Source organism: Paracoccus isoporae (assembly GCF_900101865.1).
Classification (GTDB): Bacteria; Pseudomonadota; Alphaproteobacteria; order Rhodobacterales; family Rhodobacteraceae; genus Paracoccus; species Paracoccus isoporae.
This window is the reverse complement of the sequence record NZ_FNAH01000001.1, coordinates 618,026-672,681: the sequence shown is the minus strand read 5'-3', so window position 1 is coordinate 672,681 and position 54,656 is coordinate 618,026. Positions and strand designations below refer to the sequence as shown.

General features: G+C 66.3%; 58 protein-coding genes and 1 pseudogene (2 of these 59 running past the window's edge). 33 read left to right on the top strand and 26 right to left on the bottom strand.

The genetic code is table 11. The features are described 5' to 3' along the window. Positions 1-99 carry the 5' portion of a CopD family protein gene (locus BLT73_RS03270; protein ID WP_090520766.1) on the bottom strand. Its footprint begins 357 nt before the window's first position, so only the first 99 of its 456 coding nucleotides appear in the window; the start codon lies at positions 97-99; its stop codon lies off the left edge, out of view. 372 nt (positions 100-471) lie between these two features. On the opposite strand from BLT73_RS03270, the gene BLT73_RS03265 reads away from it, so the two are divergent. From BLT73_RS03265 to BLT73_RS03250, 4 genes are read left to right on the top strand one after another with little or no spacing between them, the layout of a single operon-like run. Then, entirely contained in the window at positions 472-1,329 is an 858-nt protein-coding gene (locus tag BLT73_RS03265) for a shikimate dehydrogenase (RefSeq protein WP_090520764.1), read from the top strand. Continuing rightward, positions 1,326-1,925, top strand: coding sequence for a dephospho-CoA kinase (gene coaE, locus BLT73_RS03260; RefSeq protein ID WP_090520762.1), 600 nt, complete (start codon positions 1,326-1,328; stop codon positions 1,923-1,925). The genes BLT73_RS03265 and coaE overlap by 4 nt, the downstream gene beginning before the upstream one ends. After that, complete coding sequence (gene dnaQ, locus BLT73_RS03255; protein WP_090520759.1) at positions 1,918-2,640, top strand: DNA polymerase III subunit epsilon; 723 nt, start codon at positions 1,918-1,920, stop codon at positions 2,638-2,640. The genes coaE and dnaQ overlap by 8 nt, the downstream gene beginning before the upstream one ends. A gap of 50 nt (positions 2,641-2,690) precedes the next feature. Next, the gene (locus BLT73_RS03250) at positions 2,691-3,575 is read left to right on the top strand and encodes a YihY/virulence factor BrkB family protein (protein ID WP_090520989.1); all 885 of its coding nucleotides are present in this window, start codon (positions 2,691-2,693) and stop codon (positions 3,573-3,575) included. On the opposite strand, the gene BLT73_RS03245 is transcribed toward BLT73_RS03250, so the two are convergent. After that, a complete protein-coding gene (locus BLT73_RS03245; protein WP_090520757.1) occupies positions 3,572-4,675 on the bottom strand; it encodes a THUMP domain-containing class I SAM-dependent RNA methyltransferase in 1,104 nt (367 codons plus the stop codon). The two genes, BLT73_RS03250 and BLT73_RS03245, sit on opposite strands and share 4 nt — an antisense overlap. Continuing rightward, entirely contained in the window at positions 4,672-5,475 is an 804-nt protein-coding gene (locus tag BLT73_RS03240; RefSeq protein ID WP_090520755.1) for a response regulator, read from the bottom strand. Before BLT73_RS03240 ends, BLT73_RS03245 begins: the two co-directional genes overlap by 4 nt. 92 nt (positions 5,476-5,567) lie before the next feature. Between BLT73_RS03240 and BLT73_RS03235 the strand changes: the two genes are divergently transcribed. The 9 genes from BLT73_RS03235 to trxA all read left to right on the top strand — a co-directional run bounded on the left by BLT73_RS03235 (position 5,568) and on the right by trxA (position 18,080). Then, positions 5,568-5,714, top strand: coding sequence for a NepR family anti-sigma factor (locus tag BLT73_RS03235; protein WP_090520753.1), 147 nt, complete (start codon positions 5,568-5,570; stop codon positions 5,712-5,714). 4 nt (positions 5,715-5,718) lie between these two features. Continuing rightward, positions 5,719-6,309 carry an RNA polymerase sigma factor gene (locus BLT73_RS03230; RefSeq protein ID WP_090520752.1) on the top strand — a complete coding sequence of 197 codons (591 nt, stop codon included), beginning with the start codon at positions 5,719-5,721 and terminating at the stop codon, positions 6,307-6,309. 6 nt (positions 6,310-6,315) lie between these two features. Continuing rightward, on the top strand, positions 6,316-8,097 hold the full coding sequence (locus BLT73_RS03225; protein ID WP_090520750.1) for a sensor histidine kinase: 1,782 nt from the start codon (positions 6,316-6,318) through the stop codon (positions 8,095-8,097). A gap of 135 nt (positions 8,098-8,232) precedes the next feature. Continuing rightward, positions 8,233-9,291, top strand: coding sequence for an aldo/keto reductase (locus BLT73_RS03220; protein ID WP_090520748.1), 1,059 nt, complete (start codon positions 8,233-8,235; stop codon positions 9,289-9,291). Continuing rightward, positions 9,273-10,709: a tRNA (adenosine(37)-N6)-threonylcarbamoyltransferase complex ATPase subunit type 1 TsaE gene (tsaE, locus tag BLT73_RS03215; protein ID WP_090520746.1), complete on the top strand. Its 1,437-nt coding sequence runs from the start codon at positions 9,273-9,275 to the stop codon at positions 10,707-10,709. Before BLT73_RS03220 ends, tsaE begins: the two co-directional genes overlap by 19 nt. Further along, positions 10,697-11,377: a nucleotidyltransferase family protein gene (locus BLT73_RS03210; protein ID WP_245726978.1), complete on the top strand. Its 681-nt coding sequence runs from the start codon at positions 10,697-10,699 to the stop codon at positions 11,375-11,377. The genes tsaE and BLT73_RS03210 overlap by 13 nt, the downstream gene beginning before the upstream one ends. Next, positions 11,367-14,315, top strand: coding sequence for a double-strand break repair protein AddB (addB, locus tag BLT73_RS03205; protein WP_090520744.1), 2,949 nt, complete (start codon positions 11,367-11,369; stop codon positions 14,313-14,315). The genes BLT73_RS03210 and addB overlap by 11 nt, the downstream gene beginning before the upstream one ends. After that, positions 14,308-17,703 (top strand): double-strand break repair helicase AddA, encoded by a 3,396-nt coding sequence (addA, locus tag BLT73_RS03200; protein WP_245726976.1) that lies wholly within the window; start codon positions 14,308-14,310, stop codon positions 17,701-17,703. The genes addB and addA overlap by 8 nt, the downstream gene beginning before the upstream one ends. Positions 17,704-17,759: 56 nt before the next feature. Further along, entirely contained in the window at positions 17,760-18,080 is a 321-nt protein-coding gene (gene trxA / locus BLT73_RS03195) for a thioredoxin (protein ID WP_090520742.1), read from the top strand. Positions 18,081-18,110: 30 nt separating this feature from the next. Here the strand turns inward: trxA and BLT73_RS03190 are convergent, their stop codons facing one another. Next, positions 18,111-18,986: a hypothetical protein gene (locus tag BLT73_RS03190; protein ID WP_245726970.1), complete on the bottom strand. Its 876-nt coding sequence runs from the start codon at positions 18,984-18,986 to the stop codon at positions 18,111-18,113. 101 nt (positions 18,987-19,087) lie between these two features. On the opposite strand from BLT73_RS03190, the gene hslV reads away from it, so the two are divergent. The 3 genes from hslV (at position 19,088) to BLT73_RS03175 (ending at position 21,340) form a co-directional block, all read left to right on the top strand. Then, positions 19,088-19,645: an ATP-dependent protease subunit HslV gene (hslV, locus tag BLT73_RS03185; RefSeq protein ID WP_090520981.1), complete on the top strand. Its 558-nt coding sequence runs from the start codon at positions 19,088-19,090 to the stop codon at positions 19,643-19,645. Between the two features lie 45 nt (positions 19,646-19,690). Further along, positions 19,691-20,989 carry an ATP-dependent protease ATPase subunit HslU gene (gene hslU / locus BLT73_RS03180; protein ID WP_090520736.1) on the top strand — a complete coding sequence of 433 codons (1,299 nt, stop codon included), beginning with the start codon at positions 19,691-19,693 and terminating at the stop codon, positions 20,987-20,989. Between the two features lie 153 nt (positions 20,990-21,142). Then, the gene (locus BLT73_RS03175; RefSeq protein WP_090520734.1) at positions 21,143-21,340 is read left to right on the top strand and encodes a PLDc N-terminal domain-containing protein; all 198 of its coding nucleotides are present in this window, start codon (positions 21,143-21,145) and stop codon (positions 21,338-21,340) included. A 90-nt stretch (positions 21,341-21,430) separates the two neighbouring features. Here BLT73_RS03175 and BLT73_RS03170 read toward each other — a convergent pair whose 3' ends face one another. Then, entirely contained in the window at positions 21,431-23,035 is a 1,605-nt protein-coding gene (locus BLT73_RS03170; protein WP_143025613.1) for a PAS-domain containing protein, read from the bottom strand. A 66-nt stretch (positions 23,036-23,101) separates the two neighbouring features. Next, complete coding sequence (locus BLT73_RS03165; protein ID WP_245726964.1) at positions 23,102-24,439, bottom strand: ActS/PrrB/RegB family redox-sensitive histidine kinase; 1,338 nt, start codon at positions 24,437-24,439, stop codon at positions 23,102-23,104. A gap of 88 nt (positions 24,440-24,527) precedes the next feature. On the opposite strand from BLT73_RS03165, the gene BLT73_RS03160 reads away from it, so the two are divergent. The 3 genes from BLT73_RS03160 to BLT73_RS03150 all read left to right on the top strand — a co-directional run bounded on the left by BLT73_RS03160 (position 24,528) and on the right by BLT73_RS03150 (position 26,171). Then, positions 24,528-25,151 carry an SCO family protein gene (locus BLT73_RS03160; RefSeq protein ID WP_090520733.1) on the top strand — a complete coding sequence of 208 codons (624 nt, stop codon included), beginning with the start codon at positions 24,528-24,530 and terminating at the stop codon, positions 25,149-25,151. A gap of 78 nt (positions 25,152-25,229) precedes the next feature. Next, the gene (locus BLT73_RS03155) at positions 25,230-25,784 is read left to right on the top strand and encodes an ActR/PrrA/RegA family redox response regulator transcription factor (protein WP_090520731.1); all 555 of its coding nucleotides are present in this window, start codon (positions 25,230-25,232) and stop codon (positions 25,782-25,784) included. Positions 25,785-25,859: 75 nt separating this feature from the next. Continuing rightward, positions 25,860-26,171, top strand: a complete 312-nt coding sequence (locus BLT73_RS03150) for an H-NS histone family protein (RefSeq protein ID WP_090520977.1) — start codon at positions 25,860-25,862, stop codon at positions 26,169-26,171. Between the two features lie 45 nt (positions 26,172-26,216). Here the strand turns inward: BLT73_RS03150 and BLT73_RS03145 are convergent, their stop codons facing one another. From BLT73_RS03145 to BLT73_RS03135, 3 genes are all read right to left on the bottom strand, one after another. Then, complete coding sequence (locus tag BLT73_RS03145) at positions 26,217-26,825, bottom strand: HD domain-containing protein (RefSeq protein ID WP_090520729.1); 609 nt, start codon at positions 26,823-26,825, stop codon at positions 26,217-26,219. 6 nt (positions 26,826-26,831) lie between these two features. Continuing rightward, positions 26,832-27,356, bottom strand: coding sequence for a protein-export chaperone SecB (gene secB / locus BLT73_RS03140; protein ID WP_090520728.1), 525 nt, complete (start codon positions 27,354-27,356; stop codon positions 26,832-26,834). A gap of 66 nt (positions 27,357-27,422) precedes the next feature. Then, positions 27,423-27,968 (bottom strand): FxsA family protein, encoded by a 546-nt coding sequence (locus BLT73_RS03135; protein WP_090520727.1) that lies wholly within the window; start codon positions 27,966-27,968, stop codon positions 27,423-27,425. 103 nt (positions 27,969-28,071) lie between these two features. Here BLT73_RS03135 and BLT73_RS03130 point away from each other — a divergent pair, with 103 nt between their 5' ends. Continuing rightward, positions 28,072-28,743 carry a Tim44/TimA family putative adaptor protein gene (locus BLT73_RS03130; protein WP_342705146.1) on the top strand — a complete coding sequence of 224 codons (672 nt, stop codon included), beginning with the start codon at positions 28,072-28,074 and terminating at the stop codon, positions 28,741-28,743. Then, positions 28,743-29,342 (top strand): Smr/MutS family protein, encoded by a 600-nt coding sequence (locus tag BLT73_RS03125; protein ID WP_090520726.1) that lies wholly within the window; start codon positions 28,743-28,745, stop codon positions 29,340-29,342. Before BLT73_RS03130 ends, BLT73_RS03125 begins: the two co-directional genes overlap by 1 nt. Here the strand turns inward: BLT73_RS03125 and BLT73_RS17205 are convergent. Continuing rightward, positions 29,327-29,674 carry a TfoX/Sxy family protein gene (locus tag BLT73_RS17205; RefSeq protein WP_176804861.1) on the bottom strand — a complete coding sequence of 116 codons (348 nt, stop codon included), beginning with the start codon at positions 29,672-29,674 and terminating at the stop codon, positions 29,327-29,329. The two genes, BLT73_RS03125 and BLT73_RS17205, sit on opposite strands and share 16 nt — an antisense overlap. A gap of 100 nt (positions 29,675-29,774) precedes the next feature. Here BLT73_RS17205 and BLT73_RS03115 point away from each other — a divergent pair, with 100 nt between their 5' ends. Next, positions 29,775-31,421, top strand: a complete 1,647-nt coding sequence (locus BLT73_RS03115) for an FAD-binding dehydrogenase (RefSeq protein ID WP_090520724.1) — start codon at positions 29,775-29,777, stop codon at positions 31,419-31,421. On the opposite strand, the gene BLT73_RS03110 is transcribed toward BLT73_RS03115, so the two are convergent. From BLT73_RS03110 to BLT73_RS03090, 5 genes are read right to left on the bottom strand one after another with little or no spacing between them, the layout of a single operon-like run. Next, positions 31,418-32,563 carry a saccharopine dehydrogenase C-terminal domain-containing protein gene (locus tag BLT73_RS03110; protein WP_090520722.1) on the bottom strand — a complete coding sequence of 382 codons (1,146 nt, stop codon included), beginning with the start codon at positions 32,561-32,563 and terminating at the stop codon, positions 31,418-31,420. The genes BLT73_RS03115 and BLT73_RS03110 overlap by 4 nt on opposite strands. Further along, on the bottom strand, positions 32,560-33,615 hold the full coding sequence (locus BLT73_RS03105) for a saccharopine dehydrogenase (RefSeq protein WP_090520720.1): 1,056 nt from the start codon (positions 33,613-33,615) through the stop codon (positions 32,560-32,562). Before BLT73_RS03105 ends, BLT73_RS03110 begins: the two co-directional genes overlap by 4 nt. Then, the gene (locus tag BLT73_RS03100; RefSeq protein WP_090520718.1) at positions 33,612-34,004 is read right to left on the bottom strand and encodes a GFA family protein; all 393 of its coding nucleotides are present in this window, start codon (positions 34,002-34,004) and stop codon (positions 33,612-33,614) included. The genes BLT73_RS03105 and BLT73_RS03100 overlap by 4 nt, the downstream gene beginning before the upstream one ends. Next, positions 33,985-34,437 carry a GAF domain-containing protein gene (locus BLT73_RS03095; protein WP_090520716.1) on the bottom strand — a complete coding sequence of 151 codons (453 nt, stop codon included), beginning with the start codon at positions 34,435-34,437 and terminating at the stop codon, positions 33,985-33,987. The genes BLT73_RS03100 and BLT73_RS03095 overlap by 20 nt, the downstream gene beginning before the upstream one ends. 24 nt (positions 34,438-34,461) lie before the next feature. Further along, positions 34,462-34,941, bottom strand: coding sequence for an Lrp/AsnC family transcriptional regulator (locus BLT73_RS03090; protein ID WP_090520714.1), 480 nt, complete (start codon positions 34,939-34,941; stop codon positions 34,462-34,464). Positions 34,942-35,059: 118 nt separating this feature from the next. On the opposite strand from BLT73_RS03090, the gene BLT73_RS03085 reads away from it, so the two are divergent. The 5 genes and pseudogenes from BLT73_RS03085 (at position 35,060) to BLT73_RS03070 (ending at position 39,216) form a co-directional block, all read left to right on the top strand. Then, on the top strand, positions 35,060-35,359 hold the full coding sequence (locus tag BLT73_RS03085; RefSeq protein ID WP_090520713.1) for a DUF2849 domain-containing protein: 300 nt from the start codon (positions 35,060-35,062) through the stop codon (positions 35,357-35,359). Further along, entirely contained in the window at positions 35,359-37,023 is a 1,665-nt protein-coding gene (locus BLT73_RS03080) for a nitrite/sulfite reductase (RefSeq protein WP_090520712.1), read from the top strand. The genes BLT73_RS03085 and BLT73_RS03080 overlap by 1 nt, the downstream gene beginning before the upstream one ends. After that, a pseudogene (locus BLT73_RS17450) lies at positions 37,023-37,757 on the top strand (phosphoadenylyl-sulfate reductase); the annotation flags it as partial. The gene BLT73_RS03080 and the pseudogene BLT73_RS17450, both read left to right, overlap by 1 nt. Then, positions 37,743-38,171, top strand: coding sequence for a DUF934 domain-containing protein (locus BLT73_RS17760; protein WP_218132501.1), 429 nt, complete (start codon positions 37,743-37,745; stop codon positions 38,169-38,171). The pseudogene BLT73_RS17450 and the gene BLT73_RS17760, both read left to right, overlap by 15 nt. Before the next feature lie 79 nt (positions 38,172-38,250). Then, positions 38,251-39,216 carry an NAD(P)H-dependent flavin oxidoreductase gene (locus BLT73_RS03070; RefSeq protein WP_090520709.1) on the top strand — a complete coding sequence of 322 codons (966 nt, stop codon included), beginning with the start codon at positions 38,251-38,253 and terminating at the stop codon, positions 39,214-39,216. Here BLT73_RS03070 and cobA read toward each other — a convergent pair. Then, positions 39,213-39,974 carry a uroporphyrinogen-III C-methyltransferase gene (cobA, locus tag BLT73_RS03065; RefSeq protein WP_090520707.1) on the bottom strand — a complete coding sequence of 254 codons (762 nt, stop codon included), beginning with the start codon at positions 39,972-39,974 and terminating at the stop codon, positions 39,213-39,215. The two genes, BLT73_RS03070 and cobA, sit on opposite strands and share 4 nt — an antisense overlap. 48 nt (positions 39,975-40,022) lie before the next feature. Between cobA and BLT73_RS03060 the strand changes: the two genes are divergently transcribed. From BLT73_RS03060 to BLT73_RS03040, 5 genes are all read left to right on the top strand, one after another. Next, on the top strand, positions 40,023-40,502 hold the full coding sequence (locus tag BLT73_RS03060; protein WP_218132497.1) for a MarR family winged helix-turn-helix transcriptional regulator: 480 nt from the start codon (positions 40,023-40,025) through the stop codon (positions 40,500-40,502). Between the two features lie 62 nt (positions 40,503-40,564). Next, positions 40,565-41,767: a fumarylacetoacetase gene (gene fahA / locus BLT73_RS03055; RefSeq protein ID WP_090520703.1), complete on the top strand. Its 1,203-nt coding sequence runs from the start codon at positions 40,565-40,567 to the stop codon at positions 41,765-41,767. Between the two features lie 50 nt (positions 41,768-41,817). Further along, positions 41,818-42,768, top strand: coding sequence for an MBL fold metallo-hydrolase (locus BLT73_RS03050; RefSeq protein WP_090520701.1), 951 nt, complete (start codon positions 41,818-41,820; stop codon positions 42,766-42,768). Positions 42,769-42,794: 26 nt separating this feature from the next. Further along, positions 42,795-44,390, top strand: a complete 1,596-nt coding sequence (locus BLT73_RS03045; protein ID WP_090520699.1) for an FAD-dependent oxidoreductase — start codon at positions 42,795-42,797, stop codon at positions 44,388-44,390. After that, positions 44,387-44,581, top strand: a complete 195-nt coding sequence (locus tag BLT73_RS03040) for a DUF2783 domain-containing protein (protein WP_090520697.1) — start codon at positions 44,387-44,389, stop codon at positions 44,579-44,581. The genes BLT73_RS03045 and BLT73_RS03040 overlap by 4 nt, the downstream gene beginning before the upstream one ends. Positions 44,582-45,029: 448 nt before the next feature. Here the strand turns inward: BLT73_RS03040 and BLT73_RS03035 are convergent, their stop codons facing one another. From BLT73_RS03035 to pip, 8 genes are all read right to left on the bottom strand, one after another. Next, complete coding sequence (locus BLT73_RS03035) at positions 45,030-45,296, bottom strand: Txe/YoeB family addiction module toxin (protein WP_090520695.1); 267 nt, start codon at positions 45,294-45,296, stop codon at positions 45,030-45,032. Then, entirely contained in the window at positions 45,277-45,543 is a 267-nt protein-coding gene (locus BLT73_RS03030) for a type II toxin-antitoxin system Phd/YefM family antitoxin (RefSeq protein ID WP_090520694.1), read from the bottom strand. The genes BLT73_RS03035 and BLT73_RS03030 overlap by 20 nt, the downstream gene beginning before the upstream one ends. 615 nt (positions 45,544-46,158) lie before the next feature. Continuing rightward, on the bottom strand, positions 46,159-48,699 hold the full coding sequence (gene infB / locus BLT73_RS03025; RefSeq protein ID WP_090520692.1) for a translation initiation factor IF-2: 2,541 nt from the start codon (positions 48,697-48,699) through the stop codon (positions 46,159-46,161). 7 nt (positions 48,700-48,706) lie between these two features. Next, a complete protein-coding gene (locus tag BLT73_RS03020; RefSeq protein WP_090520690.1) occupies positions 48,707-49,321 on the bottom strand; it encodes an RNA-binding protein in 615 nt (204 codons plus the stop codon). A gap of 30 nt (positions 49,322-49,351) precedes the next feature. After that, positions 49,352-51,076 carry a transcription termination factor NusA gene (gene nusA, locus BLT73_RS03015; RefSeq protein WP_090520688.1) on the bottom strand — a complete coding sequence of 575 codons (1,725 nt, stop codon included), beginning with the start codon at positions 51,074-51,076 and terminating at the stop codon, positions 49,352-49,354. Positions 51,077-51,079: 3 nt separating this feature from the next. Continuing rightward, complete coding sequence (rimP, locus tag BLT73_RS03010; protein WP_090520686.1) at positions 51,080-51,694, bottom strand: ribosome maturation factor RimP; 615 nt, start codon at positions 51,692-51,694, stop codon at positions 51,080-51,082. Between the two features lie 136 nt (positions 51,695-51,830). Then, positions 51,831-52,289, bottom strand: coding sequence for a tryptophan-rich sensory protein TspO (gene tspO / locus BLT73_RS03005; protein WP_090520684.1), 459 nt, complete (start codon positions 52,287-52,289; stop codon positions 51,831-51,833). After that, positions 52,289-53,254 carry a prolyl aminopeptidase gene (pip, locus tag BLT73_RS03000; protein WP_090520682.1) on the bottom strand — a complete coding sequence of 322 codons (966 nt, stop codon included), beginning with the start codon at positions 53,252-53,254 and terminating at the stop codon, positions 52,289-52,291. Before pip ends, tspO begins: the two co-directional genes overlap by 1 nt. Before the next feature lie 47 nt (positions 53,255-53,301). Here pip and ubiG point away from each other — a divergent pair, with 47 nt between their 5' ends. Further along, positions 53,302-54,042, top strand: a complete 741-nt coding sequence (ubiG, locus tag BLT73_RS02995; protein ID WP_090520680.1) for a bifunctional 2-polyprenyl-6-hydroxyphenol methylase/3-demethylubiquinol 3-O-methyltransferase UbiG — start codon at positions 53,302-53,304, stop codon at positions 54,040-54,042. A 38-nt stretch (positions 54,043-54,080) separates the two neighbouring features. On the opposite strand, the gene BLT73_RS02990 is transcribed toward ubiG, so the two are convergent. Both BLT73_RS02990 and BLT73_RS02985 read right to left on the bottom strand, forming a co-directional pair. Further along, positions 54,081-54,464 (bottom strand): GFA family protein, encoded by a 384-nt coding sequence (locus tag BLT73_RS02990; protein ID WP_425438797.1) that lies wholly within the window; start codon positions 54,462-54,464, stop codon positions 54,081-54,083. Then, positions 54,461-54,656: the final stretch of a rhomboid family intramembrane serine protease gene (locus BLT73_RS02985; RefSeq protein WP_090520678.1), read on the bottom strand. Its footprint extends 527 nt past the window's final position; 196 of the gene's 723 nt are visible here — the last part of the coding sequence; its start codon lies off the right edge, out of view — the gene reads right to left on this strand; the stop codon is at positions 54,461-54,463. Before BLT73_RS02985 ends, BLT73_RS02990 begins: the two co-directional genes overlap by 4 nt.

The window sequence follows — 54,656 nt, the reverse complement described above, 5'->3', positions numbered from 1 at the left end:
AAGCCGGGGCAGATAGAACAACCCCGCCATCCAGGACAGCACTGCCATCACGTGAAGCGCCTTGATCGGCAGATAGAGCGAAGCGAGCAGGTCGGCCATTCTCTCTGTCTAAATAGAAAGAAGAGAAGAAGATAGATGATGAAGAAGTTAGGGCCTGTGCAATACGGGATAACCCGATCGCCGACCCTTCGTCCACCGCGTCGGCCGCATGACAAGACTCAATTTAATGTATAGAAAACAATAAATTGACATTTAGAAACCGACTTTCTCCACAGGCTGTGGACGCCCCGGTGGATTGTTTTCACATGTGGATCTCGCCCCGCCGTTCTCTTTCGGTTCGCCCCCCTCATCCCCAGCATGTTCTGTCCAGATCACGGCCCACCGCCTTATCCACAGACCTGCCCAGAACGGTGCGTCCCGGACACTGCTTTTCTTCTTTCCTGATACCGACGCCGCAGCTATCCAGAACATATGAGCGATGAACAGCAAAACAGCGGTCCGCCGCCCAGCCAGATCCCGCTTTCCGCCGTGATCGGATGGCCCATCGCGCATTCGCGCTCCCCGGCGCTGCACGGGCACTGGCTGGCGCGCTACGGCCTGCCCGGTGCCTATGTCCCGGTTCCGGTCCGGCCCGACGACCTGGCCCGCGTGCTGAAGGTCATGCCGAAGATGGGCTTCGTCGGGGCGAATGTCACCATCCCGCACAAAGAGGCCGTGCTCAAGATCGCCGATATCGTGACCGACCGCGCGTCGCTGATCGGTGCGGCGAACACGCTGATCTTCCGCGAGGATGGACAGATCCATGCCGACAACACCGATGGCTACGGCTTCATCACCAACCTGACCCAGAACGCACCGGACTGGCAGCCCGCAGCCGGTGCGGCGGCGGTGATCGGCGCGGGCGGTGCGGCGCGCTCGGTCGTGGCCTCGCTTCTCGAAAGCGGCGTGCCGGAGCTGCGCATTGCCAACCGCACTCGCATCCGGGCCGAGCAGATCAAGGCGGATTTCGGCGCCAAGGTGGTGATCTATGACTGGGCGCAGGCCGGCAACATGCTCGAGGGTGCGACCACCGTGGTCAATGCCACCTCGATGGGGATGCTCGGTCATCAGCCGCTGAAACTGCCACTCGATGCGCTGCGGCCGGGCGCGGTCGTGACCGACCTGGTCTATACGCCGCTGATGACCGAGTTCCTGACCGAGGCGCTGCGGCGCGGCTGCAAGGTCGTCGATGGTCTCGGCATGTTGCTGCATCAGGCCGCGCCGGGGTTTGAACGCTGGTTTGGCCACCGGCCCGAGGTTGATGCAGAGCTGCGTCAGGCGGTGCTGTGACCTTCCGCCTCGGGCTGACAGGGTCGATCGGCATGGGAAAATCGACCACCGCCGCAATGTTCGCGCGACGCGGCCATCCGGTCTGGGACGCGGACGCGGCGGTGCACCGGCTCTACGCGGCTGGCGGCGCGGCCACCGGGCCCGTCGCCGCGGCCTTTCCCGGCGCGCTGACCGCCGACGGGATCGACCGCGCGGCGCTGAAGCAGGCGCTCGCCCGCGAACCCGGCGGGCTGTCGCGGCTGGAATCCATCGTCCATCCGCTGGTGGCCGCGGATCGGGTGGATTTCGTCCGAAGAGCAGAGGCGGCGGGCGTCAGGATCGTCGTGCTCGACATTCCATTGCTGTTTGAAACCGGCGCCGAGGCGGCGATGGACGGGGTCGCAGTTGTCAGCACCAGCGAGGATCGGCAGGCGCAGCGCGTGATGGCCCGCCCCGGCATGACGCGCGAGAATTTCGACCTGATCCTGTCCCGGCAGATGCCCGATGCGGAGAAACGCGCCAGGGCCGACTGGGTAATCCCGACTGACAATATTGAACAGGCCGAAGCGGCGGTTGCCGCCATTTGCAGCGAGATAGGGAGCCGAGACAATGCGTGAAATCGTGCTGGATACGGAAACCACCGGCCTCGACCCGGCACAGGGGGACCGGCTGGTCGAGATCGGCGCGGTGGAGTTGCTGAACCACTTGCCGACCGGCCGGACCTATCACCAATATATCAACCCCGAACGCGACGTGCCGGAGGAGGCCGTCAGGATTCACGGCCTGACCGCGGATGTGCTGCGCGACGAGCCGGTGTTCAAGGACATCGCCGCGGCATTTCTGGATTTCATTGGGGACGATGCGAAACTCGTCATCCACAATGCCAGTTTCGACATGAAATTTCTCAACGCGGAACTCAAGCAGGCCGGCCACCCGACGCTGCCCTGGTCGCGCGCACTCGATACGCTTGCTCTGGCACGCGAGAAACTATCCGGCGGGCAGCACTCGCTCGATGCGTTGTGCCGCCGCTTCGGGATCGACAATTCCGCGCGGGTTCTGCACGGGGCGCTGTTGGACAGCGAGATCCTCGCGGAGGTCTATCTGGAACTGATCGGCGGGCGGCAGCCGGACCTGGTCCTCGACACTCCCGCGCGGCAACTCTCCCGCACCGCGCCGGATCAGGATGGTCGCGGCAAGGGCGGAACCAGTCGGCGTCCCGCGCCGCTTCCCCCGCGTCTCTCGGCCGAGGAACGCGCCGCCCATGCCGATTTTGTCGAGAAAATGGGCGAAAACGCCATCTGGCTGCGGTATATGCCCCGGTCGGACGGTTGAACTCTGCCAAGGCAGGGCCGAAGATCGCCGCACAGGCATGGGCAGGGCGCATGATCGAGCCGTTTCGCGATATCTGGCAATTCATTCAGGCGCTCGGCGAGCGCATGGACAAGATCCATATGGGCCTGATCGCCGCCGGTGTGGCCTTCTACGCGATGTTCGCGGTGTTTCCGGGCCTCGCGGCGATCATCGCGCTCTGGGGGTTGTGGTATGATCCGCATGTGATCCAGCAATATGTCCATGTCGGAGAGGAATTCATCCCGCCCGAGGCGATGGATATCCTGCAGGCACAGGTGGATTCGCTGACCGAGGGCGGGCGCACCAAGCTGGGTTGGACCACCTTCCTGTCCTTCATGATCGCCACCATCGCGGCCCGTGCCGGGGTGAATGCCCTGGTGCGCGGTCTGAACGCCGCATACGGGGTGCGCGCGCATTCGACCATCGTGGGGTTCGTGCTGGCCTATGGGCTGACGCTGGCCATCGTGGGCGTGGTGTTCATGGGGCTGGTGACCATCGTGGTCGTCCCGATCATCCTGAACCTGTTTGCGCTCGGCCCGCTGCGCGGCTGGCTGATCACCGCGCTGCCCTGGGGCGGGATGCTGCTGATCGTGATGATCGGGATCGGCATCCTGTATCGCTTCGGTCCCAATGTGCGGCGGCCGCGCACGCCGATCTTCACCTGGGGCTCGGTGGTGGCGACGATTGCCTGGGGGCTCGCCTCGCTGGCCTTCTCGGCCTATCTGGGCAGCTTCAACAGCTACAACCGGATCTACGGCTCCATCGGGGCGGTGGTGGCGCTGCTGATGTGGTTCTACCTGGCCGCCTTCTCGGTGATGCTGGGCGCGGTGTTCAATGTCGAACTGCGCCGCCGCCGCCGGATCGCTGCCGCGCGGGACGCCAGGCAAGCCCTGCGCGAGGAGGCCGTGGAGGGTTAGAGCGGACCGGTCTGGTACAGCCGGATCTTCAGCCCGCCATGGGCCACGATGGGGCCGGGATCCCGGAATGGCAGCCCCGTCGCCTTCGCCAGTCCGGGCTCCGATGTCACGATCCCGACCCGCCAGCCGACAAATCTCTTCCGCAGCACCTCGCCCATCGCGGCATGCAGTCCGAAAAGCGGACCCTTGTTGCCGACCCGAGCACCATAGGGCGGGTTGATGATGACAAGCCCCGGCGGTCCGTCCGGCGGCGCGGCGTCAGCAATCGGCCGTCGCGTGAAATCGCAGCAAGCCGCGACCCCCGCGCGCTCGGCATTGGCGATGCTCATCCGAATGGCCCCGGCATCGCGATCCGATCCGAAGAAGCTGTGTTCACAGGCGGCGCCGGGCGGGGCGGGTTTCATCTCGTCCCAGATCTCCGGGCGAAAGCTGGCGAACTGCATGAAGGCGAAGTCCCGGCTGCGGCCGGGCGCGAGGCCGAGCGCCATCTCCGCCGCCTCGATCACGAAAGTGCCCGAGCCGCACATCGGGTCATGGACCGGCTCATCGCCGCGATAGCCGCATTCGCGCAGGAAGGCCGCCGCCATGGTTTCGCGCATTGGCGCTTTCGCAACGGCCTCCTTGTGACCGCGCTTGTGCAGGCTCTCGCCCGAGCTGTCGAGGCTGAGTGTGGCCAGATCATCCTCGATCCGCAGCTTGACCACGACCGCCGCATCCTTGCTCAGCGTCGCGCCAAGCTCATCGGTGATGGCCCGCTCGATCCGTTGCGCCGCGGCACCTGCATGATAGATGCGCGATTTCCGGCAACTCGCCTCGACGCGGAATGGCTGATCCGGGCGCAGATACTCCGCCCAGGGAAATTTCCGCGCCCGCTTGTCAAGCTGCGCCAGATGCATGGCCCGGAACGCGCCGATCCGCACCAGCACCCGCGTGGCGCAGCGCAGCACCAGGTTGGCGCGCCAGACGTCGGACCACGCGCCGCGCGTCTCCACCCCGCCGGGCACGATCACCGGATCCGCAAACCCCGCTGCGCGCGCCTCATCGGCCAGTGGCTGCTCCAGCCCCGGCGTCGCGACAAGGAAAATCCCGAGAGAGTTCAGCTTGTCTCGAGCCCCTCGGTCGAGGAGAAGAACATCGCCTGGCTCAGCGCAGAGCTGACCTGATCCTCGGTATAGGGCTTGGAGATCAGGAAGGCCGGCTCCGGTCGTTCGCCGGTCAGCAGCCGCTCCGGGAAGGCGGTGATGAAGATCACCGGCACGTCACCGAGCGACGGCAGCAATTCGTTGACCGCATCAATGCCCGAGGAGCCGTCGGCAAGCTGGATATCGGCCAGGATCAGGTCGGGGCGGTTTTCGTTCGCAAGCTGGATCGCGGCGGAATGGGTGCGGGCAATGCCGGTCACCTCGTGGCCCATCGCCTGGACGATGCCCTTGAGGTCCATGGCGATAATGGTCTCATCCTCGATGATCATCACCTTGCCGCTGACCGACTGGCTCATCTCGTCCATGGCGATGCGGACCAGCTCCTCCGCCTCGGAGGTCTCGACCCCCATGATCAGGGCGATCTGGTCGAAGCGCAGCCCCTCGATGGAGTTCAGAAGCAGCGCCTCGCGCGAATTCGGCGTCAGGCGGGACATCAGCGACTGCGCCCGCGCGCCGCGTTTTCCTCCATCAGCCTCTGCTATGGGCTGCCCGCTGGACTGCCAGATGGCGTGGAAGGCACGGAACAGGCCGACGCGGGTGTCCTGTCCGTCCATGATGCTGCGGTCGGCCAGGATCGCCTCGAGCGCGGCGCCTGCATAATTGTCGCCAGCGGTCTGGCTGCCGGTCAACGCGCGGGCATAGCGGCGCAGAAAGGGCAGTTCGCGTCCGATGGACTTGGCAAGATCGGCAGAAGACATATAAACCTCGATCGTCGCGGCCCCCTATGGAACCTCTTATCCGTCTATCGGTTGAACGGCGTGCGCACAAGATTGTCGGGATAAACAAAAACATGACGAGCAAGCGGGACGAACGCAAGAAAACAGCGTTGGACAAGCAGATCGACGAGAATCTGAAGCGCGTCTATCAACAGGACAGCGACCAGGAGGTTCCCGACAAATTCCTGGAACTGCTCCAGAAACTGCGCGAGCAGGAGTGATTTCATGGCGAAAAACGTAAGTACCGCGCAGGGCAGCACGTCCGGCGCATCGCCGCGTGACGAGTTGGTGGACCATTTGCCGGCGCTGCGCGCCTTCGCGCTGTCGCTGACACGGGACGGGGCCTCGGCCGACGATCTGGTGCAGGACACGATCGTGAAGGCGTGGACGAATATGGACAAGTTCCAGCCCGGCACCAATCTGCGGGCCTGGCTGTTCACCATCCTGCGCAACACCTTCTACTCCGCCCGCCGCAAGACCAAGCGCGAGGTCTCTGACGCGGACGGCATTCACGCGGCGCGGCTGGCGGCGCGCCCCGAGCATGACGGACGGCTGGCGCTGAACGATTTCCGCGAGGCGTTCAAGCAGCTTCCCGACGAGCAGCGCGAGGCATTGATTCTGGTCGGCGCGTCCGGTTTCTCGTATGAAGAGGCGGCGAACATGACCGGCGTCGCGGTGGGCACGGTGAAATCCCGTGCCAATCGCGGACGGCGCCGGCTCGCGGAGCTGCTGCATCTCGAGGAGGGGGAAGAGCTGGAAATGACCGATCGCGCGACCCTTGCGGCCATGGCGTCCAACTCGCCCGTCATGCGCTGAGGCGCCATGCTGGGGGGGCTGGGCGAGTCGCTGCAATTCGCGAAAGGGCTCGGTTTCCGTCTGGCGGCGCTGCTTTCGGTGGCGATCCTGCCCATTGGTCTGATGTCTCTGATCCAGACCATGTATCTGTCGGGCGAGGCGGAGCGGTCCGCCGAAACCGCGATTGTCGGGCGCACCGGCGCTGCAGCAGCGGGCGAACGGGCGCTGCTTCAGGGGGCGCTCGGCACGGCGGATGCCCTGGGGCCGGCGGTGCTGCGCGAGCTCAACAATCCGCAGGCCTGTTCGCAGATGCTGAAAAGCTTCGTCGAGCGTGGCGCCACTTATGTCTATGCCGGTTTCGTCCAGCTCAACGGCGTTTCGACCTGCAATTCCGGCGAGGATGCGCGTGATCTGACCGGCTATGCCGCCTATGAGCATTTCATCGCCAACCCGACCACGATGGTCGTGCCGATGCGCCAGGGGGCGGTCAGCCGCCGCTCGGTCGTGGTGGTGGCGCAACCGCTCTACCGGGATCGCGAATTGCTGGGTTATGTCGCGGTGTCGCTGTCCCAGGAGCTGCTGAAATCCACCCACAGCCCGATCTATGGCGGCGACAGCGCCCGCACCGTCACTTTTAACGCTGATGGCGATATCCTGACCGCCGATGATGGCGTGGTCGAGGAGATCAGCGGCGCGCTGCCACGCAACGAGACCCTGCGCAGCCTGATCTCGCGCGGCGAGACGACCTTTGCCGACATCACCGCCTCTGGCGAACAGCGGGTCTTTGCCGTCGTCTCCGTGGTGCCGGGGCTGGTCTATGCGCTTGGCAGCTACAGCCCCAGCGAGGCCGGGGTGCAGGGCTACAGCGTGACGAAGCTGTCGGCGGTGCTGTTCGCGGTGGCGCTGTGGGCGGTGTCGCTCGGCGTGGCCTATTACGCGGTCTATCGCCTCGTGCTGCGCCATGTGCGCGAATTGCGCAGCCAGATGCGGCGCTTCGCCGTGGGCGACCGCGCCGCCCCGCCGCGCATCATCGAGGATGCACCGACCGAGATCGCAGACATGTCGCGCACATTCCACAACATGGTGCGCATCCTCAACCGCGACGAGGCCGCACTGGAGGCGGCCATCGACGAGAAAACGGTGCTGCTGAAGGAGGTGCATCACCGGGTCAAGAACAATCTCCAGCTCATCGCCTCGATCATCTCGATGCAGGGCCGGGTCATCGAGCATGAGGACGCCAAGCGGGTGCTGCGCTCGGTGCAGGACCGGGTCGCCTCGCTGGCCTCGATCTACAAGAATCTCTACCAGGCGGAACATCTGGAATCGGTCGATGCGGACCGGCTGATTTCGGAAATCATCAACCAGATGACACGGGCCTCCGGCGACGCCGAGACAAGCCTGCAGGTGGACACCGACATCGAGCCGCTGATCCTGCAGCCCGATCAGGCCGTGCCGCTGACCCTGCTGACGAACGAGGCCTTCACCAATGCGCTGAAATATGCGGGCATCCCGCCAGGGCATGACACGGCGTGGGTGCGGGTGCGGCTGAAGCGGGTAGATGCCGACCATGCGCGGCTGGAGGTGACGAACTCCATGGGCGATCAGCGCATGGTCAGCGAGGGCACCGGGTTGGGCAGCCAGTTGATCGAGGCTTTTGCGATGCAGTTGGAAGGCGAGGCGAAGATCGAGCAGGACGAGACGGAATACACGCTGTCGCTGCTGTTCCACACCGAGGAGATTCGGCGTCTGCCGCTGGAAGATCGCACCGTGGTGCTGACCTCGGCCGCGCGAAACGGGGCGCAGCACTGATCCGCGGGCGCGCTTTCTCTCCTTCGGCACAGTCGCATCACGGGAAGGGCGCCCGAGCCGCCGGATCCGCGCGCCCCGGTCTTTCCATTGCCGTCGCCGCGCGATAGCGTCCGGCGCAAACGCGAAGGAGACAGGATGCAGCGCGAGACACTTGGCCGGAGCGACCTGGAGGTCAGCTCCATGTGCCTCGGCACGATGACCTTCGGGCATCAGACCGACGAGACCGACGGCCATGCGCAGATGGATCTGGCCTATGACAGCGGGATCACCTTTCTGGATTGCGCGGAGATGTATCCGGTCAACCCGGTGCGCTCGGACACCGCCGGGCGCTCGGAGGAGATCATCGGAAGCTGGCTGAAGCGGTCCGGGCGACGCGCAGAGATGCAGATCGCCACCAAGATCACCGGCAATGGCAGCGTCGTGCGCAATGGCGAAGGCTATGACGGCGCAATCCTGAAACGCTGCGTCGAGGGGTCGCTCTCCCGGCTCGGAACCGATGTGATCGACCTCTACCAGATCCACTGGCCGATGCGGGGCAGCTACAGCTTCCGGCAGAACTGGCGCTACGATCCGTCCGGCCAGGACCGGGCCGAGACGCTGGATCATTTCGAGGATGTGCTGCGCGCATTGCAGGAGATGGTGCAGGCCGGCAAGATCCGCCAGTTCGGCCTATCCAACGAAACCGCCTGGGGCACGACCCGCTGGATCGACGTGGCCGAACGCATCGGCGGACCGCGGGTGGTGTCGATCCAGAACGAATATTCACTGCTTCAGCGGCTCTACGACACCGACCTGGCCGAAGTCGGGGTGAACGAGCAGGTCACGCTCCTGGCCTACTCGCCGCTCGCGGCGGGGCTGCTGACCGGGAAATACGCCAATGGTGCCGTGCCCGATGACAGCCGCATCGCGGTGGACCTGGCACATGGCGGCAAGGGCATTCTGGGCGGGCGCAAGACCGAACGGGCGATGCAGGCCGTCGATGCCTATCACGCCCTGGCGCGAGAACATGGCGTTGACCCGGTGCATATGGCGCTCGCCTGGCTGGGCACGCGGCCGTTCCCGGTGATCCCGATCCTGGGCGCGACGAGCCTGGACCAGTTGAAACATCAGCTTTCCGGTCTGGATGTCGGGCTGACCGATGATCTGGTTTCCGCCATCGACGATCTGCACCGCCAATGTCCGATGCCCTACTGAGCCTGACCGCGGACGCGACGCTGCTGGCGGCCATTGCCCGCGCCCTGGCGACGGAGCTGCGGGGCGGCGATACCGTGCTGCTGGAAGGTCCGGTGGGCGCGGGCAAGTCGCATTTCGCGCGGGCCTTCATCCGCGCCGTGCTGCGCAACCCCGCCGAGGAGGTGCCCAGCCCGACCTTCACGCTGGTGCAAAGCTATGACGGCGACCCGCCGGTCTGGCACGCCGATCTCTATCGCCTCAGCGACCCCGCAGAGGTCGAGGAGCTGGGGCTTCTCGACGCGATGGAGGAGGCGATCACGCTGATCGAATGGCCGGACCGGATGGGCGATGTGACCGGGGCGCTGCGTCTTCGACTGACCGCGCTCGACGACCCGGAATTGCGGCGGGTCCGCCTCGGCACGGATGGCGATCCGGTCCGGTGGCGGCGGATCCGGCGCGCGGTGGAGCGGGCGGTGTTCCTGCATGCCCATGGCTGGGCCGGGGCGCAGGTGGCGTTTCTGGCCGGCGATGCCTCGGCACGGCGCTATTTCCGCGTGGAGCAGGACGGGCATAGCGCGGTGCTGATGGACGCCGATCAGGCGACGCTCGTGCCCTATCTGCGGATGACCGCATGGCTGGCCGCGCGGGATTTCGCCGTGCCCGCAATCCTTGCCAGCGATCAGGCGCAGGGGCTGGCGCTGATCGAGGATTTCGGGGATGCGCAGCTTGCCCGCATCGTGGAAGCCGAACCGGACCGCGCGGCCGAGCTTTATCCGCAGGTCGCCGCTCTTTTGGCGCGGCTGGCCTCGCACCCGCCGGTACCGGGCATCATGGCGCTCGACGGGGCCGAGATGGCACGCCAGGTCGGCATGTTCGCCGAATGGTATCCCGGCGCGGTCGGGGCGGGCGCGGATGCGCAGGCGGCCGCCGCAGAAATCGCCCCCTGCATCGCCGCGCTGCATGACCGGCTGTGCGCGGATCTGCCCGCCGTGACCAGCCTGCGCGATTTCCACGCCGAGAATATCCTGCTGACACCGGATGGCCGGCTGGGGCTGCTGGATTTCCAGGACTCGGTGGCCGCGCATCCGGCCTATGATCTCGTCTCTGCCCTGCACGATGCCCGCCGCGCCATCCCGGCGGAGGTGGAGCGGGCCAGCATCGCGGTGTTCCTGGCCGAAACCGGGCTGGACCCCGACCGTTTCGATGCGGCCTTTGCGCTTCTCGGCGCGCAGCGTAATCTGCGGATCATGGGAATTTTCACGCGCCTTTGCATTCGTGACGGCAAGCCGCGCTACCTGGCGTTCATGCCCCATGTCTGGTCGCTGATCGGGCGCGAGACCGCCCATCCGGCGCTGAGCGAGCTTGCCGCGCGCGTCGCCCGCATTCCCGCCCCCACGCCTGACCTGATCGAAAGGATCCGATCCCGATGCCGCCCCTGATGATCTTCGCCGCAGGCAAGGGCACCCGCATGGCGCCGCTGACCGACACGACACCGAAACCGCTGATCGAGGTCGCGGGACGCAAGCTTCTGGACCGCGCGCTCGCCATCGGGCGGGACGCGGGTGCATCGCGGATCGTGGTCAATGCGCATTATCTGGGCGAGCAGATCCATGCGCATCTGGCGGGCTCGGAGGTTGCGATCTCGGATGAGCGCGACCGGCTGCTGGAAACCGGCGGCGGGCTGCGCAAGGCGCTGCCGCTTCTGGGTGACGGGCCGGTGATGACGCTCAACCCCGATGTGATCTGGACCGGACCGAACCCGCTCAAGGCGCTCGACATGGCCTGGGACGACAGCCGCATGGACGCGCTTCTGATGCTTGTGCCGCACGCGCGGGCGCGGGGCAGGGTCGGGCCGGGGGATTTCTCGCTCGACCATACCGGCCGCATCAGCCGCATGGGCGATCTGGTCTATGCCGGTTGCCAGATCATGCGGACCGAGCGGCTGGCGGGCATCGCGGAGGAGGTGTTCTCGCTCAACCTGCTCTGGGACCAGATGATCCGGGACGGGCGTGCCTATGGCATCGTCCATCCGGGCGGGTGGTGCGATCTGGGCCGGCCGGAGACGATCCCGCTGGCCGAACAGATGCTGGCCGAACATGTGGGCTGACTGGCAGGGCGGCACCTTTGCCCTGCCGCCTGGTGCGGATTTCTGCCGCGGCGTGGTGGAGGGGCTGCTGGCACGGATGGCGGGCAAACCGCCCGAGGCGCTTGCCAGCGTGACCATCTATGCCAATTCCGGCCGCACCATCCAGACCTTGCGAGAGGTCTTCGACGATCACGCCGCGCATCACGGCCCGATCCTGTTGCCACGGATGATGCGGTTCGGAGATCTGGGCAGCGCCCTGCCCGGAGAGCGTGCCGCTCCGCTGGCGCGGGTGCTGGAGCTGGGAAATCTGGTCGCGCGGCTGATGGCGCGCGATCCGGGGATCGGTGCGGGGCAATCCGCGCCTGAGCTTGCCGAGTCTCTGGCCGCGCTGATGAGCGAGATGCAGACAGAAGGCTGCGGGCCGGGATCGCTCGACCGGGTCGATGCCGGAAACCACGCAGCGCATTGGCAGCGCGCCCTCGCCTTCCTGAAGATCGCGGCGCAGTTCTATCTGACCGATCCGCCCGTCGATCAATCCGCGCGGCAGCGCGCGAAGGCAGAGGGGATGGCTCGGCTCTGGCAGGACGGGCAGGCCGTGCCCGATGCGCCGATCCTGGCCGTGGGCTCGACCGGATCGCACGGTGCGACGCGGCTGTTTCTGCAGGCGGTGGCCCGGCTGAAGCTCGGTGCGGTGATCCTGCCCGGCTATGATTTCCATCAGCCCGAGCGGGTCTGGGATGATCTGGCAGACGGGGCCGAGGATCATCCGCAGGCGCGGCTGGCGGTGCTGCGTCATGGATCCGTCCGGCCCTGGGTGGCGGTGCCGGACAGCGACCGCAACCGGTTCATCTCGCTGGCGCTGCGGCCCGCGCCGGTCACGGATCAGTGGATCGCCGAGGGGCCGGACCTGCCGGATCTGCGTGAGGCCACGGCCGCGATGACGCTGATCGAGGCCGATCAGCCGCAGGAAGAGGCCGACGCCATCGCCGTCATCATCCGCGATGCCGTGGCCAAAGGCCGCAAGACGCGGCTTTTCGCAGCGGATCGCGGTCTCGTGCGCCGGGTCGCCGCCGCGCTCGACCGATGGGGGCTGGTGATCGACGACAGCGCCGGAGAGCCGCTCCACCTCACCCAGCCGGGGCTGTTCCTGCGCCATGTCGCCGGTCTGTTCGGCCGCCCGCTGACCATTGATGCGCTGCTGACCCTGCTGAAACATCCCGTGACGGCAACCGGCGGCGCGCCCGGCGACAATCTGCGGATGACACGCGATATGGAGCTGCATCTGCGCCGCCATGGCCCGGCCTTTCCCGATGCGGCGTTCCTGCGTGACTGGGGCAGCCGCGCGGGCGAGGATCGCAAAGGCTGGACCGGCTGGCTGGCCGATACGCTGGATCTGCTGTCGGACTCGCAACAGGAAACCGGACCCCGCCCGGTGCAGGACCACATGGCGCTGCATCTGAAGCTGGCGCGGATGCTGGCGGCGGGTCCGGGCGGCGATGCCGACGCGTCGGCGCTGTGGAACGATGCTGCCGGGCGCGCGGCAGAGATGGCGATGACCCTGCTTGCGACCCATGCGCCGCGGGCTCAGCCGATGGGCGCGCGCGACTATGCCCGGCTGATCGACACGCATCTGGCAGGTCAGGGGGTTCGCGCGGCGGATCGGGGCCATCCGCTGATCCGGGCCTGTGGCACGCGCGACGCGCGGACCGAGGCCAATCTGGGCGACGGGGCGCTGATCGTCCTTGCCGGGCTGAACGAAGGCGGCTGGCCGCAACCGCTTTCCCCCGACCCCTGGCTGTCGCGCGCGATGCGCGCCGAGATCGGCCTGACCCTGCCCGAGCGGCTGATCGGTCTGTCGGCGCATGATTTCCAGCAGGCCGTGGCTGCGCCCGAGGTGGTGCTGACCCGCGCCCGGCGGGATGCGGAGGCCGAAACCATCCCGTCGCGCTGGCTGAACCGGATGACCAACCTGATGTCCGGCCTGCCGGAGCGGTCCGGGCCGGAGGCGCTTGGCGCAATGCGTGCGCGGGGCGCGGTGTGGCTGGATCTCGCGCGGCAACTGGCGCGGCCGCGCCACCGGCTCGATCCCGCGCCGCGTCCCGCGCCCATCCCGCCGGCACCGGCCTTCGATGCGATCTCGGTGACGCAGGTGAAAACCCTGATCCGCGATCCGTATGCGATCTATGCCAGCAAGGTGCTGGGGCTGGAGCCGCTCGACCCGCTGCGGCCGGAACCTGGCGCGCAGCTTCGCGGGCAGGTGCTCCACAAGGTCGCGGAACGGCTGCTTCAGCCGCGGCCCGGCCTGGAGATCACGGCGGAGGATTTGCGCGCACGGTTCCTTGAGATCACCGCAGAGGTGCTGTCAGAACATGTGCCCTGGCCCGCCGCCCGCGCCTTCTGGCAGGCGCGGATGACCCGGATCGCGGACCGGATCGCCGCGGATGAGCAGCGCCGCCTGCAGCGCGGTGCGCCGGTGGTGGTCGAGGCCGCGCATTCCCTGCCCGTGCCGGGGCTGGAACTGAAGCTGACCGCCAAGCCCGATCGCATCGACCTGCTGGACGACAGCGCCGTCGCGCATGTCTATGACTACAAATCCGGCAGGCCGCCCAGTGACGGTGAGATGGCGCATTTCGACAAGCAGTTGGTGCTGGAAGCGGCGATGGTCATGCGCGGCGCCTTCCCGGAGATCGGGGCGGCCGGGGTGGAGGGGGTCAGCTATATCCAGCTCGGCGGCGAGGGCGAGACCTTTGCGCGCAGCTTCTCGCCCGATATGGCCGAGGAGACCTGGGCGAAATTCGTGATCCTCGCCACGCGATACCTGCGGCGGGACACCGGCTTCACCGCCCGGCGGGCGTTGCAGAAGGTCACCGATGCCAGCGATTACGACCATCTGTCGCGCTATGGCGAATGGGGGGCGGGCGATGTGCCGGTGAAGATGCGGGTGGGCGGCGATGACTGACGATGCGATGATGCCGCCCGCGTCCCCCGATGATGCGACGCGCCGCCAGATGACCGCCGCCGATCCGGGGCGCTCCACCTGGCTGACCGCAAATGCCGGATCCGGCAAGACCCGCGTGCTGACCGATCGCGTGGCCCGTCTTTTGCTGGACGGCACGCGGCCGGAGCGGGTTCTGTGCCTGACCTATACCAAGGCCGCCGCGACCGAGATGCAGAACCGGCTGCTGAAACGGCTGGGCGAGTGGGCGATGCTGGGCGATGCCGATCTGCGCCGGGCGCTGACGGAACTGGGCGTGGCGGGGGCGCCGGACCTGAACGCGGCGCGGCGGCTCTTTGCCCAGGCGATCGAGGCGCCGGGCGGGCTGAAGGTCCAGACCATCCACAGCTTCTGCGCCGCCCTGTTGCGCCGCTTTCCGCTGGAGGCCGGCGTGCCGCACGGCTTCACCGAACTTGACGACCGCTCCGCCACACTGCTGCGCGACGAGGTGCTGGAGGAGATGGCCGCGGAAGATCCGCCGGAGATGGGCGATCTGACCGCCATCCATTCCGGCGATCTGCTGGATGGGCTGCTGGCGCAGGTGACGCGCGGCTTCGATGCGGAGGCCGCGGCGCGGTCGCTATCGGCGCAGGCGGGGCTCTCGCCGGATCTGACGGCGGGCGATCTTCTGTCGGAGGTCTTTCTGGGGGGCGAGGCGGCTTGGGTCCGCGATCTGACAGCCCTGCTGGCGGGCGGCGGCAGCAGCGATGCCGGGCTGGCCAAAAAGCTGCAATCGGTGCGGTGGGGCGCGCCGCGGCTTGACGATCTGGCCGTGCTGGAGGGGGCGCTGCTGTTCGGGGCGAAAGCGGCGGCGCCTTTCGCGCCCAAGATCGACAAGATCCCCACGAAGAAGCTGCGCGACGGCCCCTGCGCGGCGCTGATGCCCGATCTCAACGCGCTGATGGAGCGGGTGGCCGAAACCAGGCCCCGGCGGATCGCGCTGCAATTCGTCGAACGCTCAGAGGCGCTTCGGCGCTTCGGCCGGGAGTTTTCCCGCCGCTACGAGGCGCGGAAGGCCGCGATGGGCTGGCTGGATTTCGACGACCTGATCGCCCGCAGCGCCCGTCTGCTGTCCGATGCGACCATGGCGCAATGGGTGCTGTTCCGGCTGGATGGCGGGATCGACCACATCCTCGTGGACGAGGCGCAGGACACCTCGCCCGAGCAATGGCGGGTCGTCGAACGGCTGACGGCGGAGTTTACCGCGGGCGATTCTGACCGGCTGCGGACGCTGTTCGTGGTCGGTGATCCGAAGCAGTCGATCTATTCCTTCCAGGGCGCGGATATCGCCGTGTTCGAGGCGCGGCGGGACGGCTTTGCGGCCGATTTCGCGGCGGTGAAGCGGCCGATGCAGCAGCTCGACCTGGAATATTCCTTCCGCTCCTCGCCCGCGATCCTGACGGCGGTCGATGCGACGTTCCGCGGCGCGGCCGGTGAGGGGCTGGGTCAGGCGGCGCTGCACCGGGCGTTCCTGGCGGAGCGGCCCGGCCGGGTCGATCTGTGGCCGGTGATCGACGCACCGGACAAGCAGGACGAGCCGCCCTGGGAGGATCCGGTGGATCAGCTTGCGCCCGACTCCGCGCCGACCCGGCTGGCGGAGGAGATCGCGCGGCAGGTCAAGGCGATGCTGGATCCCGTCCACGGTGCCTCGATCGCCACCCGCGACGGGGTGCGGCGGGTCGGCGCGGGGGATATCCTGATCCTCGTGCAGGGGCGGCGATCCGCCCTGTTCGGCGAGATCATCCGGGCGTTGAAGGCGGCGGAACTGCCCGTCGCCGGGGCTGACCGGCTGAAGCTGGCGGCAGAGCTGGCGGTGAAGGATATCCGCGCCATGCTGAATTTCCTCGCCACACCGGAGGATGATCTGTCGCTGGCGGGGCTGTTGCGCTCGCCGCTGATCGGGCTGGACGAGGATGCGCTTTACCGCCTGGCACATGGGCGCAGGCGGGGCGAGTATCTGTGGGAGCGGCTGCGCCACTCCGACCAGATGGCGGCGCGCGACCTGCTGGGGGACATGCTCGATCACGCGGCGATGCGTCCGTTCGAGCTGATCTCGCGCCTGCTCAACCGTCATGGCGGGCGCGAGAAGCTGCTGGCACGGCTGGGACCGGAGGCGGAGGACGGCATTGACGAGCTGGTGACCCAGGCGCTTGCCTATGAGCGGACCGAGGTGCCCTCGCTGACCGGCTTCCTGGTCTGGCTGTCGGCCGATGACGTGGAGGTGCGCCGCCAGCCCGGCGCGGGGGTGGGGCTGATCCGGGTGATGACGGTGCATGGCTCCAAGGGGCTGGAAAGCCCGATCGTGATCCTGCCCGACACCAAGAAACGCAACGCTTATCGCCCGCCGGAGGTGCTGCGCCCGAAGGACGGGCTGCCGATCCTGACCGGGCGCAGCGATGTGCGGCCGGATTTCGCGCAGGACATGGTCGACACCGCCGCCCGGCTGGATGCGGAGGAGCGCAAGCGGCTGCTCTATGTCGCGATGACCCGCGCGGAAAGCTGGCTAATCGTCGCAACTGCCGGCGATCCGGGCGTGGACGAGGAAAGCTGGTATGCGATGATCGAGCAGGGCCTGTCCTCCAGCGGGCTGGAAGAGGAGACGCTGGAGGGCGGGCTGGGCCCGATCCGGCGCTACGGGTTCGGGGATTGGCCTGAAGCGGCGCCAGCCCGGCGCGCCGATGTGGAACCGCCCGCGCCCGCCGACTGGCTGTGGCAGGATCCGCCGCCGGTCGCGCCGCGGCGAAAGCCGCGCGCGGCCTCGGCGCTCGGCGGTGCAAAGGCGCTGCCGGGACCGGATGGCGACGACCCGGACACCGCCATGCTGATGGGCACGCGGCTGCATCTGATGCTGGAGCATCTGCCTGATGCGGACAGGCGTGACTGGCCGATGCTGGCGCGCGACATCCTGGCCGGATCCGACGCCGGCCTGCCGGATGAGGAGACGCTGTCCTGGCTGCTGCGCGAGGCGGGCGCGGTTCTGGATGCGCCGGCGCTGACGGATCTGTTCACCCCCGGCCCTGACGCGCATGTGCTGCGCGAGGTCGATCTGGCCGTGTCGCTTCCGGGGGCGGGACCGATCCGGGGGGTGATCGACCGGCTGATCGTCGCGCCGGACCGGGTCAGCGTGATCGACTACAAGTCGAACGCCACCGTGCCCGACCGCCCCGAGGCGACGCCCCAGGGCATTCTGCGCCAGATGGCCGCCTACCGCGCCGCGCTGCGCGGGCTCTACCCCGGCCGGGAGATCGCCACCGGGCTGATATGGACCGTCACGCGCGAGCTGATGTGGCTGCCCGATCCGGTGCTGGACCGCGCGATGGCCGCCCTTGACCCGGCCCGGCAAGCTACATAGCTGTTGAGACAACCCACCCCGCCGGCACGCCCGGCCGCCATACAGGAGAATCTGCCATGGCCACGCTTCCCGTCAGCGACGCGCAATTCGAATCCGAGGTCGTGAAGGCCGATCTTCCGGTCATCGTCGATTTCTGGGCCGAATGGTGCGGCCCGTGCAAGCAGATCGGACCGGCGCTCGAAGAGCTTTCCGACGAATATGACGGCAAGATCAAGATCGTGAAGGTCAATGTCGACGAGAACCCGGAAAGCCCGGCCTCGATGGGCGTTCGCGGCATCCCGGCGCTGTTCATGTTCAAGGACGGACAGGTCGTCTCGAACAAGATCGGGGCCGCGCCGAAAGCCGCGCTGAAGGCCTGGATCGACGAGAACGTCTGATCCGGCTAAGAGATCACGGCAGGGCGGCGGTCAAAGGGGCCAGCCGCCCTTTTTCATGGCGGCGAGGATCCGCTCCTCGGCCGTCTCGGCCATGGCGTCGATGGCCTGATCCTTCAGGAACCACCACAGATATTTCGCGTAATACGCCTTGTGATCGGGCGCACGGGACAGCGCCTCCTCCACCCCCAGCTCGGACACGTTCAGCGCGATGTGGTGGAAATCGATCTGCGCGAACAGCACTACCGGACGCGCCAGCAGATAGGCCTCGAAGGCGACCGCGCTGTTCTGGGTGGCAACATATTCCGCCCCCGCCAGCAAGTCCCGGCTGTTCCCGCCGATCTTGAGATTGGGATAGATCGAGGCCAGCAGATCGAGCGCCTCGGTTTCCTCCGGCGTGTACTCGCCATTGGGATGCAGCGTCGCGATGCATGGCTTGCCGGTCTTCGCGACCGCGCTGACCATCTCGATCGGGCTCATCGTCTGGAAGGAGCGGCGCTGCGTGAGCTGCCGCTGCAGCGGGATGAGGACGTGGGTGGGCTCGGTCGGCGTGATGTCTGGCATGACCCGGTGGCGCAAATGGTGGATCAGCACCCGCGCCTCCTTCTGGTCGATCGCGGCAGGTCTGAATTTCCGCCGCGCCACCTGCCACCGCCATCGCTGCGGTTCGGATTCGATATGCCAGTAGGGATAGACATAGGTCCGCCGGAAGATCTTCACCCGCTTGTGGGTCGGCCCGCTCATGTGATGCAGCGCATAGACATAGCGTTCCGGCGGCGCATCCGTTTCAGGCGCCAGCTCGGCCTTCCAGCCGCGGCGTTCCACGGCGCTCACGATGCGGTTGATGAAGTTGAAACTGCCCGAACGCGCCTGTTCGAGCAATCCCGCATCCAGATGAATTCGCAGCATTCTTTCGGTCATGCCGCACGTTAGTCCGCCCTTCGGATTCCCGCAATATCTTGCGGGCGCACCACGCCACGCCTATCTGGTCAGCAATGAAGGAGAGATTGATGGCGGATGACAGGTTTCCCGGCTGGCACGGCACGACGATCCTGGCGGTCAAGCGCGGCGGCAAGGTCGTGGTTGCGGGTGACGGTCAGGTCAGCGTCGGCCAGACGGTGATGAAGGGCAGCGCCCGCAAGGTACGGCGTTTGTCGCCGGGCGGGCGCGAGGTGATCGTGGGCTTCGCGGGATCGACCGCGGATGCCTTCACGCTCCTGGAGCGGCTGGAAAAGAAGCTGGAGGCCGCGCCCGGCCAGTTGCAGCGCGCCTGTGTGGAGCTGGCCAAGGACTGGCGCACCGACAAATATCTGCGCAACCTCGAAGCCATGCTGATCGTGACCGATGGCAGCCAGCTTTACGTCGTCACCGGCGCGGGCGATGTGCTGGAACCCGAACATGACATCGCCGCCATCGGCTCGGGCGGCAATTTCGCGCTCGCCGCCGCGCGCGGCCTGCTGGAAACGGATCTGGATGCCGAATCCGTCGCGCGCAAGGCGATGGCGATCGCTGCCGATATCTGTGTCTATACCAACGGCAACCTGACCGTGGAGACGCTGGCCGGATAAGCGCACCGCCAGCCCCGAAACGCATCAGCCAGACGAAAGGCGACCATGACCGAACTGACCCCCCGCGAGATCGTGTCGGAGCTCGACCGCTTCATCATCGGGCAGAAGGATGCGAAACGCGCCGTGGCCGTTGCGCTGCGCAATCGCTGGCGGCGCAAGCAGCTTCCCGACGATCTGCGCGACGAGGTATATCCCAAGAACATCCTGATGATCGGGCCGACCGGCGTCGGCAAGACGGAAATCAGCCGGCGGCTTGCCAAGCTGGCGCAGGCGCCCTTCGTCAAGGTCGAGGCGACCAAGTTCACCGAGGTCGGCTATGTCGGCCGCGACGTCGAGCAGATCATCCGCGACCTGATCGATGCGGCGATGATCAACACCCGCGAGCATATGCGCGAGGAGGTCAAGACGCGCGCCCATCAGGCCGCCGAGGATCGGGTGATCGAGGTGCTGGCCGGCGAAGGCGCGCGCGACCAGACCCGCAACATGTTCCGCGACAAGCTGAAACGGGGCGAGCTGGATGACACGGTGATCGAGATCGAGGTGCAGGACAATTCCAACCCGCTGGGCGGGCTGGACATTCCCGGCCAGAGCGGCGTCGGCATGATGGATCTGTCCGGCCTGATGAAGGCCTTCGGCGGCCGCAGGATCACGCGCAAGGTCAGCGTCGCGGAGAGCTATGAGCTGCTGATCGCGGAAGAAGCCGACAAGCTCCTGGATGACGAGGCGGTGAAGGCCGCGGCGCTCGAATCGGTGCAGGAAAACGGGATCGTCTTCATCGACGAGATCGACAAGGTCTCGGCCCGGACTGATGCGCGCGGCAGCGATGTCAGCCGCGAAGGGGTGCAGCGCGACCTGCTGCCGCTGATCGAGGGCACGACGGTGTCCACCAAATACGGGCCGGTGCGCACCGATCACATCCTGTTCATTGCCTCGGGTGCGTTTCATGTCGCGAAACCCTCGGACCTGCTTCCCGAATTGCAGGGCCGTCTGCCGATCCGGGTGGAGCTGCGCGCGCTGACCGAGGAGGATTTCGTCCGCATCCTGACCGAAACCGACAATGCGCTGACCCGGCAATATACCGCGCTGATGGGCACGGAAGGGGTGACGGTGGAATTCGCCGATGACGGCATCGCGGCTCTGGCCCGGATCGCGGCCGAGGTGAATGGCAGTGTCGAGAATATCGGCGCGAGGCGGCTTTATACCGTGGTGGAGCGGGTGTTCGAGGAGCTGTCCTTCACCGCGCCCGACCGGGACGGCGACAAGGTCGTCGTGGACGCGGCGTTCGTCGAGACGCATCTCGGCGACCTGTCCCGCTCGACCGATCTGTCGCGCTACGTGCTGTAGCCACGGCCGCGTCCCGTCATGCCTGCGCGGCGCGAGGGAGCTGTGCGGGCGCGCATCGCATTCGGCAGGCGGCTTTGTTGCCGCCTGGCCGGAACCCACCCGCCCAATGCTCGTTGACTCGCGAGCGCCGAACGAAACGAGGAAGAGACCGAAATGCAGTTCAACATGTTCTCCGGCCTGATCGGCCTCATCATCTTCGCCCTTGATGTCTGGGCCATCGCGCAGATCATCAATTCCGGTGCGCAGAAGAGCAGCAAGATCATCTGGGTGATCGTGGTCGCCGTGCTGCCGGTGGTCGGGCTGGTGGCGTGGTATCTGGCGGGACCCAAGTCCAACCTCGGCCGGCATTAGCGCCTCTAGGCGGCTTGAGCCTGTCGTAAGAGGGCGCAGACGACCTCCTGCCTGGTGATGGCGGCACAATTTGAACAGCGTTGGGTCGCGTCACCGCTGACGGGCCGGTTTGATCTTTTCCCCGGCCTCCGCACCAACGGTCGCGGCGTTGCCAGCATCTTCGGTTTCCGCCTCGCCCCCGGTCGCGGATGACGCGGCCGCCGTTGCTGCAAATTGCAGCATCCGCTTTCCGCCCGGCAGCGCGGTGACCACCCAGTGCAGCACCCCGCTCTCTCCGGGACCGAAGATCACGCCTTGATCCTGACCGGCCTCATCGGCGCGGGTCAGCGCGGTCTCAAGTTGGGACAGGCCCGGTGCCTCGTTCCATTCGCCCTGCCATTGCCGCAGCGCCTCGGCCACGCGCTCCGGCGGATCGGTGGTCCGTAATTCGCGGTAAGCCCGGTTGACCGTGACCGTCTGCCCGACGGCGTTGAACACGATCAGCGCCTGTTCCAGCCCGTCGAGCACCTGGGTGCCGAGCGCCAGCTCCGCCCGGAACTTGCGGGTCAGCGAGACTTCCGTGGTAATATCCTCGAACAGGAAGGCGATGGCCCCGCCGGGATGCGGCCGACCCGTCACGCGATATGTCCGGCCACCGGGCAGCGACCAGCTTTCCGCGTGGTACCCGGCTGCCGCCGCCGCCTCCAGCGTGGTGATCTGCTTGCGCCAGCTTCGATAGTCGCGCGGCTCCGGCACCATGCGCAATTCGCGCAGTTGATCGAGCACGCTGTACAGCGATGGCCGCGATGTCAGGAACCCGGCGGAAAGGCCGGTCAGGTCGATCAGCGCCGGGTTGAAGAGCTGCAATTGCCGGCCCCTGTCGAAAATGGCCAGCCCGATCGGCAGTTCCGCGAAGGTCTTGGTAAGGGTCTGAAGGAAGTTCCGCAGGCTTTCCTCGACCTGAACGGTCGCGTCGGCTGGAAGCGCATAGGTGGTCGAGCCGCCTGCATGATCGTGGTCGTGGCATTCGAACCAGCGGGTTCCCAGCGGATCGTCGAGCCTCGCGCGACAGGTGCTGCCGGCGGCGTTCTGGGTGGCGTCGGGGATCAGGATTTCGGGCAGCGGCCAGTCGCTTTCCCTGCCGGCCTGTTGTTCCGCGATCTGCAGATAGGTGTCATTCGCCCAGACGATCTGTCCCTGCCGGTCCCGCCGGAAAATCAGCGCCGGAAAATCCTCCACGATGCTGCGCAAAAGCTCCAGCTCCTCTTCCAGCGCCTGCTGCGACAGCGAGTCGACCACGATGCCGCTGGTTTCGGAATCCGGGCCGATCAGGCTCAGCCGCAGTACGCCATCGGCGATGGTGGTCACGGTCAGCCGCATCCTGGCCGCGCCGGATCCGCCGCGTCCTGCAATCTCCGCCTCGCCGCCTTCGTCCAGCACCCGGTCAAGCGCCGACAGATCGTCGAAGCGCCGCGACAGCCATGGCTTGAGCGCGGCCAGCGTGGGGGCGGAGCAGCCTGAGAGGATGGTGCGGGCCGGCGCGGTGGCGTCCACCAGATCGCCGTCGCGGAACAGAAAGACGCAGGGGGCGATCATGTCAGATGCGAAGGACATGGCGGGCGACTTGTCCTCGAACCTGCGCATGACCAGCAGGGCGACCAGGACGGAGATCACACCACAGGCGAGGGCCGCGGCTGCTAGCAGTAGGGATTCCATGTCATATCCGCCCTCAACTGATCGCGATCAACCTCGCATTGGGCAATTAATAAGCACTTAACATAATTACAATATTTTCGGGTTCTCGCGCAGAGGGGCGCGGTCGTCGGCCCGGATCCGGTCGATCGGCCATGTGACATCCACCTGCGCGCCGCCCCCGGTATTGGACAGCCGCATCCGTGCGCCACCGCTTTCCAGCAGGGAGCGGGCGATGAACAGGCCCAGCCCCATCCCCTCATAGCCGTCGCGGCCGTCCTGGCTGCGACGGCTGACCGGGAAGGGATCGGCCAGACGGCCCAGCATGGTTGCCGGGAATCCGGGTCCGTCATCGCGGACCCGGATCTGCATGACCTCCTCGTCCCAGAACGCGACCACATCGACGCGGCTCGCCGCGAAATCGACCGCGTTCTGGATGATGTTGCGCAGCCCGTGAATGATGCCCGCGTCGCGGATGATGCTGGGTGCCGGAGGCTCGGCGTTCAGATGGAACACGACCTGCTTGCCGCGTTGCGCATGGGGCTCTGACGCTTCCTGCAGCACGGTCAGCAGGGGCGCGGCGTGAAGTTTCAGATCGTCTTTCCCGGCCCGCCCCATGGAGCGCATGATGGCGCTGCACCGATCCGCGGAGGCGGCGAGGGTTGCCGCATCTTCGGCCAGATCGTCACGGTCGGGCAGCGCGCTGCCCAGCTCGTCGCGCAGCTCGGCGGCAATCAGCTTGATCGTGGCCAGCGGCGTGCCCATCTCATGCGCCGCGGCGGCGATCACGCCGCCGAGATGTTGCAGCTTCTGCTCGCGCGCCAGTGCCATCTGGGTGGCGAAAAGCGCATCCCCGGTGGTGGCCAGTTCGCCCGCAACACGGCGGGCGTAGCCGGCGAAGAACACCACGCCGATCAGAATGGCCACCCAATGGCCGAGCTGGAGGATGGGCGACATGCTCAGATCCAGCGTCGGGTGATGGATCGGCAGGGCGAACCAGCCGGCGAGCGAGATCATCACGGCCGTCGCGGCGCCGATCAGCACGGTCTGGCGGTTCTGCAGCGCGGTCGCCGCGATCGTCACCGGTGCCAGCACCAGCAGCGCGAACGGGTTGGACAGCCCCCCGGTCAGACCGATCAGCAGCGCGATCTGCGCCAGGTCGAACACCAGCTGCCAGGTCGCCCCGCGCTGCGAGACCCGGACCGGCGTCACTGTCATCAGCAGGTTCAGAAGCCCGCCGATCACCACGACGCCGATGGCGGGCTGAACCGCGAAATGGACGCCGATCAGCCAGGCCAGGATGATCGCGGCCATCTGCCCGGCAAGCGCCACCCAACGCAGCAGGACCATGGTGCGCCGGCGAATGGGCTCGGCCGGGCGGCGCGGACCGGGATAGGGCCCGGTATCTGGTAGCGTGGCATTTTCCACGGCCGCCTCCTTCGCGCGCCATTTGGTCGCGTTGATATCCTGCGCATATTGCGCGATCAATTGGCGCAAATCACGCGCGAGGTGGGCTATGAACGAAAAGGGACTGATCGCAGTTGGTTGCGCCGCGACGGTGGGGCTCTTGCTGGGCGGCTGGCTGTGGATGGAAAATCGCGGCAGCGATGATCCCTTCGCGCCCTGCCGGACTAGCGTCGTGGCCGGCGGAACCGAGCAATTGGGCGGGCCGTTCGAGCTGACCGACGAAACCGGCGCGCGGATCACCGATGCGGACCTGTTTACCAAACCGACATTGCTGTATTTCGGTTATGCCTATTGCCCGGATGTCTGCCCGCTCGACAATTCGCGAAATGCAGAGGCGCTCGACCTGCTTTCCGCGCAGGGGGTGGATGCGCAGGCGGCCTTCATCTCTGTCGATCCGAAACGCGACACGCCCGAGGTGATGGCGGACTATACATTCAACATGCATGAGAACATGATCGGGCTGACCGGATCAGAAGAAGATATTGCCGCGGCGGCGAAGGAATTCCGCGTGGCCTATCAGATTCAGGATGACGGCACGCCGGATTACCTCGTCTCGCACACCACCATGACCTATCTGGTTCTGCCGGAGGCCGGCACGGTGGAGTTCTTCAATCGCGACGTGACGCCGGAAAGAATGGCCGAGCAGGTGGCCTGTTTCGCCAACGCCGCCTGATCCCGCATCTCTCGACAAATTGCGCTGCCGCGCTTAGGCCTGTTTGATATTCCCATATCAGCAGGCCGGAGATGCGACATGGCTGAACAGACGCAAATTGACCTGGGACCGGACCCGTCGCTGCTTCTGGTCGACGATGACGAGATATTTGTGAATCGGCTGTCACGCGCGATGGAGCGGCGCGGCTTCCGGCCGCAGGTGACGCTGAATGTCGCAGATGCCATCGCCGCCGCGAAACGCAGCCCGGCCGCCTATGCGGTGGTGGATTTGCGGCTGGAAGATGGCAGCGGACTGGACGTGGTCGAAGCACTGCGCGAGGCGCGGCCCGATGCCCGAATCATCGTGCTGACCGGCTATGGCGCGATTGCGACGGCCGTCGCGGCGGTCAAAATGGGCGCCACCGACTATCTTTCGAAGCCAGCCGATGCAAACGATATCGTTTCCGCGCTGCTGCAAACCGGAGAGCTTTTGCCGCCGCCCCCGGAAAACCCCATGTCTGCAGACCGGGTGAAATGGGAGCATATTCAGCGAGTTTATGAACAATGCGACCGGAATGTCAGTGAAACGGCGCGCCGGCTGCATATGCATCGCCGAACATTGCAGCGGATTTTAGCCAAAAGAAGCCCAAAATAAAAAACCATCTATTTCCATGTTAAGGTTTATGTGAGAGTAGTTCCGCCACTCGAATTTAACCTCATGGAGACGTCGATGATCGATCTTGACAGCCTGTCACTCAAGGAACTGCGTGACTTGCGCAACAAGGTGGACCGTTCAATTTCTGGTTTTGAAGAACGCAAACGGCGGGAAGCTCTTGCTGCGGTTGAGGAAATCGCGCGGGAACACGGTTTCACGTTTAACGACTTGGCAACAGGCAAGTCTGCGCGCCGCGGGACGAAAGTTGCGGTGAAATACGCCAATCCCGAAGACCCGACCCAGACCTGGACCGGCCGCGGCCGCCGTCCGATCTGGATCCAGGATGCACTGGCAAATGGCAAAACCCTGGAAGAGCTGGAAATCTGAATCTTTATTTATAAAAGTTAATCCGCGAGCGGTAACTAATTTTTGTTAGATGCTTTCCCTTGCGGCAATTAATTCGGCGAAGCGCTCCAAATAGGCGTGGCGCGCTTCGGCCGGCGGACGAAGGCGAATTTCCAGGCCGTCGCACAGTTCAGGCGCCGGGACGCGAAAAATACCGCGCGCCTCCTTTTCGGAAAATCCGGCGATTTGAATCGCTTCAAGCCAGGCCGAGACCTGATCGGCCAGCTTGATCTGCCGCTTGATGCCGGCGGGCACCCTGACCGTCAGGCCGAAGCGGCGGTGCACCGCCTCGCCGATGCGGCGGTCCATTTCGCCATATTCCCCGCCCAGGGCACCCTTTACCGGAGAGATCATGTCGCCCAGCACGTATTCCGGCGCGTCGTGCAGCAGCGCCGCGAGCTGCCATTCCGGCCCCGCGGCGGGGTTGATCCGGGTGAAGGCCTGTTCGACGAGCAGGGAGTGTTCGGCCACCGAATAGGGCCAGTCACCGCGGGTCTGGCCGTTCCATCGCGCGACGAAGGCCAGACCGTGGGCGATGTCCTCGATCTCGATATCGACCGGCGTCGGGTCGAGAAGATCGAGCCTGCGGCCCGACAACATGCGTTGCCATGCACGCGGCGCATTGCGACGCGCCATCTTGGATCAGGACACCGGCGCGTCCGCCGGGCGTTCGGCCTGCGCGCGCCGGGCAATTTCCTGGCGGTAGAGCGCGACGAAATCCACCGGATCCAGATTGACCGGCGGGAAGCCGCCATCGCGCGTCACATCGCTGATGATCCGGCGGATGAACGGAAACAGCATGCGCGGGCATTCGATCATCAGGAACGGGTGAAGCTGCTCCTCGGCCACGTTCTCGATATGGAACACCCCGCCGTAATCGAGCTCGCACAGGAACAGGTTGCTGTCATTGGCGGTGTTCTTCGAGGTGACCCGGAACTTGCAGATCACCTCGTACTGGTTTTCCACGTTCCGCTTGCGCGCATCCAGGCTGACCTGGACCGAGACCTCGGGCTTCACCTCGGCATTGTTGATGCCCTTCTGCGCCACGATGTTCTCGAACGACATGTCGCGCACGAACTGGGCGAGGATCTGCATGCGGGGGGGCTGCTGCGCCTGCGTCTGGCCATTGCCTTCGGGTGCAGCGGCGTTCGGGGTCTCGTCGGTCATCTCTGGTCCTTTCAAGAAGCTCGGCCGGGTTCTAGCACCTGCGTGCGGACGGCTCAACGCGCCACGTCACTCGGGCCGCGTCCAGCCGGAGGGCTTGCTGCGTTTGGGTGAGGCGCTGCGATCCACCGGGGGCAGCTCGGTATCCGGCCGCGTGGCATAGGGGTCGTCCTGGGTCGAATAGTCGCCGTCGATCACGTCGCCGGACTTGCCGGGCCAACCATGTCGTGGCTGGCTGGAGGTATCGAAGCCGAACCCGCTGCGGGTGACATGCACCCGCCGCGCCGCGGCCTGCATCACCCGGTCGCGGACCCATGGCACCAGCAGCAGCAAACCGATCGAGTCGGTGAAGAAGCCCGGCGTCAGCATCAGCGCACCGGCGAACAGGATCATCGCGCCATGTGCCAGCGGTCGGGTCGGATCATTCAGCTTGCGGAACGACTCCTGCAACTCGCCAAGCGCGCGCCGGCCCTGGCTGCGGATCAGCACCATGCCCACCACCGCCGACAAAAGGATCAGCCCGATGGTCGGCCACAACCCGATCAGCCCGCCGATCTGGATGAACAGGGCAATCTCGATCACCGGGATGAGGATGAACAGGATCAGAAGTGGCATGGCGCTCTCACGGGCTTGTCGGAAACTGGACTTGTTCCGGTTGCATCCCTACATAGGGGCGGATGGCGGATTTACCAACCGCCGCAGAGCAGGCGAAGGATGAATGATGTCGAACTCGGTGATCCAGCTGATCGTTCTGGCCGCGATCGCGGTGTTCCTGGTCCTGCGGCTGCGCGGCGTTCTGGGCACGCGTGACGGGTTCGAGCCCGATCCGATCGAGGAGCACCGCGCGGACCGCAGATACGAGTTGTCCGATGACGACGGGGATGGCGAGAACGCCGCCACGGATGAGGACATCACCGATCACGTCGACACCGGCAGCCCGGCCTATGCGGCCCTCGTAGCGATGAAGCAGGTGGAGCCGTCCTTCTCGCTCGGCGAGTTTCTGTCCGGCGCGCGCCAGGCCTATGAGATGATCCTTGTCGGTTTCGAGAAGGGCGACATGGACGAGATCCGCCCCTTCCTGTCCGACGACGTGGCGGCCGCCTTCGACGGCGCCATCGCGGCCCGCGGCCGCTCCGGGCAGTCGGTGGATGTGCAATATCTCGGCACGCGGGAAACCACGCTCGCCGCCGCGGAATTCGATACCGGGACCAATGTGGCGGAGCTGACCGTGCGCTTTTTGGGCGAGATGATCGTGGCGACGCGGGACGCCGACGGCAAGGTGGTCGAGGGCGATCCCAAGACGCCCCGCAAGCAGCGTGACAGCTGGACCTTCGAGCGCGAAATGGGCGCGGCCGATCCGAACTGGAAACTGGTGGCGACCGGCGCCTGATGTCGAAGCGCCGCGGTCTGACGCCAGAAGATCGCGAACTCTGGTCGCGGGTGGTGCGGAACACGACGCCGATGCACGACAAGGCGAAGCTGCCAGACCCAGCCGATCCGCCACGTGACCACCAACCGGCCCGCCCGATGCCTGCGCCCCAGCCTGCCGCGACCCTTCCGCGCGGATTGCGCATCGGTGCCGCGTCGGTGGGTGCAAAGCCGCATCTTCACGCGCCCGGCCCCGCCGATGCGCTGCGCGCACAGCCGGTGCGGATGGATCAGAAGCTTCACCGGCAGATGAGCCGCGGCAAGCTGCGGCCTCAGGCGCGTCTGGATCTGCACGGCATGACGCTGGCCGAGGCGGGGCCGGAGCTGACGGCCTTCATCTTCTCTTGTCACAGCGGCGGGTTGCGCCTGGTGCTGATCATCACCGGCAAGGGCAGCCGGGCCGGCGATATCGGGCCGCTTCCGACCCGTCCCGGCGCGCTGCGCCATCAGGTGCCGCATTGGCTCTCGAGCCCGCCCCTGTCGCGCGTCGTGCAGCATGTCGCACCGGCCCATCACCGCCATGGCGGCACCGGCGCTTATTACGTCTATTTGCGGCGCTGAGCTTTTGCCGGCAGCGCGTCGGCAAAGGCCACCCCGCGCGCGACCCAGCCCTTCAGCGCAGTCTCCTCGGCAATTGCGGCGGGGTCGATGGTGACGAAGGCATCGGCCGTCCGCCCGCCGCCGATCTCAAGCGGCTCGACCTCCGGCGCGGTCAGCGCCTCTGCCGCGCCCGCCTTGCCCAGCCTGACCATCAGCCGGCCGCCCGTCACGCCGCAGGCCATGTTGCCGCCGCGCAGGAAAAACAGCCCGCCCATCATCCTGACCTCATCACCGCCGCCCATTGCGGCGAGGACGGCACGGATGCGTGATGCGAGCTGCGTATCATAGGCCATTGCGGTCCCCTTTCTCGAAGAACTGGCGTCATGCGGGACACTGGGGCATTCTTGCCGGAATAGAGCCACATGACGGGCCGGCAGGGAAGAGGGATCAGGGATGGATGCGGATGTCGTTGTCGTCGGGGCCGGGCTGGCGGGTCTCGTCGCCGCGGTGGAACTGGCCGATGCCGGGTTGCAGGTCGCCATCGTCGATCAGGAAGGGCCGCAATCCATCGGAGGCCAGGCCTTCTGGTCTTTTGGCGGGCTGTTCCTGGTCGACAGCCCCGAACAACGCCGGATGGGCGTGCGCGACAGCCTCGATCTGGCGTGGTCCGACTGGGACGCGACGGCGGGGTTCGACCGGGCAGAGGATCACTGGCCGCGCGCATGGGCCCGCGCCTTCGTGGAGTTCGCCGCCGGGGATTTCCGCGCCTGGCTACGCTATTTGGGCATCAAGCTGTTCCCGGTGGTCGGCTGGGCCGAGCGGGGCGGGGGGCTGGCGGCCGGTCCGGGCAACTCGGTGCCGCGATTCCACATCACCTGGGGCACCGGGCCTGGCGTGGTCGATCCCTTCGCACAGCGCGCCGCCGGTCATCCGAATATCCGTTTTCACTGGCGTCACCGCGTCGATGCGCTGACGCTTGCCGCGGGCGCGGTTACCGGCGTCGAGGGCGTCAGGCTGGCCCCGGACGAGGCCGAGCGCGGTGTGTCCACCAGCCGTGAGGCGGTGGGCGGCTTTGCGCTCTCCGCGCAGGCGGTGCTGGTGGCGTCCGGCGGGATCGGCGGGAATATCGAGCTGGTGCGCAGGCATTGGCCGCGCCGGCTTGGCCAGCCGCCCGCATCGATGCTGTGCGGTGTGCCTGCGCATGTCGATGGGCGGATGCTGGACATCGGGGCCGATGCCGGTGCGCGGATCGTGAATGCCGACCGGATGTGGCACTATACCGAGGGCGTGCGCAACTTTGCGCCGATCTGGCCGGCACATGGCATCAGGATCATTCCCGGCCCGTCCTCGATCTGGCTCGACGCGGCGGGCAACCGGCTGCCCGCGCCGAATTTTCCCGGCTTCGACACGCTCGGCACGCTGCAATATTTGCGCCGCACCGGGCGCGATCATAGCTGGTTCATCACCACCCAGACCATCCTGAAAAAGGAGTTCGCGCTGTCGGGATCGGAGCAGAACCCGGACCTGACGGAGCGCGACTGGAAAGCCGTGCTGGCGCGGATCCGCGGCCGCGCCGCCACCCCGCCGGTCGAGGCGTTCAAGGAACAGGGCGAAGACTGGGTGGTGGCCGAAGATCTCGACCGCCTGATCGCGCGGATGAACGGCATCGCGGGCGAGGATGTGCTGGATGCTGCCCATGTTCGGCGGCAGATCGAGGCGCGCGACAGCCAGATCGCGAACGGCTTCGGCAAGGACGCCCAGATCGCCGCGCTGCGCGGCGCGCGGAAATATATGGGCGACCGGCTGATCCGGACCGCCCGGCCGCATCGCATTCTGGACCCGGCCCACGGCCCGCTGATCGCCGTGCGACTGCATGTGCTGACCCGCAAGTCCCTCGGCGGAATCGAGACCGATCTCGGCGCGCGCTGTCTGGCCGCGCCGGACCGGGTGATGCCGGGGCTCTATGCCGCGGGCGAGGTGGCCGGGTTCGGCGGCGGCGGGATGCATGGCTACCGCGCGCTCGAGGGGACGTTCCTCGGCGGCTGCATGTTCTCCGGCCGGCAGGCGGCGCGGGGGATTGCCGAGGATCTTGGGCCCTAGGCCGCGCCCTTCGCGTCGTCGCTGCGCAAATGGTCGATCCGGCGGGCAAACCCGGCCTCGTGGGTGATCTCGACCAGCCAGTTTGCGATCAGCTCGGGATCGGTGGGCCCGATATGCAGCCCCGGCTCGACCCGGCCCGCCAGCAGCGCCTCCGCGGCGAGGGCCAGCATCAGGGATTTCAGGCGAAACCGGGCGAACCCGCTGCGCCCCCCGGTGCTGTCCAGAACCCATTCGCGGTGCCACCGCGCCCGACCGTCCCGTTCCGCCCGCAATGCCACGGACAGCACGATCCGGTCGGCCTCCTCGGGGGCGAAAGGGTGTTCGGCCCACAACGTCTCGGAGAGTGTCGCAAGCGCCTCGGCATCCTTCCCGGTCTGACGGATGCTGGCGAAGACGGCGGCCCAGCCCTGTTTCCAGCCCTTCAGCCGGATCGCGCCGCGCTCTGCGGTGGCGATCGTCCAGCCGGGATCGAAGCCGTAAGCCTCAAGATAGGGCGCCACGTCGTAATGCGGATAGACCTCGTGCCGCTCGGGTGTCGGCAGATTCAGGTCGAAGGAGCGGATCACCTCGAAGGGGAACGCGGCGCGCCTTGTCTCGCCCTGCCCGATCCAGCTCGTGGGCGTGGCAAGCGCGTTCAGCAGAGGCAACGGCGACAGGTTGAACTTGTGCCGGAAGTTGTCGGGGTGTTTCGGCATCCCCCCGCCATAGGAGCTGAAATGCAGCCTGTCGCCGTCCTGCGCCACCTGCCGGTAATCATTGACCAGATCCCGCGCCATCAGGTGGTCGATGCCGGGGACCATGCCCACCTCGGCCAGCACGGACAGCCCGCGACCCGCGGCGGCTCCCACCGCCTCGCGCAGGGTGGGAGAGACATGCCAGCCGACCGCCAGATGCGCGCCGCAATCCATGGCGATCCGCGCGACCTCCAGATCGGTCGGGCGCGGCGCGACGATGATGTCGCCTCGCGCCAGCTCCGCTTTCAGCGCCGCAGCCTCATAAGGGCGCTGCTGCCCGGCCGGGATCTCGTCCGGGCTGACGCCATGCGCGGTCCACACCATCGGCTCGATGCCGCGTTGCTGGAGATGGCGAAGGCCGAACACGGCGTCGGGGCCGCAATGGACCCAGTGGATGCGTGACATCATGCCTCCTGAACATGGCTGTCGAAGATGGCGCGCGCCCGTCCCCAGGCGCCGCTGTCTATGCGGTCGAGACCGGCCAGCACCGGCAGAAGCTGGGCGGCGAAATCCTGCGACGATTCCAGCGGCAGGATCGAGGGCAGGTTGTCGATGGCCATCACGTCCAGCGGCGGATCGTCCTCCACCCGGATCACCGGCGCGTCCCAGCCTGTCGCGCGGTCATAGACCGGCACCGGGTTGAATTCGCTCGTCGGATCGCAGGCGACATCGCCCACGACGCGCAGCAGCCGGGACGGGCCGAGCGCCGCGCGGGGCAGCAGCACCGGGCAGCCGGGCTGGGCCAGAATGGCGTTGATGAAGATCGGGTGTTGCGTGATTTCCGGGAAGGGTCCGCCATGGCGGGTCTCGTCCAGATCCCAGCCGGTGACATGGCCCCCCATCTCGGTCAGCAGATCATGCGCGCCGCGGCCGACCCGGCCCTTCGCGCCGACGATGATCGTGCTCGGACGCGGTGCCGCCACGGAATCGAGATCCGCGCGCAGCTCGGCGGTCAGGGCGTGGCGATCTGCATAGGCGTGGACAGGGGCGCAGACCGCACCGCGCTGCTGCGCCGCCCAAGCGCGCAGAGACACCGCAGCGCCGGTGTAACCGGCCCAATATCCGAACGCCGCCAGCCGCCGGCCGTCCTCGTCGGTCAGATATTCCAGATCGTAGAGCGCGCCGCCGCCTTCGCGAAACCGGCGGAGCAGGTCGGGGCCGTCATCCTGGCCCTTGAAGGCATGCCCGAACATGATGTGGCGATGCACGAGCTTGGAGCCATCGGCCGGCAATTCCTTCAGACCGAAGATGATGGCGTCGGGCGGCGCCTCGCGCCAGCTTCCGGCCGGGGTGATCGTCGCGCCCGCGTCGCGATAGGCCTGGGCCGGGATGATGCGGTCCGCGCTGTCCTCGACCGTCACGCCAAACCCGTCCGCGATCAGCCTGCGGACGCCGTCGGGGGTCAGACCGACCCGGCGTTCATTGGCGCGCGTTTCGGCCCGCACCCAGAGATGCGTCATTCCGTCGCCTCCTGCGGCAGATCGTCGGCAATGTCGTAATAGTCACCCTTATGTGCCGCATAGATATGACCGCCGAGTGTCATTCCCGTGGGTTCGTCGATGCAGCCCATCGAGATCGAGATATGCACGGACCCGTTCTGCTTCCAGAACAGCGAGGAGCCGCAGACCCGGCAGAAGCCGCGCTGCGCGTTTTCGGACGACCGGAACCATTGCAGGTTCTTGCGTCCCGAGATCTTCAGATCCGTGCCGCCAACCGCGGGCCAGGCATGGCCGCTCCACCGCCGACACTGACCGCAATGGCACATGCTGGGCGTGTCGTGGCGCATGGCGTGAAAGCTGATGGCGCCGCACAGGCACCCGCCGGTAATCTCAACATTCTCGGAAGACATCGTTCAGTATCTCCTGCAATGAGGTTGCGTCGGCTTCGGTAAAGGCATCGGGTTGATTGCTGTCGATATCCAGAACCCCGACCAGCCGTCCGGCCCGGCCGAAGAACGGGATCACCAGTTCGGACCGCGTGCTGGACGCGCAGGCGATATGGCCGGGAAACGCATCGACATCGGGGACAAGCTGGATCTCGCCGCTGCGGGCCGCCGCACCGCACACCCCGCGCGAAAACGGAATGATAAGGCAGCCATGCCCGCCCTGGTAGGGGCCGATTTTCAGCGTCTCGGGGGCGGTCACGCGGTAGAAGCCGGTCCAGTCGAACCGGTCATCGGCGTGGTGGATCTCGCAGGCGAGCGTGGCCATCAATGCGACCTCATCCGTCTCGCCTTCGGTCAGGGCCGCGATTCGCGCTGCCAGCCCGGCATGGTCCAGCATGTCTCTCCTCTCCGGTTCTGCCGGTCAGACCGGCAAAAAGGTCGTGGATTTCAGCTCTTCCATCGACAAAAGCGCCGTGACGTTGAAGATTTTCACCTCGGCAATCAGCGCCTGGTAGAAGGCGTCATAGGCGCGTGCGTCCGATACCCGCAGCTTCACTATATAGTCAATCTCGCCGGCGAGGCGATGGGCTTCCAGCACCTCCGGCCGGGCCTGAAGCGCGGCGAGGAAGCGCTGCTGCCAGCTTGCCTCGTGTTCGCTGGTGCGGATCAGCACGAAGAAACAGGTGCCCAGATCGACCGCATCGGGATCGAGGATCACGGTCTGGCGGGTGATGACGCCGGCATCCTTCAGCTTGCGGATCCGGTTCCAGACCGGGGTTTTCGACGAGCCGACCTTGCGGGCGATGTCGTCAAGGGACTGGCTGGCGTCGTCCTGCAATTCGATCAGGATTTTCCGGTCGAGCGCGTCCAGGCGGAGTTTCTTCTCATTCACTTCGTTCATCGCGGGGGTTGGTCCTCTACAGCGGGCACTCTGGAACAGTATTCCTTATTTATGCGAGATACTAGCGTTCAGATGGGAAAATATCCCATATTGCACCCAGCAAGCACGGAGATTCGCCATGGCCCGCAAATTTGAGCCCGTCGTCATTTCAGCCAACGACCTGTTCGATGGCCGGGTCATCTATCTGACCGGGGCCGATGAGTGGGTGCCGCATCTCAACCAGGCCGAACTCATCACCGAAGAAGACCACGCCAAGCATCGCATGGCCCATGCGCTCGCGCTCTCCGACCGGGCCGTGGGGGTGTTCCTGGCCCCCGCCCGACCCGGTCCCGACGGACCCGTGCCCGGCCACCCGCGCGAGGCGTTCCGGGCCAACGGCCCGTCCAATTATTTTCACGGCAAGCAGGCAGAAGCGTAATGTATCATCATTCCGAATTCGACCGAGCCTTCGTCATCGACCGCGCCGAGCGGTTCCGCGATCAGGTGAACCGCCGCATCTCCGGCGCGCTGACCGAGGAGGAGTTCCGTCCCCTGCGCCTGATGAATGGCGTCTATCTGCAGCTTCACGCCTATATGCTGCGGATCGCGATTCCCTATGGCACGATCAGCCCCGACCAGATGCGCCGGCTGGCCCATATCGCCGATCGCTGGGACAAGGGCTACGGACACTTTACCACCCGCCAGAACATCCAGTTCAACTGGCCGAAGCTGGTCGATATCCCGGACATGTTGGACAGCCTGGCCGAGGTGGGGATGCACGCCATCCAGACTTCGGGCAACACGATCCGCAACGTCACGGCCGATCACTTCTCGGGTGCTGCGGCGGATGAGATCGCCGACCCGCGCCCCTATGCCGAGCTGATCCGGCAATGGTCCACCGACCACCCGGAATTCCAGTTCCTGCCGCGCAAGTTCAAGATTGCCGTCTCCGGCAGCCCGAATGACCGCGCGGTGGTGAAGTCGCATGATATCGGCCTGCGCATGGTGCGTCGGGACGACCAGATCGGATTCGAGGTCTCGGTCGGTGGCGGGCTTGGCCGGACGCCGCTCGTCGGCAAGGTGGTCAACGAGTTCGTGCCTACAACGGATCTGCTGCCCTATCTGGAGGCGATCCTGTCGGCCTACAACACGGTCGGCCGCCGCGACAACAAGTACAAGGCGCGGCTGAAGATCGCCGTGCAGGAACTTGGCATCGACCATATCCGCGAACTGGTCGAGGCCCGCTTTGCCGAGACCCGGCCGATGTTCGACGGCTCCGATCAGGCCGTGCTGGCCGAGATCGCAAAGCAATTCGCGCAGCCGGAACTGGTCGAGGGCCGCAGCACCGCCGCGTATGACGCGGCGCGCGACGCCGATCCGGTGTTCCGGTCCTGGGCCGATACGAACCTGCACGACCACAAGAACCCGGACTATGCGATCGTCACCGTCTCGACGAAGAAACATGGTGCCACGCCGGGCGACGCCACCTCGGATCAGATGCGGCTGCTCGCCGACATCGCCGAGGAGTACGGGCAGGGCGATCTGCGGATCAGCCATGAGCAGAACGTGGTGATGCCGCATATCCACCGCGCCGATCTGCCCGCGATCCATGCGAAGCTGCGCGAGGCCGGTCTGGGTACGGCCAATATCGGCCTCGTCAGCGACATCATCGCCTGCCCCGGCCTGGATTACTGCGCGCTCGCCACGGCCCGTTCGATCCCCATTGCCCAGCAGATCGCGACCCGCTTCGACGAGCTGAAGCTGGAGCATGAAATCGGTGAGCTGAAGATCAAGATTTCCGGCTGCATCAACGCCTGCGGGCATCACCATGTCGGCCATATCGGGATTCTCGGTCTGGACCGCGCCGGGGTGGAGAATTACCAGGTCACGCTGGGTGGCGACGGCACCGAGACCATGTCGGTCGGAGAACGCGCCGGGCCGGGTTTTTCGAAGGACGAGATCATCCCGGCCATCGAACGGCTGGTGCAGGGCTATCTGGCCATCCGTGAGGACGAAGACGAGACCTTCCTGCAAGCCTATCGCCGGCTTGGCCCCGCCCCGTTCAAGGCCGCGCTCTATCCCGCTGAGGAAAAGGCGGCGTGATGGCACAGCTCCAGACAATCCCGACGCGCCCGGCGCGGGTGGCGGCGCTCAACCGCCGCTACCGCCACCGTGCCGCGATCCAGGTGCTGCGCGAGGCGCTGTCCGACCCGGAGCTGGGTCGGGTGGCGATGGTGTCCTCCTTCGGGGCGGATTCGGTGGCGCTTCTGCACATGATCTCGCTGATCGACCGCACCACGCCGGTGCTGTTCATCGACACCCAGATGCTGTTTCCCGAAACCCTGACCTACCAGGCCGAGGTGGCGGCGAAGCTGGGGCTGACCGATGTCCGCACCATCCGGGCGACCCCCGCCGCCATTGCCGCGGCTGATCCCGATGGCGATCTGAACCAGACCAACCCCGATGCCTGCTGCGACCTGCGCAAGACCGTGCCGCTGAACCGGGCGCTCTCGTCATTCGATAGCTGGATCACCGGCCGCAAGCGCTTCCAGGGTGCCACCCGCTCGGAGATGGAGTTTTTCGAGGAAGACCCGGCCGGCGACCGCATCAAGATCAACCCGCTGGCCCACTGGACGGCGCGCGATGTCGCGGACTATATCGCCAATAACCGGCTGCCGCGCCATCCGCTGGTGTCCAAGGGCTATCCATCCATCGGCTGCATGCCCTGCACCAGCCCGGTGAAGGAAGGCGAAGACCCCCGTGCAGGCCGCTGGCGTGGCCAGGACAAGACAGAATGTGGAATTCATTTCGTGAACGGTAAGATGCAACGCATTCCGCCCGCCGCCCCCGCGCCCTTCGTGCCGGCGGATGGCCAGCCCGTCATCGTGCGCGACAGCGGCTTCGGCCCCGAGGACTGGACCGGCCCGATCCTGGATCTGGCGTCGGATGCCGATCTGGACGATCCCGATCTGCGCGTCGGTGATGCCACGATGATCCGCATCGCCTTCCCCAGCTTCACCGACGGGCGCGGCTTTACCCTGGCCCGCCGGCTGCGGGTGGCCGGTTACAAGGGCCGGCTGCGCGCCACGGGCTATGTCATCGCCGACCAGTTACCGATGGCCCGCCGCTCCGGCTTCGACGAGGTGGAGATCGACGCCGATCTCGCCCGGCGTCAGCCCTGGCCGCATTGGCGCGATGCCGCCGATGCCGCGCCGTCATATCTCAAGAAACTGGGCCGCCGCGCCTCCTGAGCGTGGCGTCACCCTGTGATCGGGCTTGCACCCGCCGCGCGGCTGGCGATTATGGCATTGAAGTGTAAAGGAGTTTCCGATGTCATTGCCGCCCATCCTGTCCCGCCTGCGTCTCCCCGTGATCGGTTCGCCGATGTTTATCGTTTCCGGACCGGATCTGGTCATTGCCCAGTGCAAGGCCGGCATCGTCGGCAGCTTCCCGGCGCTGAATGCCCGCGAGAAGGACGGTGAACCGATCCAGCTAGACGCCTGGCTGACCCGCATCACCGAGGAGCTGGACCGCCACAACCAGGCCAATCCCGACAACCCGGCCGCGCCCTTCGCGGTCAACCAGATCGTGCACCGCTCCAACGCGCGGCTGGAGCGCGATCTGGAGATCTGCGTGCGCCACAAGGTGCCGCTCTGGATCACCTCGCTCGGCGCCCGGCCGGAGGTGAACGAGGCCGCGCATTCGGTGGGCGGGGTGGTGTTTCACGACATCATCAACAACACCTTCGCGCGCAAGGCGATCGAAAAAGGGGCCGATGGGCTGATTGCCGTCGCCGCCGGTGCGGGCGGACATGCCGGGATGCAGTCGCCCTTCGCCCTGCTTCAGGAAATCCGCGGCTGGTTCGACGGTCCCGTGGCGCTGTCCGGTGCCATCGCAACCGGGCGCGCCATTCTGGCCGCGCGCGCCGCCGGGGCCGATCTGGCCTATATCGGCAGCCCCTTCATCGCCACTGAAGAGGCCAACGCGCAGCCGGAATACAAGCAGATGATCTGCGATTCCGGCGCCGAGGACATCGTCTATTCCTCGCTTTTTACCGGTGTTCACGGCAACTATCTCAAGCAGTCGATCCGCAACTCCGGTCTCGATCCCGACCAGCTTGAACATGCCGATGCCAGCAGCATGAATTTCGGGCAGGGCTCATCCAAGCCGAAAGCATGGAGCTCGATCTGGGGGGCGGGCCAGGGTATCGGCGCGATCAGCGAGGTCCGGCCGGCCCGCGCCTTCATCGACCAACTGGGCGAGGAATACGCCGCCGCGCGGAGCGCCCTGGCCTAATCCTCCGCGCCCGCAGCCAGCCACTCGACCGCCGCGTCGCTGATCTCGGCCAGCGGCCCGTAAAAGATCAGTGCCGGGGCCGGGCTCGGCCCGTCGCGACGCAGCGCGGCGGCCAGCCCGGCCACGGTGCTGCGCCGTAATCGCTGGCCATGCTGCGTCACCGCCTCGGCGATCATCGCCGGTGTCTCCGGCGGCAGGCCATGCGCGATCAGCCCTGCCGCCAGTTCGGGAAAGCTGCGCTGACCCATGAACACCACGGTGACGGCATGAGGATCTGCGATGGCGGCCCAGTTCAGCTCTGAGGGCAGCTTTCCGGTCACATCGGCGCCGGTCAGATACTGCACCCGTCGCGCGGTCAGCCGCCGTGTCAGCGGCACTCCGGCCACGGCCGCGGCCGCGTTGACCGAGGAGACGCCCGGCACGATCTCGAACGCGATGCCCGCACCGCGCACGGCCGCCAGCTCCTCCTCCAGCCGTCCGAACATCCCCGCATCGCCGGATTTCAGCCGCACCACATGCCGCCCTGCCCGCGCATGCGCCAGGATCAGCGCGTTCACCGCCTCCTGCTTGGCGCTCGGACGCCCGGCACGCTTACCCACCGGGACCAGCTCGGCCCGCTGCGCCATGGCCAGGACCGGGCCGGAGGACAGATCGTCATACAGCACCACATCGGCGGCACCCAGCCGGTCCGCGGCCCGGCGGGTCAGAAGCTCCGGATCACCCGGGCCAGACGAGACGAAGGAGACAAATCCAGCCATGGGACTTCCGTTGCGCGATTCTGGAACATTGGCAAGTGGTTGTTGCATATGCGACAGTTGCAGTGTGACGACGTGCTGGGCGCAATGGCAGAGATGACCGATTTCAGGCTGAACGACTTTCTTCCCTATCTGCTCAACAACGCGGCAGAGGTCACCAGCCGCACCTTTTCGGCCAGCTACCGCAAGAAATTCGGGATGACGCGGGCGCAGTGGCGCATCATGGCCCATCTGGGTCAGGGCGGCGCGCTGACCGCGACGGAAATCTGTGCCCGCGGCCATCTGGAAAAATCCAAGGTCTCCCGCGCCGTGTCCGGGCTGGAGGAGGGCGGGCTGCTGCGCCGGATGACCTCGTCCTCCGACCGCCGGGCCGAGCTTCTGTCACTGACCGAAAGCGGGCGGAAGGTCCATGCCATCCTTGCCGCGCAGGCGCAGGAATTTCAGCAGGAGATGGAGGCGAGGCTGGGGCCGGAGCGCGCCCGCCATCTGGCGCAATTGCTGGACGAGCTGGCGCAGGCCGAGGCCGACTGAACGCTTGCGCGACGAGACGGGCCATGTTAGTTGCGTTTGCAACTTAATGGAGGATCACGGCGATGGCGGCGAAAAGCTGGATTGAAAGCGCGAACGCGCCCGATTGCGAGTTTCCGATTCAGAACCTTCCCTACGGCGTATTCTCCGTGGCGGGGGACGCGCCGCGCTGCGGGGTGGCAATCGGGGATCGGATCCTCGATCTGGCCGCCTGCGAGACGAACGGGCTGATCGACGCGGGCGGCACATTCGCAAACCCGCAGCTCAATGACTTCATCGCGCTCGGCCGCGAGACATGGGCGCGCATCCGCGACCGGCTGACCGAATTGCTGGGCGAGGACGGCAACCGCGACCTGCCGCTCGTCGCCATGCAGGATGCCAGGCTGCACCTTCCGATCCGCGTCACCGAATACACCGATTTCTACGCCTCGCGAAACCATGCCTTCAACGTGGGTGTGCTGTTCCGCGGCCCGGAGAACGCGCTGCCCGCCCAATGGACCCACATGCCCATCGGCTATAACGGGCGCGCCTCCTCGGTGGTCGTGTCGGGCACCGACGTGATCCGGCCCATGGGTCAGCTGAAAACCGATGACGGCCCGATCTGGTCGGAATGCAAACGGCTGGACCTGGAACTGGAGATGGGCGCCATCGTCGGGGCCAATTCCCGACTGGGCGACCGCATCAGCGTGGCCGAGGCGGAGGAGATGATCTTCGGCTATGTCCTGCTGAACGACTGGTCGGCCCGCGACATCCAGGCATGGGAATACCAGCCGCTCGGCCCGTTCCAGGCCAAGGCCTTCGCCACCACGATCAGCCCCTGGATCGTCACCACCGCAGCACTCGCACCGTTTCGCAGCGAAGGCGCCGAACGGGTCAACGACCTGCTGCCCTATCTCCAGGAAGACCGCCCCGGACTTTACGACATCAACCTGTCCTGGGCGCTGAACGGGGAGGTTTTGGCGCGAACCAACTACAACGTGATGTATTATTCCTCAGCCCAGCAATTGGCGCATCACAGCGGATCGGGCTGCCCGATGCGGGTGGGCGACCTGCTCGGCTCCGGCACGATCTCCGGGCCGGAGCGCGACCAGACCGGGGCCTTGCTGGAGATGACCGAAGCAGGCAAACATCCTGTTATGGTCGGAGGCGAGGAGCGCCGCTTCATCCAGGATGGCGACACGATCTCGCTCAGCGGCCATGCGCAGGGCGATGGCTACCGGATCGGCTTCGGCCCCTGCGAGGGCAAGGTGCTGCCCGCGCGGAGCTAACGCGGCGGCATCCGCGCCCCGCCGCCCACCAGACCGGAAGGGAGACCGGGATGAGCAAGCAATTCGCCTCCGCCGGCGACATGGCGGAAAAACAGATCAGCTTCACCGAGATCGGCGAGGGCCTGTGGGCCTTCACGGCCGAGGGCGACCCGAATACAGGCGTCATCATCGGTGACGAGTCGGTGATGATCGTCGAGGCGCAGGCGACACCACGCCTGGCCCGCAAGGTGATCGAGAAGGTCCGAGAGGTGACCGACAAGCCGATCAGCCATCTGGTGATGACGCATTATCACGCGGTGCGCGTGCTGGGGGCCTCGGCCTACGGCGCGCCCAACATCATCATGGGCGACACCGCCCGCGCCATGGTGGTCGAGCGCGGGCAGGAGGATTGGGACAGCGAGTTCGCCCGCTTCCCGCGCCTTTTCCAGGGCCATGAGGAGATCCCCGGCCTGACCTGGCCCAACACCACCTTCAGCGACCGCATGACGGTCTATCTGGGCAACCGCCGGGTCGATCTGATGCATCCGGGCCGCGCCCATACGGCCGGCGACATCGTGGCCCATGTTCCAGATCAGAACGTCATGTTCACCGGCGATATCGTCGAATATCACAGCGCCTGCTATTGCGGCGACGGGCATTTCAGCGACTGGCCAAAGACGCTGGAGAAGATCCGCGCCTTCGATCTGGACGCCATTGCGCCGGGCCGCGGCGACGCGCTTGTCGGCTCGGACATGGTCAACGCGGCGTTGGATAATACCGCCGATTTCATCCGCTCCACCTATCAGCCGGTGGCCCGCGTGGCGCAGGGTGGCGGCTCTCTGAAACAGGCCTGGGACGCGGTGCGGGCGGCTTGCGACGAGAAATTCGGCGATTACGCGATCTACGAGCACTGCCTGCCCTTCAACGTCGCCCGCGCCTATGACGAGGCGCGCGGCATCGACACGCCGCGGATCTGGACGGCCGAGCGCGACCGCGAGATGTGGGCGCTCTTGCAAGGCTGAGCAGCGGTCAGCGGGAGGGGAGGCCCATGACACAGCCGAAGACCAGCGATCAGCCGCTCTACCCGTATCGCCGCCATCCCGATCAGGATGCGACGGCGGCGGTGCGCCACCCGGTCATCATCGTGGGGGCGGGGCCGGTCGGGCTGACCGCGGCGGTTGATCTGGGCCTGGAGGGCGTGCCGGTGCTGGTGCTGGACGACAATGACAGCGTCTCGACCGGCAGCCGCGCGATCTGTTTCGCCAAGCGCCCGCTGGAGATCTTCGACCGGCTCGGCTGCGGGCAGGAGCTGGTCGATCGGGGCGTGGTCTGGAATGTCGGCAAGGTCTTTGCCGGGCACGACAAGATCTATGAGTTCAACCTTCAGCCGGAGGAGGGGCACCGCCGTCCGGCCTTCATCAATCTTCAGCAATACTATCTCGAGGAATGCCTGCTTGCCCGGCTGAAATCCCTGCAATCGCAGGGCGCGCCGGTCCAGATCCGCGGCAAGTCGCGGGTCAGCGCCATCCAGCAGCATGACGATCATGTCGCCCTGACCGTTGGCACGCCGGAGGGAGAATACGGGCTGGAAGCGGAATGGCTAGTCGCCTGCGACGGGGCGGCGTCGCCCGTGCGGGGAATGCTCGGGCTGGATTTCGTGGGGCGGGTGTTCGAGGATAATTTCCTGATCGCCGACGTGACCATGCAGGCCGATTTTCCCACCGAACGCTGGTTCTGGTTCGATCCGCCGTTCAATCCGGGCCAGTCTGCGCTGCTGCACAAGCAGCCGGACGGGGTCTGGCGGATCGATCTGCAGCTTGGCTGGGACATTGACCGCGCGGCTGAGAAACGGCCTGAGAATGTCATTCCCCGGATCCGCGAGATGCTGGGGGAGGATGTTAAGTTCGAGCTGGAATGGCTCAGCGTCTATACGTTCCAGTGCCGCAGAATGGAACAGTTTCGTCATAATCGGGTGATATTCGCCGGTGACAGCGCGCATCAGGTCAGCCCGTTCGGGGCGCGCGGTGCCAATAGCGGCATCCAGGATGCCGACAATCTGTGCTGGAAGCTGCAGCTGGTCCTGGACGGGCTTGCGCCGGAGGCGCTGCTGGACAGCTATGACCATGAGCGCGTGCAGGGGGCGGAGGAGAATATCCTGAACTCCACCCGCTCGACCGATTTCATCACCCCGAAATCCGAGATCAGCCGGATCTTCCGGGATGCCGCGCTGACGCTGGCGCGGCAGCATGCGTTCGCCCGGCCCTTCGTCAATTCCGGGCGGCTCTCCGTGCCCTGCACTTATGACAACTCCCCCCTGAACAGCGCCGATGCCATGCCGGACGGCCCGGCCCGCACGCGGCCCGGAAGCCCCTGCCCGGATGCGCCGCTGGCGCAGGGTTTCCTGCTGGACCGGCTGGGCGGGCGGTTCAGCCTGCTGGCCATCGGCGTTGCGGCGGAGCCGGTCAACGCGGCCGGGATCGAGGCGGATTTGCTGGCGTTCCCGGCCGAGGGGGCGCTGGCAGACCGCTATGGGCGGGGCGTCTATATGATCCGGCCGGACCAGCATGTCGCCGGGCGATGGCCGGTCTTTGACGCCGATGAGATCACATCCGCGCTGCGGCGCGCCACGGGGACTGCGCCATGAGACTCAATCTGCAACCGAACCTGCCCGCGCCAGACGACGCTTATGCGATGCTGCTGGCGGCGCATGAGGGGCTGAGCAAGGCGGAGTCGGACGCGCTGAACGCCCGGCTGATCCTGATTCTGATGAACCATATCGGTGATGCGGAGGTGATCCGCGAGGCGCTGGCGGCGGCGGCTGACCCGCCGCGCTGACGCGGCTATTCCGGATAAGCTGACGACACGGCGAGGCGAGCGCAACGGGCGGCGCGCGATGGTTGTTGCGTGATGCGGCCTGTTGCGTGACATGGGCCAGCAATTGCTGGGTTTTCCGCCGCACAATGCGTACACCGGGCGTACACAGGCTGTACACTGGGGGTCCACGGGATGGTCGAGACGCGATTGGCCGACTTAACCGCCAATCGAACAGCCCCCGAACAAGAAGGCCCGCCATCGCGGCGGGCGTTTCCATCTCTCGCGCCGGGTCGCCTGACAGCCGCCGCTGACGGATCAGGTTGGTGGCTGTTCACGGCGGAGCGTAGGGCGGGCGTGAAGATCGATTTTATGGAACAGAAAGCGCCGGTGGACGGGACTTGCGTGCGGTCTGCGCTGCGGGCGGGTCGCGGCGGTGGCGTGGATGGGGCGCCGAAGCACACCCTCCGTCCTAGTAGTGATAGCGGCACTGCGCGATTTCGAGTGCCTGTGCCGGGCCGCTGCCCGAGACGCGATAGACGAGACGGTCGCGCTGGGTAATCCTGCGCGACCACCAGCCGCTGAGATCGCCTTTCAGCGGTTCGGGCTTTCCGGTGCCTTTGAAGGGGGTGCGCATGGCCTCCCTGATCAGATCGTTCAGCCTGTCAAAGACCTTGGCGTCGGACGTCCGCCAGTGGTGATAGTCCTGCCAGGCATTGTCAGAGAAGATCAGCTTCATCTTCCAGCCGCCGCTCCGTCCCCTCGCCGGCGTTCAGTTCGGCAACGGAGTCCCGCAGGCGCTGCGCATTGGCCGGGGAGTTCAGCAGATACAGCGTTTCCTGAATCGCATCCCATTCTTCCTTGCCGACGACGACAACCGCCTCCTTGCCGGACCGCGTGATGACGGTTTCGGTCTTGTCGTGGATCGCGTGATCCATGACGTCCTTGAGATGCTTTCGGGCATCGGTGTAGGTCAGGATGTCCATGGGGTGCCTTTCACTAATAAGCCACACGCGTCCGATATGGTACAAGATAAGGTACTTATCAATGGCGTAAATACTGTCCGAGACAAAAACAAGCTGCATGGTTTGCTAATGGAGTTGGATGGACACGTTTCGATCTTGCGGCCAAGAGTCATGGATGATTCAATGGAGAAAGGTGACGCCCGCGCGTCGCTTCAGGTCAGTCTCGGGGTCCTCTCAACGACATTACCGAGACGGATATGAGCGGCAGTGAGCACTTACGTGCTCCCACCGCCCATGCCGAAACCGGATGTATGAGCACACGCTCACCGGTTTCGGCCAACCACAGTTCGATACCATGATGTTTCTCCAGTGTAATCCGAGTATGTCCCGGCCCATGGAGTACCCCATGTACCCCTGATCTCAATAGATGGGGTTTGGAGCAACATATGGTGTGACGGCGGGCGTCAGGATCAATATCTTATAGTCTAAATCACCTGACAAGTCGTGAATCCGTTAATTACTGGGGCAAGATCGGGGATGGCCTGTGGATAAGTGTTCTGCGCCTGCCACGAATAGCACAAAGGGCCCGCCAATATGGCGAGCCCTGATTCACGCTAGTCCAAGCAGTATAAGCAGTTACAACGTCCGCTCAACTTCCTCGCGTTCGAAGATCTCGATCACGTCGCCTTGGCGGATGTCGTCGTAATTCTCGAAGGCCATGCCGCATTCCTGGCCGGACTGGACTTCCTTGACCTCGTCCTTGTGGCGCTTGAGCGTCTTCAGCGTGCCCTCGTGGATCACCACGTTGTCGCGCAGCAGGCGGACGCCGGCGGAGCGGCGGGCGATGCCTTCGGTGACTAGGCAGCCCGCGACCTTGCCGACGCCGGTGATCTTGAAGACCTCCTTGATCTCGGCATAGCCGATGAAGGTCTCGCGCACCTCGGCCGACAGCAGGCCCGAGGCCGCGGCTTTGATGTCGTCCACCAGGTCGTAGATGATCGAGTAGTAGCGGATCTCGACCCCTTTCTGGTTGGCCGAATTGCGGGCGGGCGCGTTGGCGCGGACGTTGAAGCCGATGACCGGGGCGCGGGAGGCCTCGGCCAGGCCGATATCGGATTCGGTGATGGCCCCGACGCCGTAATGCAGCACGCGGACGCGGACCTCGTCATTGCCGACCTTTTCCAGCGCCTGCACGATCGCCTCGGCCGAGCCCTGCACGTCGGCCTTCACGACCACGGGCAGTTCGGCCAGGTTCTCGTTGGCCTTGGCCTGCGCCAGCATCTGATCCAGCGTGACGGCGGCACCGGCGGCGGCGCGCTTGTCCTTGGCGGCCTCCGAGCGGTATTCGGCGATCTCGCGGGCCTGGGCCTCGGTATCGACGACGTTCAGCACATCGCCGGCCTCGGGCGTGCCGTTGAGGCCCAGCACCTCGACCGGGACGGACGGCCCGGCCTCGTCCACGCGGTCGCCCTTGTCGTCGATCAGGGCGCGGACCTTGCCCCATTGCTCGCCCACGACGAAGATGTCGCCGCGCTTGAGCGTGCCGTTCTGGACCAGCACCGTGGCGACGGGGCCGCGGCCCACATCCAGCTTGGCCTCGATCACGGCACCCTGTGCGGCGCGGTCGGGATTGGCGCGGAGTTCCAGGATCTCGGCCTGAAGGGCGATGGCTTCCAGCAGCTCGTCCAGACCCTGCCCGGTATGGGCCGAGACCTCGACATCCTGCACCTCGCCCGAAAGCTGTTCCACGATGACCTCGTGCTGCAGCAGGTCGGTGCGGACCTTCTGCGGATCGGCGTCGGGCTTGTCGATCTTGTTGATCGCCACGATCATCGGCACGTCGGCGGCCTTGGCGTGGTTGATCGCCTCGATCGTCTGCGGCATGACCGCGTCATCGGCGGCGACGACCAGCACCACGATATCGGTGACATTCGCACCGCGCGCGCGCATCGAGGTGAACGCCGCGTGGCCGGGCGTGTCGAGGAAGGACAGCACCGCGCCGGATTCCGTCGTCACCTGATAGGCGCCGATATGCTGGGTGATGCCGCCGGCCTCGCCCGAGACGACATTGGCCTTGCGGATCGCGTCCAGAAGCGAGGTCTTGCCGTGGTCGACATGGCCCATGATGGTGATGATCGGCGGGCGGGATTTCAGGTCTTCGTCCTTGTCCTCGACCGTGTCGATCACCTGTTCGACATCGGCATCGGAGACGCGCACGGTCTTGTGGCCGAATTCCTCGATCACCAGCTCGGCGGTGTCGGCGTCGATGGGCTGGTTCATATTGACCATCATGCCCATCTTCATCAGCGACTTGACCACGTCGGCGGCGCGTTCGGCCATGCGGTTGGCGAGTTCCTGGACCACGATGGTCTCGGGCAACTGCACCTCGCGCGACTGTTTCTCGGCGCGGGAGGAGCCGCCGAGGGCTTTCTGCTTGGCGCGTTCCTGCTTGCGCTTCATCGCGGCGAGGCTGCGCTGGCGCCCGCCTTCGCCTGCCAGCGCGGCGGTGACGGAGAGTTTGCCCGAGCGGCGGCCCTCGCGGTCGGTCTTGCCGCGCGAATCACGGTCGTCGGGGCGGTTGTCGCGGCCGCGATCGTTGCGCGCGGTGCGATTCGGCACGCCCTTGGTCTCGGCGCGCGAGGCGGCGGCCTGGGCGGCGGCGGCATCGACCGGCGCGTCCTTGGCGGCGGGCTTGCGCACCTCCTCTTTCTTCTGGGCGCGCAGCTTGGCCTCTTCGGCCTTGCGGGCCTCTTCCTCGGCCTTGGCCTTCAGCGCCTCTTCGCGCTCGCGCTCCTCGCGCTCCTTGGCCTCGGCCTCGGCGCGGCGGCGCTCGCGTTCTTCCTCGCGGGCCTTTTCCTCGGCGGCGCGGGCGGCGGCCTCATCGGCCTCGCGCGCCTTCGCGGCGGCCAAGGCCTTGAGACGGCGTTCCATTTCGGCATCCGAGATGCCGGCCGGACGCTTGGAGGAGGAGGCGACGGCGCGGGCCGCGTTGCCGGGGGTGACCGAGGGGCGCGGCTTGTCGCCGCCCGCACCGGCACCCGGCTTGGGGACCACAACGCGCTTGCGCTTGGTTTCGACCACCACGTTCTTGGTGCGGCCGTGGCTGAAGCTCTGCTTCACCTGGCCCGGACGATTGCCGCCGAGCCCGAGAGGTTTCTTGCCGTCTGTATCGCTCATCTGCGTCTTATTCCTTCCCGGCCCGGATGGCCGATTGCCCCCGCAGGCCATTCAGCCTGCCGGCGTCCCGGATCACTTTTTCGGCGAGTCCGCCCTGCGAAAGCGCGCTGTGTATGACATGATCGCGCCCGAAAGCCAAACCCAATTCTGATGCGGTGAGACAGCCGAACCAGCGTGCCCCTTCCGGTGTCCACAGCTTCCCCTTGCCGCGTTCGGAGCCGTCCGACGCTTGCAGGAGAACCTTCACCCGACCGGCCGCGAGCCAGTCCTTGGCCTTCTCGAACCCGGCCACCGCGCGGCCCGATTTCCGCGCCAGCGAGACCAGTTCGACCACCCGTTTCGCGAGCCCGTGCTCGATCAGCGCGGTCAGCCCTTCGGGTGGTGTCGCCTGCGCCTTCGCACCGCGCGAGAAGGCGCCCTTGGCAATGGCCTTGTCGATCACCGTCCGGTCCGAGGTCAACCAGAAGCCGCGCCCCGGCAGTTTCTCGGCCAGATCCGGCACGACCATGCCGTCCGGGCCGAGGACGAAACGGATCAGCCCCGCCTTCGGTTGCACCTCGCCGGTGACAAGACAGCGCCGCTCGGCGGTCTCCCGGTCCTTATCGCGCCCGCCCCGTGTCATGGCACCCGCTTCCGCGTCCGGTCCGGGGCATCACGCCCCGGCCTCCTCGGTGCGCGCGCCGTCTTCGGCGGGGGCGGCGTCGGCGGCCGCATCGCCATCCTCCGCGGCGTCGGCGGCCGCGGCGGCGGCGAGTTCGTCGGGATCGACCCAGCCCAACATGACGCGGGCGGTCATCACCATGTCCTGCGCCTCTTCGAGCGAGATGCCATGCGGCTCCAGCAGCCCTTCATCCTTGACGCGCTGCCCGTCCACCGTGGTCCAGCCGCCAGCCAGCTCCCAGTCGGCGCAGGTGGCGAAATCTTCCAGCGTCTTGACGCCGTCCTTCGCCAGCGCCTCCACCATCTGGGGGGTCAGCCCCTCGAATTCAATGAGGCTGTCCTCGGCACCCAGACCGCGCGCATTTTCCAGCGCCTCGCGGTTCGCCGCCTCGATCACGTCGCGGGCGCGGGCCTGCAACTCCTCGGCGGTGGCTTCGTCCACCCCGTCGATCGACAGCAGCTCGTCCTGCTCGATATAGGCGACCTCTTCGAGATTGGTGAAGCCCTCGGCCACCAGAAGCTGGGCGAAGAATTCGTCCAGGTCCAGGCTGTCCATGAACAGCTGGGTGCGGGCGTTGAATTCGGCCTGACGGCGCCGGGATTCCTCTTCCTCGGTCAGGATGTCGATATCCAGCCCGGTAAGCTGGCTGGCCAGGCGCACGTTCTGGCCGCGCCGCCCGATGGCCAGCGAAAGCTGTTCCTCGGGCACGACCACCTCGATCCGCGGCGCGTCCTCATCGACGACGACCTTCGAGACCTCGGCCGGTTGCAGCGCGTTCACGAGGAACGTCGCCTGATCTTCCGACCACGGAATGATGTCGATCTTCTCGCCCTGCAATTCGCCGACCACGGCCTGAACGCGGCTGCCACGCATGCCGACGCATGCGCCGACCGGGTCGATGGAGTTGTCATAGGAGATCACCCCGATCTTGGCGCGGCTGCCCGGATCGCGGGCCACGGCCTTGATCTCGATCACGCCGTCATAGATCTCCGGCACTTCCATCTTGAACAATTCGGCCATGAATTGCGGATCGGTGCGCGACAGGAAGATCTGCGGGCCGCGGGTTTCGCGGCGCACATCCTTGACATAGGCGCGGATACGGTCGTTCGGGCGATAGCTTTCGCGGCCGATTTTCTCGTTGCGGCGCAGGATCGCCTCGCCCCGGCCGATATCGACGATGATATTGCCGTATTCCTCGCGCTTGACGATGCCGTTGATGATCGAGCCGGCGCGGTCCTTGAATTCCTCGTACTGGCGGTCCCGCTCGGCCTCGCGGACGCGCTGCAGGATGACCTGCTTGGCCGATTGCGCGGCGATGCGGCCCAGCTCGACCGGGGGGACCTGTTCCTGGAACACGTCACCGATCTGCGGGCCGGCGGCGAAATCCTCCACCGGGGCGCCGTCACGCAGCCAGATGTTCTGGGCGTTCTTCTGCGGCTCGAAATAGGGTTTCGCCTGGTCGGCGGTGAATTCGGCCTGGTAGTTTTCCAGCAATTCCTCGTCGACGACGGTGCGGACGCGGGTGAAGGTCGCATTGCCGTTCTTGCGGTCGATGGCCACGCGGATGTCCATCTCCGCGCCATAGCGCGACTTGGCCGCGCGGGCGAGGCTGTCTTCCATCGCCTCGATGACCAGCTCGGGCTCGATCATCTTCTCGCGGGCCACGGCCTCGGCGGTTTGCAGCAGTTCAAGCTGGTTGGCAGAGGTGATTGCCATCACTTACTCCTTCGTTGCGGCGTCGTCATCCGCGCCGTCTTCCGTTTGCACTTCGTCGAACATGGATTCGTCGAGATTGTCGATCTCGACCCCGGCCTCTTTCTTCTGGCGCAGCATTTCCGCGATCAGCTCGTCGGTGAGCAAAAGCTTGGCATCGGCCAGCCAGTCGAAATTCAGCCCGATGGTCTGGGTCTCGCCCCCGACCTCGATATTGATCAGCACGTCCTCGCCCTCGACACCCGCCAGCACGCCGGTGAAGCGCTTGCGCCCGTCGATCTGCTGGTCGGTTTCCAGCTTGGCGTCATAGCCTTCATAGGTGGCGAAATCCTTGAGCCGGGTCAGCGGCCGGTCGATGCCGGGCGAGGAGACCTCGAGCATGTATTTGTCCTCGATCGGGTCTTCGACATCCAGCGTGGCGCTGACCATGGTCGAGATCTCGCCGCAATCATCCACATTGATCCCGCCATCGGGGCGGTCGGCCATGATCTGCAGCGTCGCGGTCTTGCCGCCTTGCAGCCGGACGCGCACCAGCTCGAACCCCATATCCTCGATGACGGGGGTGATGATCTCCGCCAGGCGGCGGTCGATGGCGGTCTTGGCGATCAGGTCGTTCGACATGCGCTTCCCTGAAAATGAGGGGCTCTCGGACAATAAAAAACGGGCCCGCAGCGGCCCGTTGACGTGGTTGCGGTGGCGCAGGGGGTGGAAGCCTGCACCGCTGTTGACGCCGATATAGCGCCGCGGGCGGCGGAGTTCAAGCCGATTCGCCGTTGTCGCGCCAGATCCGCCAGTTCAGCGCCGCGGCGAGGCCGACCCAGGTGAAATAGGGGATCATCAGCAGGCCTGCCATCAGGTCGGTCATCAGGAACATCACCACGGTCGCCGCCAGCACCACCCAGAGCAGCGCGATGACGATCATGCCCATGCCCATGCGTTGCGCGCCGAAGAACACCGGGGTCCACAGCGTGTTCAGCGTGATCTGCACCGTCCACAGCGCCAGGCCCGGCGCGGGATCGGGGCTGAGCGCGATGCGGGTCGCGGCGATGGCGGACAGCACGTAGAGCGCCGTCCAGATGATCGGGAAGGCCTTGCGCGGCGGCGTCCAGCCGGGTTTCTGCAGGGTCAGATACCAGCGGCCGGGGCGGAACACGCTGCCGGTGACGGCGGCCGCGCCGCTGGCGGCGAGGAACATCAGGAAATAATAGGCAGCCATCACAGCGTCCCCTTCATCTCGTCCATCACGCTTACCAGCTCGGCGGCGATCAGCGGCTCGGACAGGGCATGGCCCGATCCGGGGATCAGCCGCAGCCTTGCGCCGCGCCAGCCCTCGGCCAGCGCATGGGCGCTTACGGGCGGGCAGACCATGTCATAGCGGCCCTGCACGATCTGGCAGGGGATCGTCTCGATCCGGTGGCGATTGGCCAGAAGCTGGCCCTCGTCCAGAAAGCAGCGATTGCGGAAATAATGACACTCGATCCGGGCGAAGGCGCGGGCGTAATCCGAGGCCGAGGCGGCGGGCCGGGCGATATCCATCCCCGCCAGCCCGTTTTCCCACATCACCCAGTGCCGCGCCATCTGCCGTTCCAGCCTGCCATTGCCGGAAAACAGCCGCCGGTGATAGGCGGCGATCATGTCGCCGCGCTCGGCCTCGGGGATGGGGGCGCAGAATTCCTGCCAGCGTTCCGGCCAGAACCGGGACGCGCCGCCGCCATAGAACCAGTCGAGCTCGGCCCCGGTGCCCAGGAACACCCCGCGCAGGATCAGCGCGGAGACCCGTTCCGGAAAGGCCTGCGCATAGGCCAGGCCCAGCGTCGCCCCCCAGCTTCCGCCGAACACCGCCCAGCCGGGGATCTCCAGCGCCTCGCGGATGCGCTCGATATCGGCGACCAGATCGGCGGTGGTGTTGTCGGTGACGCTGGCATGGGGCGTGGACAGCCCGCAGCCGCGCTGATCGAACAGGATGGCGCGGTAATGGGCCGGATCGAAGAAGCGCCGCATCAGCGGGCTGCACCCGCCGCCCGGCCCGCCATGCAGCACCACCACCGGCCGGCCCCGCGGATTGCCGGATTGCTCGACATAGAGCGTGTGGCCGCCACCCACGGCGAGCTTTCGCCGGTCGAAGGGCTCGATATGCGGATAGAGGCGCGCTGCGCCGATTTGCCCTGCTGTGCGATCCATGTTTCCCCTATATACGCGACGGATCAGCCGTGAAAGGACCGACGACGATGACGAGTGACAGCCGCGACCCGTCCGAGATCGCGAAATTCGAGGCGATGGCCGCCGAGTGGTGGGATCCGAAGGGCAAGTTCAAGCCGCTGCACATGATGAACCCGGTGCGGCTGGGCTATGTCACCCGCCAGATCGCGGCGGAATACGGGCGCGACCTGAAAGCGCCCCGCCCGTTCGAGGGGCTGCGGATCCTGGATATCGGCTGCGGCGGCGGGCTGTTGTCGGAACCCATGGCGCGGCTGGGGGCGCAGGTGGTGGGCGCGGATGCCGCGCCGAAGAATATCGAGGTGGCGCGGATCCATGCCGAACAGGTCGGGCTGGAGATCGATTACCGCGCCGAGACCGCCGAGGCGCTGCTGGCGGCGGGCGAACGCTTCGACGCGGTGCTGGCGATGGAGATTGTCGAGCATGTGGCCGATCCGCCCGGTTTTGTGCAGTCCTGCCACGATCTGCTGAACCCGTCCGGGCTGCTGGTCATGTCCACGCTGAACCGCACCGCGCGCAGCTTTGCCGCCGCGATCATCGGCGCGGAATGGGTGATGCGCTGGCTGCCGAAGGGCACGCATGAGTGGCGGCGATTCATCACGCCTGACGAGCTGGCAGAGATGATGCAGGCGGCCGGGCTGCGCGTGGCCGACCGCACCGGCATGGTGTTCAACCCGCTGAGCTGGGACTGGTCGCTGTCGGATCGAGACCTGTCGGTGAATTACGCCGCTGCCGGGGTGCGGGCGGGCTGAGGCGCGGTGTCCCTGGGTATTTGGGTGAAGAAGAACGCCTAGCGGTCGGAGGAGTGGTTGACCCCGTCCGACCACGGCACCGGGTCGAGATCGCGCGGATTCACCCCTTCGAGCGCGGCGGCGTTCACCCCGTATTCGTTGGGGTTCGAGCGGCGGCGGTGATCGGTGTAGATGCCGCAGATGGCGCAGAAATAATGCTGCGCGGTGCCGGTGTTGAACTGGTAGAGCGTCAGGTGTTCCAGCCCCTTCACCACGCGCAGCCCGTCCAGCGGCACGGTGACGGCGACTGCCCCCCGGCGGCGGCAGAAGGAACAGTCGCAGCGGCGCGCGGTGCCCAGCCCGTCCGGCAGCGTCACGGCCAGTTCGACCGCGCCGCAATGGCAGCTCAGCCGGTGGGGATCGGTGATCGGCGGCAGGCTCACCGCCGGACCTGCGGGATGCGGCTGCGGTTGTATTTCACCGCCGGATGCGGCGGGTGGCCGTGGGTGCGGTCCCAGAAGCTGCGCCCGCCGCGGCGCATCAGCACCGGGGCGGCCAGCACGATCCCGGCCACGAACCCCCCGGCATGGGCCCAGTAGGCGACGCCATCATCGCCCATCAGGGAGAAGCTGCCG

Excerpts from the sequence above, each read along its gene's own strand:
- BLT73_RS03170 (WP_143025613.1), bottom strand. The coding sequence starts at position 23,035 with ATGGAATCCCTACTGCTAGCAGCCGCGGCCCTCGCCTGTGGTGTGATC.
- BLT73_RS03030 (WP_090520694.1), bottom strand. The coding sequence starts at position 45,543 with ATGGACATCCTGACCTACACCGATGCCCGAAAGCATCTCAAGGACGTC.
- BLT73_RS03095 (WP_090520716.1), bottom strand. The coding sequence starts at position 34,437 with ATGCTGGACCATGCCGGGCTGGCAGCGCGAATCGCGGCCCTGACCGAA.
- cobA (WP_090520707.1), bottom strand. The coding sequence starts at position 39,974 with ATGGCTGGATTTGTCTCCTTCGTCTCGTCTGGCCCGGGTGATCCGGAG.
- BLT73_RS03060 (WP_218132497.1), top strand. The coding sequence starts at position 40,023 with ATGCGACAGTTGCAGTGTGACGACGTGCTGGGCGCAATGGCAGAGATG.
- BLT73_RS03040 (WP_090520697.1), top strand. The coding sequence starts at position 44,387 with ATGAGACTCAATCTGCAACCGAACCTGCCCGCGCCAGACGACGCTTAT.
- BLT73_RS03130 (WP_342705146.1), top strand. The coding sequence starts at position 28,072 with ATGATGTCGAACTCGGTGATCCAGCTGATCGTTCTGGCCGCGATCGCG.
- secB (WP_090520728.1), bottom strand. The coding sequence starts at position 27,356 with ATGACCGACGAGACCCCGAACGCCGCTGCACCCGAAGGCAATGGCCAG.
- BLT73_RS03080 (WP_090520712.1), top strand. The coding sequence starts at position 35,359 with ATGTATCATCATTCCGAATTCGACCGAGCCTTCGTCATCGACCGCGCC.
- BLT73_RS03265 (WP_090520764.1), top strand. The coding sequence starts at position 472 with ATGAGCGATGAACAGCAAAACAGCGGTCCGCCGCCCAGCCAGATCCCG.
- BLT73_RS03090 (WP_090520714.1), bottom strand. The coding sequence starts at position 34,941 with ATGAACGAAGTGAATGAGAAGAAACTCCGCCTGGACGCGCTCGACCGG.
- BLT73_RS03145 (WP_090520729.1), bottom strand. The coding sequence starts at position 26,825 with ATGGCGCGTCGCAATGCGCCGCGTGCATGGCAACGCATGTTGTCGGGC.
- BLT73_RS03105 (WP_090520720.1), bottom strand. The coding sequence starts at position 33,615 with ATGACGCATCTCTGGGTGCGGGCCGAAACGCGCGCCAATGAACGCCGG.
- BLT73_RS03020 (WP_090520690.1), bottom strand. The coding sequence starts at position 49,321 with ATGACACGGGGCGGGCGCGATAAGGACCGGGAGACCGCCGAGCGGCGC.
- ubiG (WP_090520680.1), top strand. The coding sequence starts at position 53,302 with ATGACGAGTGACAGCCGCGACCCGTCCGAGATCGCGAAATTCGAGGCG.
- BLT73_RS03190 (WP_245726970.1), bottom strand. The coding sequence starts at position 18,986 with ATGCTGCGAATTCATCTGGATGCGGGATTGCTCGAACAGGCGCGTTCG.
- nusA (WP_090520688.1), bottom strand. The coding sequence starts at position 51,076 with ATGGCAATCACCTCTGCCAACCAGCTTGAACTGCTGCAAACCGCCGAG.
- BLT73_RS03230 (WP_090520752.1), top strand. The coding sequence starts at position 5,719 with ATGGCGAAAAACGTAAGTACCGCGCAGGGCAGCACGTCCGGCGCATCG.
- BLT73_RS03150 (WP_090520977.1), top strand. The coding sequence starts at position 25,860 with ATGATCGATCTTGACAGCCTGTCACTCAAGGAACTGCGTGACTTGCGC.
- BLT73_RS03235 (WP_090520753.1), top strand. The coding sequence starts at position 5,568 with ATGACGAGCAAGCGGGACGAACGCAAGAAAACAGCGTTGGACAAGCAG.
- rimP (WP_090520686.1), bottom strand. The coding sequence starts at position 51,694 with ATGTCGAACGACCTGATCGCCAAGACCGCCATCGACCGCCGCCTGGCG.
- BLT73_RS03070 (WP_090520709.1), top strand. The coding sequence starts at position 38,251 with ATGTCATTGCCGCCCATCCTGTCCCGCCTGCGTCTCCCCGTGATCGGT.
- hslV (WP_090520981.1), top strand. The coding sequence starts at position 19,088 with ATGGCGGATGACAGGTTTCCCGGCTGGCACGGCACGACGATCCTGGCG.
- addB (WP_090520744.1), top strand. The coding sequence starts at position 11,367 with ATGTGGGCTGACTGGCAGGGCGGCACCTTTGCCCTGCCGCCTGGTGCG.
- BLT73_RS03035 (WP_090520695.1), bottom strand. The coding sequence starts at position 45,296 with ATGAAGCTGATCTTCTCTGACAATGCCTGGCAGGACTATCACCACTGG.
- BLT73_RS03125 (WP_090520726.1), top strand. The coding sequence starts at position 28,743 with ATGTCGAAGCGCCGCGGTCTGACGCCAGAAGATCGCGAACTCTGGTCG.
- BLT73_RS17760 (WP_218132501.1), top strand. The coding sequence starts at position 37,743 with ATGCAACGCATTCCGCCCGCCGCCCCCGCGCCCTTCGTGCCGGCGGAT.
- tsaE (WP_090520746.1), top strand. The coding sequence starts at position 9,273 with ATGTCCGATGCCCTACTGAGCCTGACCGCGGACGCGACGCTGCTGGCG.
- BLT73_RS03220 (WP_090520748.1), top strand. The coding sequence starts at position 8,233 with ATGCAGCGCGAGACACTTGGCCGGAGCGACCTGGAGGTCAGCTCCATG.
- BLT73_RS03135 (WP_090520727.1), bottom strand. The coding sequence starts at position 27,968 with ATGCCACTTCTGATCCTGTTCATCCTCATCCCGGTGATCGAGATTGCC.
- dnaQ (WP_090520759.1), top strand. The coding sequence starts at position 1,918 with ATGCGTGAAATCGTGCTGGATACGGAAACCACCGGCCTCGACCCGGCA.
- pip (WP_090520682.1), bottom strand. The coding sequence starts at position 53,254 with ATGGATCGCACAGCAGGGCAAATCGGCGCAGCGCGCCTCTATCCGCAT.
- infB (WP_090520692.1), bottom strand. The coding sequence starts at position 48,699 with ATGAGCGATACAGACGGCAAGAAACCTCTCGGGCTCGGCGGCAATCGT.
- BLT73_RS03225 (WP_090520750.1), top strand. The coding sequence starts at position 6,316 with ATGCTGGGGGGGCTGGGCGAGTCGCTGCAATTCGCGAAAGGGCTCGGT.
- BLT73_RS17205 (WP_176804861.1), bottom strand. The coding sequence starts at position 29,674 with ATGGCCTATGATACGCAGCTCGCATCACGCATCCGTGCCGTCCTCGCC.
- BLT73_RS03210 (WP_245726978.1), top strand. The coding sequence starts at position 10,697 with ATGCCGCCCCTGATGATCTTCGCCGCAGGCAAGGGCACCCGCATGGCG.
- BLT73_RS03155 (WP_090520731.1), top strand. The coding sequence starts at position 25,230 with ATGGCTGAACAGACGCAAATTGACCTGGGACCGGACCCGTCGCTGCTT.
- BLT73_RS03175 (WP_090520734.1), top strand. The coding sequence starts at position 21,143 with ATGCAGTTCAACATGTTCTCCGGCCTGATCGGCCTCATCATCTTCGCC.
- BLT73_RS03250 (WP_090520989.1), top strand. The coding sequence starts at position 2,691 with ATGATCGAGCCGTTTCGCGATATCTGGCAATTCATTCAGGCGCTCGGC.
- tspO (WP_090520684.1), bottom strand. The coding sequence starts at position 52,289 with ATGGCTGCCTATTATTTCCTGATGTTCCTCGCCGCCAGCGGCGCGGCC.
- BLT73_RS03045 (WP_090520699.1), top strand. The coding sequence starts at position 42,795 with ATGACACAGCCGAAGACCAGCGATCAGCCGCTCTACCCGTATCGCCGC.
- BLT73_RS03085 (WP_090520713.1), top strand. The coding sequence starts at position 35,060 with ATGGCCCGCAAATTTGAGCCCGTCGTCATTTCAGCCAACGACCTGTTC.
- hslU (WP_090520736.1), top strand. The coding sequence starts at position 19,691 with ATGACCGAACTGACCCCCCGCGAGATCGTGTCGGAGCTCGACCGCTTC.
- BLT73_RS03240 (WP_090520755.1), bottom strand. The coding sequence starts at position 5,475 with ATGTCTTCTGCCGATCTTGCCAAGTCCATCGGACGCGAACTGCCCTTT.
- trxA (WP_090520742.1), top strand. The coding sequence starts at position 17,760 with ATGGCCACGCTTCCCGTCAGCGACGCGCAATTCGAATCCGAGGTCGTG.
- BLT73_RS03110 (WP_090520722.1), bottom strand. The coding sequence starts at position 32,563 with ATGATGTCACGCATCCACTGGGTCCATTGCGGCCCCGACGCCGTGTTC.
- BLT73_RS03050 (WP_090520701.1), top strand. The coding sequence starts at position 41,818 with ATGAGCAAGCAATTCGCCTCCGCCGGCGACATGGCGGAAAAACAGATC.
- BLT73_RS03100 (WP_090520718.1), bottom strand. The coding sequence starts at position 34,004 with ATGTCTTCCGAGAATGTTGAGATTACCGGCGGGTGCCTGTGCGGCGCC.
- BLT73_RS03160 (WP_090520733.1), top strand. The coding sequence starts at position 24,528 with ATGAACGAAAAGGGACTGATCGCAGTTGGTTGCGCCGCGACGGTGGGG.
- fahA (WP_090520703.1), top strand. The coding sequence starts at position 40,565 with ATGGCGGCGAAAAGCTGGATTGAAAGCGCGAACGCGCCCGATTGCGAG.
- addA (WP_245726976.1), top strand. The coding sequence starts at position 14,308 with ATGACTGACGATGCGATGATGCCGCCCGCGTCCCCCGATGATGCGACG.
- BLT73_RS03115 (WP_090520724.1), top strand. The coding sequence starts at position 29,775 with ATGGATGCGGATGTCGTTGTCGTCGGGGCCGGGCTGGCGGGTCTCGTC.